55 protein-coding genes and 3 pseudogenes (1 of these 58 only partly in view) are annotated in these 57063 nt (G+C 61.0%); 27 read left to right on the forward strand and 31 right to left on the reverse strand.

The features are described from left to right. Nucleotides 1-109: 109 nt before the first annotated feature. Both V5B39_RS04960 and V5B39_RS04965 read right to left on the reverse strand, forming a co-directional pair. Nucleotides 110-475 (reverse strand): hypothetical protein, encoded by a 366-nt coding sequence (locus V5B39_RS04960; RefSeq protein ID WP_332341818.1) that lies wholly within the window; start codon nucleotides 473-475, stop codon nucleotides 110-112. Between the two features lie 150 nt (nucleotides 476-625). Beyond that, complete coding sequence (locus tag V5B39_RS04965; RefSeq protein WP_332341819.1) at nucleotides 626-1006, reverse strand: hypothetical protein; 381 nt, start codon at nucleotides 1004-1006, stop codon at nucleotides 626-628. A 573-nt stretch (nucleotides 1007-1579) separates the two neighbouring features. Here V5B39_RS04965 and V5B39_RS04970 point away from each other — a divergent pair. Next, nucleotides 1580-2570, forward strand: a pseudogene (locus tag V5B39_RS04970) (IS110 family transposase). A gap of 16 nt (nucleotides 2571-2586) precedes the next feature. Here the strand turns inward: V5B39_RS04970 and parE are convergent. Then, on the reverse strand, nucleotides 2587-4536 hold the full coding sequence (gene parE, locus V5B39_RS04975; RefSeq protein ID WP_332341821.1) for a DNA topoisomerase IV subunit B: 1950 nt from the start codon (nucleotides 4534-4536) through the stop codon (nucleotides 2587-2589). A gap of 140 nt (nucleotides 4537-4676) precedes the next feature. Here parE and V5B39_RS04980 point away from each other — a divergent pair, with 140 nt between their 5' ends. Beyond that, complete coding sequence (locus V5B39_RS04980) at nucleotides 4677-5054, forward strand: hypothetical protein (RefSeq protein WP_332341822.1); 378 nt, start codon at nucleotides 4677-4679, stop codon at nucleotides 5052-5054. Nucleotides 5055-5103: 49 nt separating this feature from the next. Next, the gene (locus tag V5B39_RS04985) at nucleotides 5104-6342 is read left to right on the forward strand and encodes a NupC/NupG family nucleoside CNT transporter (protein WP_434735653.1); all 1239 of its coding nucleotides are present in this window, start codon (nucleotides 5104-5106) and stop codon (nucleotides 6340-6342) included. Between the two features lie 63 nt (nucleotides 6343-6405). On the opposite strand, the gene V5B39_RS04990 is transcribed toward V5B39_RS04985, so the two are convergent. The 3 genes from V5B39_RS04990 to epmB form a co-directional block, all read right to left on the reverse strand. Beyond that, nucleotides 6406-7398 (reverse strand): Rpn family recombination-promoting nuclease/putative transposase, encoded by a 993-nt coding sequence (locus tag V5B39_RS04990; RefSeq protein ID WP_332341824.1) that lies wholly within the window; start codon nucleotides 7396-7398, stop codon nucleotides 6406-6408. A gap of 238 nt (nucleotides 7399-7636) precedes the next feature. After that, nucleotides 7637-8482: a DNA ligase gene (locus V5B39_RS04995; protein WP_332341825.1), complete on the reverse strand. Its 846-nt coding sequence runs from the start codon at nucleotides 8480-8482 to the stop codon at nucleotides 7637-7639. Between the two features lie 44 nt (nucleotides 8483-8526). After that, on the reverse strand, nucleotides 8527-9600 hold the full coding sequence (epmB, locus tag V5B39_RS05000) for an EF-P beta-lysylation protein EpmB (RefSeq protein WP_332341826.1): 1074 nt from the start codon (nucleotides 9598-9600) through the stop codon (nucleotides 8527-8529). A gap of 341 nt (nucleotides 9601-9941) precedes the next feature. Between epmB and efp the strand changes: the two genes are divergently transcribed. The 4 genes from efp (at nucleotide 9942) to V5B39_RS05020 (ending at nucleotide 13170) form a co-directional block, all read left to right on the forward strand. Next, nucleotides 9942-10511, forward strand: coding sequence for an elongation factor P (efp, locus tag V5B39_RS05005; RefSeq protein WP_332341827.1), 570 nt, complete (start codon nucleotides 9942-9944; stop codon nucleotides 10509-10511). Nucleotides 10512-10552: 41 nt separating this feature from the next. After that, nucleotides 10553-11503 carry an EF-P lysine aminoacylase EpmA gene (gene epmA / locus V5B39_RS05010; RefSeq protein ID WP_332341828.1) on the forward strand — a complete coding sequence of 317 codons (951 nt, stop codon included), beginning with the start codon at nucleotides 10553-10555 and terminating at the stop codon, nucleotides 11501-11503. Nucleotides 11504-11677: 174 nt separating this feature from the next. Continuing rightward, nucleotides 11678-11971: an antibiotic biosynthesis monooxygenase gene (locus V5B39_RS05015; RefSeq protein ID WP_332341829.1), complete on the forward strand. Its 294-nt coding sequence runs from the start codon at nucleotides 11678-11680 to the stop codon at nucleotides 11969-11971. Then, nucleotides 11968-13170 (forward strand): iron-containing alcohol dehydrogenase, encoded by a 1203-nt coding sequence (locus V5B39_RS05020; RefSeq protein ID WP_332341830.1) that lies wholly within the window; start codon nucleotides 11968-11970, stop codon nucleotides 13168-13170. Before V5B39_RS05015 ends, V5B39_RS05020 begins: the two co-directional genes overlap by 4 nt. A 43-nt stretch (nucleotides 13171-13213) precedes the next feature. Here the strand turns inward: V5B39_RS05020 and V5B39_RS05025 are convergent, their stop codons facing one another. Beyond that, nucleotides 13214-13792: a peroxidase-related enzyme gene (locus tag V5B39_RS05025; RefSeq protein WP_332341831.1), complete on the reverse strand. Its 579-nt coding sequence runs from the start codon at nucleotides 13790-13792 to the stop codon at nucleotides 13214-13216. A gap of 104 nt (nucleotides 13793-13896) precedes the next feature. Between V5B39_RS05025 and V5B39_RS05030 the strand changes: the two genes are divergently transcribed. After that, nucleotides 13897-14775, forward strand: a complete 879-nt coding sequence (locus V5B39_RS05030) for a dienelactone hydrolase family protein (protein ID WP_332341832.1) — start codon at nucleotides 13897-13899, stop codon at nucleotides 14773-14775. Between the two features lie 183 nt (nucleotides 14776-14958). Here the strand turns inward: V5B39_RS05030 and V5B39_RS05035 are convergent, their stop codons facing one another. From V5B39_RS05035 to rpsB, 17 genes are all read right to left on the reverse strand, one after another. Continuing rightward, the gene (locus tag V5B39_RS05035; RefSeq protein ID WP_332341833.1) at nucleotides 14959-16107 is read right to left on the reverse strand and encodes an iron-containing alcohol dehydrogenase; all 1149 of its coding nucleotides are present in this window, start codon (nucleotides 16105-16107) and stop codon (nucleotides 14959-14961) included. Nucleotides 16108-16220: 113 nt separating this feature from the next. Further along, nucleotides 16221-17042, reverse strand: coding sequence for a TrmH family RNA methyltransferase (locus V5B39_RS05040; protein ID WP_332341834.1), 822 nt, complete (start codon nucleotides 17040-17042; stop codon nucleotides 16221-16223). Further along, nucleotides 17039-17632: a ribonuclease HII gene (rnhB, locus tag V5B39_RS05045; protein ID WP_332341835.1), complete on the reverse strand. Its 594-nt coding sequence runs from the start codon at nucleotides 17630-17632 to the stop codon at nucleotides 17039-17041. The genes V5B39_RS05040 and rnhB overlap by 4 nt, the downstream gene beginning before the upstream one ends. Then, nucleotides 17616-18797, reverse strand: coding sequence for a lipid-A-disaccharide synthase (gene lpxB / locus V5B39_RS05050; protein ID WP_332341836.1), 1182 nt, complete (start codon nucleotides 18795-18797; stop codon nucleotides 17616-17618). Before lpxB ends, rnhB begins: the two co-directional genes overlap by 17 nt. Next, on the reverse strand, nucleotides 18794-19564 hold the full coding sequence (gene lpxA / locus V5B39_RS05055; RefSeq protein WP_332341837.1) for an acyl-ACP--UDP-N-acetylglucosamine O-acyltransferase: 771 nt from the start codon (nucleotides 19562-19564) through the stop codon (nucleotides 18794-18796). The genes lpxB and lpxA overlap by 4 nt, the downstream gene beginning before the upstream one ends. 8 nt (nucleotides 19565-19572) lie before the next feature. Beyond that, nucleotides 19573-20022 carry a 3-hydroxyacyl-ACP dehydratase FabZ gene (gene fabZ / locus V5B39_RS05060; RefSeq protein WP_332341909.1) on the reverse strand — a complete coding sequence of 150 codons (450 nt, stop codon included), beginning with the start codon at nucleotides 20020-20022 and terminating at the stop codon, nucleotides 19573-19575. A gap of 5 nt (nucleotides 20023-20027) precedes the next feature. Next, nucleotides 20028-21059, reverse strand: a complete 1032-nt coding sequence (gene lpxD / locus V5B39_RS05065) for a UDP-3-O-(3-hydroxymyristoyl)glucosamine N-acyltransferase (RefSeq protein WP_332341838.1) — start codon at nucleotides 21057-21059, stop codon at nucleotides 20028-20030. 33 nt (nucleotides 21060-21092) lie between these two features. Further along, a complete protein-coding gene (locus V5B39_RS05070) occupies nucleotides 21093-21611 on the reverse strand; it encodes an OmpH family outer membrane protein (RefSeq protein ID WP_273703747.1) in 519 nt (172 codons plus the stop codon). A 15-nt stretch (nucleotides 21612-21626) separates the two neighbouring features. Then, entirely contained in the window at nucleotides 21627-23909 is a 2283-nt protein-coding gene (bamA, locus tag V5B39_RS05075; protein WP_332341839.1) for an outer membrane protein assembly factor BamA, read from the reverse strand. Nucleotides 23910-23913: 4 nt separating this feature from the next. Beyond that, the gene (gene rseP / locus V5B39_RS05080) at nucleotides 23914-25284 is read right to left on the reverse strand and encodes an RIP metalloprotease RseP (RefSeq protein ID WP_332341840.1); all 1371 of its coding nucleotides are present in this window, start codon (nucleotides 25282-25284) and stop codon (nucleotides 23914-23916) included. Then, nucleotides 25281-26483 (reverse strand): 1-deoxy-D-xylulose-5-phosphate reductoisomerase, encoded by a 1203-nt coding sequence (ispC, locus tag V5B39_RS05085; protein ID WP_332341841.1) that lies wholly within the window; start codon nucleotides 26481-26483, stop codon nucleotides 25281-25283. Before ispC ends, rseP begins: the two co-directional genes overlap by 4 nt. Beyond that, nucleotides 26483-27319, reverse strand: coding sequence for a phosphatidate cytidylyltransferase (locus tag V5B39_RS05090; RefSeq protein ID WP_332341842.1), 837 nt, complete (start codon nucleotides 27317-27319; stop codon nucleotides 26483-26485). The genes ispC and V5B39_RS05090 overlap by 1 nt, the downstream gene beginning before the upstream one ends. After that, entirely contained in the window at nucleotides 27312-28100 is a 789-nt protein-coding gene (uppS, locus tag V5B39_RS05095) for a polyprenyl diphosphate synthase (protein ID WP_332341843.1), read from the reverse strand. The genes V5B39_RS05090 and uppS overlap by 8 nt, the downstream gene beginning before the upstream one ends. Before the next feature lie 22 nt (nucleotides 28101-28122). Beyond that, complete coding sequence (gene frr, locus V5B39_RS05100) at nucleotides 28123-28683, reverse strand: ribosome recycling factor (RefSeq protein WP_332341844.1); 561 nt, start codon at nucleotides 28681-28683, stop codon at nucleotides 28123-28125. Between the two features lie 11 nt (nucleotides 28684-28694). Then, nucleotides 28695-29417, reverse strand: coding sequence for a UMP kinase (pyrH, locus tag V5B39_RS05105; protein ID WP_332341845.1), 723 nt, complete (start codon nucleotides 29415-29417; stop codon nucleotides 28695-28697). A 52-nt stretch (nucleotides 29418-29469) separates the two neighbouring features. Beyond that, entirely contained in the window at nucleotides 29470-30366 is an 897-nt protein-coding gene (gene tsf, locus V5B39_RS05110; RefSeq protein WP_332341846.1) for a translation elongation factor Ts, read from the reverse strand. Nucleotides 30367-30494: 128 nt separating this feature from the next. Next, entirely contained in the window at nucleotides 30495-31238 is a 744-nt protein-coding gene (gene rpsB / locus V5B39_RS05115; RefSeq protein WP_332341847.1) for a 30S ribosomal protein S2, read from the reverse strand. 361 nt (nucleotides 31239-31599) lie between these two features. Between rpsB and map the strand changes: the two genes are divergently transcribed. From map to V5B39_RS05145, 6 genes are all read left to right on the forward strand, one after another. Next, nucleotides 31600-32400: a type I methionyl aminopeptidase gene (gene map / locus V5B39_RS05120; RefSeq protein WP_332341848.1), complete on the forward strand. Its 801-nt coding sequence runs from the start codon at nucleotides 31600-31602 to the stop codon at nucleotides 32398-32400. Nucleotides 32401-32405: 5 nt separating this feature from the next. After that, nucleotides 32406-34988 carry a [protein-PII] uridylyltransferase gene (locus V5B39_RS05125; RefSeq protein WP_332341849.1) on the forward strand — a complete coding sequence of 861 codons (2583 nt, stop codon included), beginning with the start codon at nucleotides 32406-32408 and terminating at the stop codon, nucleotides 34986-34988. Nucleotides 34989-35350: 362 nt separating this feature from the next. After that, nucleotides 35351-35716, forward strand: a complete 366-nt coding sequence (locus tag V5B39_RS05130) for a hypothetical protein (protein ID WP_332341850.1) — start codon at nucleotides 35351-35353, stop codon at nucleotides 35714-35716. A gap of 44 nt (nucleotides 35717-35760) precedes the next feature. Beyond that, complete coding sequence (locus tag V5B39_RS05135; RefSeq protein ID WP_332341851.1) at nucleotides 35761-36012, forward strand: HPr-rel-A system PqqD family peptide chaperone; 252 nt, start codon at nucleotides 35761-35763, stop codon at nucleotides 36010-36012. Then, nucleotides 36009-36956, forward strand: a complete 948-nt coding sequence (locus V5B39_RS05140; RefSeq protein ID WP_332341852.1) for an HprK-related kinase A — start codon at nucleotides 36009-36011, stop codon at nucleotides 36954-36956. The genes V5B39_RS05135 and V5B39_RS05140 overlap by 4 nt, the downstream gene beginning before the upstream one ends. Then, nucleotides 36953-38062, forward strand: coding sequence for a nucleotidyltransferase domain-containing protein (locus V5B39_RS05145; protein ID WP_332341853.1), 1110 nt, complete (start codon nucleotides 36953-36955; stop codon nucleotides 38060-38062). Before V5B39_RS05140 ends, V5B39_RS05145 begins: the two co-directional genes overlap by 4 nt. Before the next feature lie 14 nt (nucleotides 38063-38076). On the opposite strand, the gene rimO is transcribed toward V5B39_RS05145, so the two are convergent. After that, nucleotides 38077-39402 carry a 30S ribosomal protein S12 methylthiotransferase RimO gene (rimO, locus tag V5B39_RS05150; RefSeq protein WP_332341854.1) on the reverse strand — a complete coding sequence of 442 codons (1326 nt, stop codon included), beginning with the start codon at nucleotides 39400-39402 and terminating at the stop codon, nucleotides 38077-38079. A gap of 290 nt (nucleotides 39403-39692) precedes the next feature. Continuing rightward, nucleotides 39693-40870 (reverse strand): IS3 family transposase gene (locus V5B39_RS05155; RefSeq protein ID WP_332341855.1). Its coding sequence is split into 2 segments (ribosomal slippage): nucleotides 39693-40609 and nucleotides 40609-40870, totalling 1179 coding nucleotides; the frame shifts between segments, so codons are not numbered across the junction. 65 nt (nucleotides 40871-40935) lie between these two features. Here V5B39_RS05155 and V5B39_RS05160 point away from each other — a divergent pair. The 3 genes and pseudogenes from V5B39_RS05160 to V5B39_RS05170 form a co-directional block, all read left to right on the forward strand. Further along, nucleotides 40936-41336: pseudogene (locus V5B39_RS05160) on the forward strand (IS3 family transposase); the annotation flags it as partial. 275 nt (nucleotides 41337-41611) lie between these two features. Further along, a pseudogene (locus V5B39_RS05165) lies at nucleotides 41612-42643 on the forward strand (IS110 family transposase). 462 nt (nucleotides 42644-43105) lie between these two features. Continuing rightward, a complete protein-coding gene (locus tag V5B39_RS05170) occupies nucleotides 43106-43513 on the forward strand; it encodes a hypothetical protein (RefSeq protein ID WP_332341856.1) in 408 nt (135 codons plus the stop codon). Nucleotides 43514-43645: 132 nt separating this feature from the next. Here V5B39_RS05170 and V5B39_RS05175 read toward each other — a convergent pair whose 3' ends face one another. After that, entirely contained in the window at nucleotides 43646-44512 is an 867-nt protein-coding gene (locus V5B39_RS05175; RefSeq protein WP_332341857.1) for a YicC/YloC family endoribonuclease, read from the reverse strand. Between the two features lie 103 nt (nucleotides 44513-44615). Between V5B39_RS05175 and V5B39_RS05180 the strand changes: the two genes are divergently transcribed. From V5B39_RS05180 to hemW, 5 genes are read left to right on the forward strand one after another with little or no spacing between them, the layout of a single operon-like run. Beyond that, the gene (locus V5B39_RS05180; protein WP_332341910.1) at nucleotides 44616-45569 is read left to right on the forward strand and encodes a serine/threonine protein kinase; all 954 of its coding nucleotides are present in this window, start codon (nucleotides 44616-44618) and stop codon (nucleotides 45567-45569) included. A 6-nt stretch (nucleotides 45570-45575) separates the two neighbouring features. Then, a complete protein-coding gene (locus tag V5B39_RS05185; protein ID WP_332341858.1) occupies nucleotides 45576-46505 on the forward strand; it encodes a PP2C family protein-serine/threonine phosphatase in 930 nt (309 codons plus the stop codon). A gap of 12 nt (nucleotides 46506-46517) precedes the next feature. Beyond that, nucleotides 46518-47234 carry a ribonuclease PH gene (gene rph, locus V5B39_RS05190; RefSeq protein ID WP_332341859.1) on the forward strand — a complete coding sequence of 239 codons (717 nt, stop codon included), beginning with the start codon at nucleotides 46518-46520 and terminating at the stop codon, nucleotides 47232-47234. After that, entirely contained in the window at nucleotides 47231-47836 is a 606-nt protein-coding gene (rdgB, locus tag V5B39_RS05195) for an RdgB/HAM1 family non-canonical purine NTP pyrophosphatase (RefSeq protein WP_332341860.1), read from the forward strand. Before rph ends, rdgB begins: the two co-directional genes overlap by 4 nt. Beyond that, a complete protein-coding gene (hemW, locus tag V5B39_RS05200) occupies nucleotides 47836-49089 on the forward strand; it encodes a radical SAM family heme chaperone HemW (protein WP_332341861.1) in 1254 nt (417 codons plus the stop codon). The genes rdgB and hemW overlap by 1 nt, the downstream gene beginning before the upstream one ends. On the opposite strand, the gene V5B39_RS05205 is transcribed toward hemW, so the two are convergent. Next, the gene (locus tag V5B39_RS05205) at nucleotides 49049-50035 is read right to left on the reverse strand and encodes an ankyrin repeat domain-containing protein (protein WP_332341862.1); all 987 of its coding nucleotides are present in this window, start codon (nucleotides 50033-50035) and stop codon (nucleotides 49049-49051) included. The genes hemW and V5B39_RS05205 overlap by 41 nt on opposite strands. An 88-nt stretch (nucleotides 50036-50123) precedes the next feature. Between V5B39_RS05205 and V5B39_RS05210 the strand changes: the two genes are divergently transcribed. Beyond that, on the forward strand, nucleotides 50124-50651 hold the full coding sequence (locus V5B39_RS05210; RefSeq protein WP_332341863.1) for a TonB family protein: 528 nt from the start codon (nucleotides 50124-50126) through the stop codon (nucleotides 50649-50651). Here V5B39_RS05210 and trmB read toward each other — a convergent pair. From trmB to thiS, 3 genes are all read right to left on the reverse strand, one after another. Then, nucleotides 50610-51377 carry a tRNA (guanosine(46)-N7)-methyltransferase TrmB gene (gene trmB / locus V5B39_RS05215; RefSeq protein ID WP_332341864.1) on the reverse strand — a complete coding sequence of 256 codons (768 nt, stop codon included), beginning with the start codon at nucleotides 51375-51377 and terminating at the stop codon, nucleotides 50610-50612. The two genes, V5B39_RS05210 and trmB, sit on opposite strands and share 42 nt — an antisense overlap. Nucleotides 51378-51442: 65 nt before the next feature. Further along, on the reverse strand, nucleotides 51443-52237 hold the full coding sequence (locus tag V5B39_RS05220) for a thiazole synthase (protein WP_332341865.1): 795 nt from the start codon (nucleotides 52235-52237) through the stop codon (nucleotides 51443-51445). Between the two features lie 32 nt (nucleotides 52238-52269). After that, a complete protein-coding gene (thiS, locus tag V5B39_RS05225; RefSeq protein ID WP_332341866.1) occupies nucleotides 52270-52470 on the reverse strand; it encodes a sulfur carrier protein ThiS in 201 nt (66 codons plus the stop codon). 334 nt (nucleotides 52471-52804) lie between these two features. On the opposite strand from thiS, the gene V5B39_RS05230 reads away from it, so the two are divergent. From V5B39_RS05230 to V5B39_RS05245, 4 genes are all read left to right on the forward strand, one after another. Then, on the forward strand, nucleotides 52805-53896 hold the full coding sequence (locus V5B39_RS05230) for an FUSC family protein (protein WP_332341867.1): 1092 nt from the start codon (nucleotides 52805-52807) through the stop codon (nucleotides 53894-53896). Between the two features lie 187 nt (nucleotides 53897-54083). Beyond that, entirely contained in the window at nucleotides 54084-55028 is a 945-nt protein-coding gene (locus tag V5B39_RS05235; protein ID WP_332341868.1) for a hypothetical protein, read from the forward strand. A gap of 253 nt (nucleotides 55029-55281) precedes the next feature. Then, entirely contained in the window at nucleotides 55282-56595 is a 1314-nt protein-coding gene (locus tag V5B39_RS05240; RefSeq protein ID WP_332341869.1) for a hypothetical protein, read from the forward strand. Between the two features lie 252 nt (nucleotides 56596-56847). Then, nucleotides 56848-57063: the 5' portion of a hypothetical protein gene (locus tag V5B39_RS05245; RefSeq protein ID WP_332341870.1), read on the forward strand. It continues 162 nt past the right edge of the window; 216 of the gene's 378 nt are visible here — the first part of the coding sequence; it begins with the start codon at nucleotides 56848-56850; the stop codon falls past the right edge of the window.

Here is a 57063-nt window from a genome sequence, read left to right on the forward strand (position 1 = left end):
TCAATACTTCAATTTCCACATACACCTCCTTCGTGATCATCGGCGCCCAAAAAAATCGCCGATCTTCTCAGTTCGGTGTATCAACTTTCAATCGTTGCGCTGTATCAATTTACTTCCGTTGCTGACACCAATACAGCACGGGCAACAGGGTGCCCGTCAGCCACTGCTGGGTGGCTGGGTCCACTGACCATCCCAGCAGGATTTTCTCTACCCAAAGCCACCAGAAACTGAGGTGGCTGGATAAGGCATCGATCTGGGCGCGAAACTTCCGCAGGGCAGAACGGGGGTCCAAGATGCCCTGTTGCGCCGCAATGCGCTCCAACGCCTCGGCCCGTTTTTCCAGTCCCGCCCTCACGGAGTCCGCCGTCCGACACGTATGGTCTTCCAATGAAAAGGGGGGCACTTCTTCGGAAATACCCAGCAGGTTGGTCTGGTAGTCTTTCTGCGCCACCTCTATTTTGGCTTGTGTTTCCATGGCCTGGGCTCGTCGTGTCTCCAACCCCGCCTTGTCCTCGGCGCTTGCCTCAGGGGGCAATGATTCCAAAGCCTTTTTGGCGGCCTCACCGTGCTGGTTCGCCTTGGTTTTGCGCCGACCCAAAGCCGGAAACAACCACCGGCTGATGCCCTATTGTTCATGGAACGTATCCGCGCCCGAAGCACACCCAAAGCCTACGACCGCCAGTTTGATCAACGCCTTGGCACGATCACGGATCGCATGGCCCACCGGAATACCCCGCGCTTCTAACCGGGGAGCCGCTTGAGCAAACCAGGTATCAAAGCTGCGGTTGTTCTGTGGGGTCTCCAGCAGCAAATAGCCGGAGGACAAATCCATCAAGATCAGGATCAGCATCTCCCCAAAGAAAGTTTCATCCGCCGCCAATATGGCTTTTTGTGTCGGCGAAGGGGCAGAGGTTTCGCAGCTCTGCTGGAAGGCTGGCAGCCACTCTTCCCTCTGACGGAGTTGTGTCCGCAAAGCTCCGGGAGAGACGCCCACGTGAGTGTCCATGCGAATCAGCCTGAAAAAATCCGATAGGGCATCCGCCCCCACAGGGTGTCGCAACCCAAACGAGTACCGCACGGCAAATACCAGTAATCTCTGCCAGGCAGCCCCAGCTTCGGTTTCCCACAACCCTGATTCAGCGGGCCGGTTCCTGCAAACCCGTGCCTTCAGGTGTCGGTGAACGCTGCTTTTCGTGTGGCCAACTACCTTACCCAATGCGCGCAGGCTTGGTTTACCCTTGGCAGCAATCCCAGCAAAAATCGCGCGGCTGGCCGCCCGTATGGCTTGAGTGGGGGCGTTTTTTTGTCATCCTCGGAAGGATACAGGGATACAGCAACCCGTTTCTACCGCCCCCTTCATCTGAATACGCCAACATCACTGTCCCGGCTTAAGTGGGTAGCCCAAGGTCGATGATACGTTGCGGGGCTTGTGGGCAGCCACCGCCTGCCCACAGGATGGCGCGTAGCGCAAAGGTGGGAACCGCGTAGCCGGCTGTCCACAAATCCACAGTGTCCGTTGTTTCGGGCGAGGCGGCGCAGCCTGTTTCCCCTCGGGGCCACGGAGCCCGTGTCTGAGCAGATGGCGCGCCGCCGTGACCGTTCCTTGGGAGCCCGAACCGTTGTTGGACCCAAGATCGCATGTACCTTCGACGCTGCCATTGGCGTCGAAGGTAGGATCGAAACCTTCGCCAACGAGGATGGCGGCCAGGATGCGCTGCTGGCCAGGCTGGCAGGGAAAGCCGTCGATCTGATCGTCATGAAGGCCACCGGTGGCCTGGAGCGGAACCCGGCCTGTGCCCTGCAAGCGCCCGGTTTCGCCGTGGCGGTCGTCAATCCCCGCCAGGCGCGGGATTTCGCCAAGGCCATGGTATCTCGCCAAGACCGACCGCATCGACGCCAAGGCTTTGGCCGAACTCGCCCAGGTCTTGTCCAGGCATCCGGAACGGGAGCGTTTCATCCGTGCCTTGCCGACGCCAGAACAGCCGCTCTTGCAGGTCCTGGTGGCCCGCCGCCGGCAACTCGTCGCCATGCGCGTGGCCGAGCAGCAGTGCCTGTCGTTCAGTCATGCCGCCGCCAGGAAGAGCATCGAGGTCATGATCCAGGCGATTTGCGCCCAGCTCGACGAGGCCGAGGCCGAGGCCGAGGCCGATCTTGCCAGGCCTATTGAGCCCCCCCACGCCGACCTCGCCAAACAGTTGGCCAGCGTGCGTGGCATCGGCCCAGCTACCACCGCCAGCCGGATCTCGAACGTGCCGGCACTGGGGCGGCTGTCGCGCCGGGGAATCTCCGCCTTGATCGGCGTGGCGCCGTTCAACCGCGATTCCGGCCAGATGCGCGGCCAGCACGCCATTTTCGGTGGGCGCGGACAGGTCCGTCGCGGACTCTACATGGCGGCGCTAGTGGCCATCCGCTTCAACACCGCCATCAAGCCGTTCCACGAGCGCTTCGTCGCTGCGGGAAAACCCAAAAAGGTCGCCATCGTCGCTTGCATGCGCAAGCTCCTCACCATCCTCAACGCCATGGTCAGAACTGGAAAATCCTGGGACGATTCTTCTCTTTATATCGCTTGACTCGAAAGACCGTTGCTCAGACCTCTGCGCCGATCAGGGCGCCGTTTTCTTCCATCCATGCGCGCCGGCCGGCCGACTCGCCCTTGGCCATCAGCAGGTTCATCACCGGCCTGGCAGCCTCGGCACCGGGCATGCGAATGCGCATCAGGCGGCGCGTGTCGGGCGACATCGTCGTCTCCCAAAGCTGCTCGGGGTTCATTTCGCCGAGTCCCTTGAAACGCGAGATCGCCAGAGCCTCCGGCTTGATGCCCTCAAGTCGCAGGCGGTCGATCACCGCTTCGCGCTCGTCGTTGTCGAGCGCATAGATCTTGCGCGGCGGGCGCGTCTTGCCCTGGCCGGGAACATCGAGGCGATACAGCGGCGGTTGTGCAAAGTAGAGATGACCGTTCGCGATCAGCTTCGGAAAATGGCGATAGAAGAGCGTGCACAGGAGAACCCGGATGTGCGAGCCGTCGACATCGGCGTCGGTCATGATCACCACCTTGCCGTAGCGCAGGTTGAGCAGCACCGAATCGGGCGCATTCGCCGGGTGCGGATCGATGCCGAGCGCCACCGCAATATCGTGCACTTCACGGTTGGCAAACAGGCTGCCGGCTTCGACCTCCCAGGTATTGAGCACCTTGCCACGCAGCGGCAGGATCGCCTGCAGTTCCTTGTCGCGCCCCGATTTCGCCGAACCCCCGGCAGAGTCGCCCTCGACCAGAAAAATCTCGTTGCGGCGGGTATCCTCGCTCTGACAATCCGAGAGCTTGCCAGGCAGGATCGCAACCCCGGTCTGCTTGCGCTTCTCGACTTTCTGGCTCGCCCGCGTGCGCGCCTGCGCCGCCCGGATGGCGAGTTCGGTGATTTTCTTCGCGGCTTCCGGATGCTCGTTGAGCCACAGCTCGAAGGTGTCGCGAACCATGCGTACGACGAGTGCAACCGCATCGCGCGAGTTCAGGCGTTCCTTGGTCTGCCCCTGGAACGAGGGATCGAGCAGGCGTACCGCGAGAACGAAGCTGGCACGCGAGAAGACGTCTTCGGCGGCGAGCTTGACACCCTTGGGCAGCAGCGCGTGGTGCTCGGCAAAGCTTCGGATGGCGTCGAGGGTGGCCTGCCGCAGGCCGGCCTCATGCGTGCCGCCGGCCGTTGTCGGAATCAGGTTGACATAGGATTCGCGCGCCAGACCGCCTTCGGCCGTCCAGCAGATCGCCCAGGCAGCCCCCGAGCCGGCCGGGAAGTTCTCGTCACCCCTGGTCGCGTACTTCTCGCTGCTGAACACCGGCGCCACCACTTCCCCGTCGATCTGCTCGCTCAGATACTGCAGCATGCCCTGGGCAAAGCACCACTCGGTCGTCCCGCCGTCCTCGACGCTCAGCGCAACCTGCAGGCCAGGCAGGAGCAGCGCCTTGCTGCGCAGCAGGCGTTCGAGCTGCGCCAGCGGGATCATCGGCGAGTCGAAGAAGGTCGGGTCCGGCCAGGCGCGCACGCGCGTGCCACTGGCCTTTTTCGGTGCATCACCGACCCGGCGCAGCGGCTCGACGACCTCGCCACTGGCAAAAGCCATCTGATGGCGCGCGCCGTCGCGGACCACTTCGACTTCAAGCCGCGTCGACAGGGCATTGGTCACCGAGACACCAACGCCGTGCAGACCGCCCGAGAAGCGGTACGCCGAAGCCTGATCATCCTTGTTGAACTTGCCACCGGCGTGCAGGCGGGTAAACACCACTTCAACCGTCGGCACCTTTTCGAGCGGATGCATTTCCACCGGGATGCCCCGCCCATCGTCCTGAACCGTGACCGAATGATCGCGGTGCAGGATCACCGTGATGCGCTTGCAATAGCCGCCCAATGCCTCGTCGGCGGCGTTGTCGATCGCTTCCTGGAGGATGTGCAGGGGGCAATCGGTCCGCGTATACATGCCGGGGCGATGGCGCACCGGTTCCAGTCCCTTGAGGACAGCGATCGATTCTGCGGTATAACTCATTGCGCTGACTTCTCCGGCAGGTCACCTTGACCAAATACAAAAACGCCAGAGCAAGTCTGGCGGATCAATGCAGCAAAGTGCGGAGTGTACTACCGAAGTGATCGAGGGTGGACAACCGGCAAGTGCTACACTGGCGACCCATGCGTACCCTGTTCGCTGCCTGCTGCGCCTCGCTGGCGCTCGATGCTGCCGCTGCCGGCGTGGTGCTGCGTGGCGAGCTGCTGATCGGGTCGCCGTTCGGATGGACGGTGCCGCCGCCGTCGATCGTTTACGATTCGTACGGTCGCTGTCTTTCTTCCGCGGGCTGCCCCAACTACGAACAGCTACGACGCTTCCTGGATCGCTACGAGCGCAACTACGGCCAACGCTTTGCGCCGAATCCGCCGGCCTTGCCCGTGCCGGCGCAGCCGCGCGACGTACCGCCCACCCCGGAAGCCCACATCCAGCCGCGCTACCGGGGGGCAAGCCAGATCCGGCCGGAATTCGAACAGGCCGGGAAGCCGGTCTCCCACCCGTGATCCGCCTGGCCGCCGGTTCGAGGTCGGGGAGGTCGGGGCATTGAACCCGCTGTTGCAGGCAGTCGTCGGCTATCTCCTGCTGCTCGGTCTGGCCTGGACTCTCTCCTCCCGGCGCAGCGCCATCCCGTGGCGGACGGTCATCGGCGGCATCGGCCTGCAGTTGGCGCTGGCGCTGCTGATCTTTCGTCTGCCCGGCGTGCGCGAGATCTTCGCGGCCGGCAACGACGCCTTGCTGGCCATTGCTGCGGCGACCCGCACAGGGACCCAGTTGGTGTTCGGTTTCCTGGGCGGGGCGTCGCTGCCCTATGCGGAAACCACTCCCGGAGCCAGCTTTGTTCTGGCCTTTCAGGCCTTGCCGGTGGTGCTGGTGATGAGTGCGCTGTCGGCACTGCTCTATCACTGGCGGGTGCTGCCGCTACTGGTGCAGGGCTTCTCGCGGGTACTCGAAAAAACCCTCCGAGTCGGCGGGGCAATCGGCCTGTCTACTGCCGCCAATGTCTTCGTCGGCATGATCGAAGCGCCGCTGTTGGTCCGCCCCTACCTGGCCAGCGTCAGTCGTGGCGAGATGTTCATCATTCTCACCGGCGGCATGGCGGGGGTCGCAGGGACGGTCATGGCCCTGTACGCCAGCATTCTCGGTCCGGTTGTCCCGGATGCGCTGGGCCATATCCTGGCCGCCTCGTTCATCAGCGCTCCCGCGGCCATCGTTTTTGCGGTGATCATGGAGCCGCCCGAGGGGCTACCCACCGGCCGGCATCTCGACCTGCCGCAGACCGACACCAGCAGCATGGAAGCGGTAACCCGCGGGACCGGTGAGGGTGTGAGCCTGTTGATCAACATCGTCGCGATGCTGATCGTGCTGGTGGCCCTGGTAAGCCTGGCCAATCAGGCGCTTGGCCTGTTGCCGAACGTCGATGGCAGCCCGCTTTCGCTGCAGCGTCTCCTCGGTTGGCTGATGGCCCCGGTGGCCTGGATGGCCGGCATCCCCTGGAGCGAATGCGCCGTTGCCGGCTCGCTGCTGGGAACCAAGACGGTGCTCAACGAACTGCTGGCCTACATCGACCTGGCCCAGCTTTCGCCGGACACGCTCGCGCCCCGCAGCAAGGTGATCATGACCTACGCGCTGTGTGGTTTCGCCAATCTCGGCAGTCTCGGCATTCTCCTCGGCGGCATGTGCGCGATCGCCCCGCAACGTCGCGCCGAACTCGTACAGCTCGGCCCGCTGACGCTGGTCTCGGGGACCCTGGCGACCCTCTCCTGCGGCAGCATGGTGGCGATGCTGCTGTAACGAGATGGGGGCCACCTCGTACTGCACGATCCAGTTTGGTCGTACTTGGGGGCGTCGGCAGGCTCAGTGCTGCGTCGGGCCGAACAGGTCTTCCAGGCTGCGGGCAGTCAGCACACAACCCAGCCAGACTTCGATCTGGGCTGCTGTGGCGCAGGCAATCTCCCTGCTCACCTCAGCCGGAATCCCCCCGAAACGCTGGGTGAGCATCATCATCAAGGCACGAGCTTCACCCTGCTGCATCCCCTGCTGCATCCCCTGCTGCATCCCCTGCTGCATCCCTTCTTGTTTGCCCTCCGCCCGAAAGCCGGCAGCCCATTCTTCCATCCGTTCAGCCAACATGACGTTCAGCTCCTGTAAATCATCGACCTGAGGCAGCACAATACGATATTCGGCCTGGTGCATCAACGTGGCCCGTATCCACAGGGCAAACATGCGCCGCAGGTCCGGCCGGTCGGCCAGCCAGTCGTTCAACAGGCCCAACAAGGTGCCGATGCTTTCCGGAGTCGTCGGGTGTTCGATCCGGAAGACCGCAGCCACCAGGTTCCTGGCCGAGGCCAGTTCGCGGTCGCTGTAGGCGTTCTCGTCGATCAGGAGGTACTTGAGCCGGGGTTTATGTTGCTCGACCAGGCCCGGCACCGGCGGGATCAGTTCGAAGATATCGGTCGGGGAAGTCCAGCGCTGACGGCCGTTATAGAGCACGATCGGGAGAATCGGCGGCAATCGACCGTCGGCCAGCACCTCCCCTCGCTGGATCAGGTCCTGGTAGAGCAGCCCCTGATAGACCATCATGCGCAGCGCCATGTATCGGTCGACCCGGCTCTGGAATTCCATCAGGAGATAGAGATAGACCCAGTCGCCCCCGACCCTGACCCGCCAGACCATATCGTCCGCGCGGTGGCGGAAGTCTTCGGTGACGTAGCTGCCCGGCACCTTTTCCAGGGTGGTGTAGTCAAGGCTGTGCAGCCAGTCATCCTCGACGAACCCGATGAGCAGGTCGCGCACCATCTCCGGGTGGGAAAACAGGAGTTTATAACCGGTGTCGTGATCGTTGGCCATCGGGCCATTCTACCTGCGAATGACCAAGAACTCCGTCACACAGTTGACGGCTCATCGAGAACAAATCCCCGTGGGGTTTGAGGAAACACTGCTGGCCTGGTTGACACTGATTTTCCAGGCCACGTCGGATCTCAGGCCCCCGGCGACCCTCTCCTGCGGCAGCATGGTGGCGATGTTGATTTGCCTTCACGCCTTGCTGCAGGTCTTGCGCACGCGGTCACACTTTTGCACGAGCAGCCTATAGATCGCGCGGACGATGGTAACTGGCGAATCTGGGCAGCCCGCGGCCAGTCAGTTCGCGATAGCGGAAGGTAATCAAGGTGCCTACCGGTGGCGGCTGGCGACGGTCTGCGTCGCTGAAACCCGTACCGAGCATGAACTCGATCCCGTCAGCAGTCCGTACACGCAGGGCGCCCAGCATCCCGGCATACTTGCCGCGGCCGGGCTGATGGCCGATCACCGTCGCCTCGGCATCGTGCCACGCTTTCAGCTTGAGCAGGACATCGCTGCGCCCGGTGACGTACGCGGCATCCGCACGGTGCAGCATCAGTCCCTCGCCACCGGCCCGGACAATCTGTTCGAGCTTCTTGTCAAGCGCCTCGCGAGAGCCGAACTCCCATTGTTCCACTGCCTGCAGCCAGGGCAGCGCCAGTTTGGCAGTCAGCTCGCGCAGGGCCAGCACCCGTTGGCGAAAAGTGCCGGGCGACTGCGGCAATTCGAAAACCAGATAACGCACCTGCTGCCACTGCGAGTCATCCGGCGTTTGCCGACGGACGATGCCAGAGAGCCGCTCGAACTCGCCGCGACCCATCCACAACTCGCCGTCGAGCGGCTGCGCCGGGAATCGAGCGACAAACCAGGACGGAACCTGGATCGTCTGACCCTTGCGCGTGCGGAGCGTCTGCCCATCCCAGAAAGCGCGCACACCGTCGAGCTTCTCGCTGACCAGGTAGAGCGCGACATCGGCCTGACCTTGCTCGGTTTCAGCCAGCAACAACGGCAGACTCTCTGCTGCCGGTAAAGGCAGTGCGGTGCCAAACAGCGCAGCCCACACCAATGACTGAACGATCGGATGAGCACGCATGGCTTGATCCTCCTGAAGAAACGTCCCGACGAAACATCGCGGCCTCAAGGCGCGACCGCACCCAGCGGAATCTTCGACGCCGCGTGCGCGACCTCGCGCACGAAGCGTGGCACCAGATAGCCCGGCAAACGCGCGCGTAAGGCTTCGTGCAGGCCACGCACGCTTTGCTCGGCGACTTCGAAGTGCGCGGCGCCTTGCACGTGATCGAGCAGATGCAGGTAATACGGCAGCACGCCGATGGCGAACAGGCGCTCCGACAGATCTGCAAGCACCTCCACATCGTCATTGATTCCCGCCAGCAGCACGGTCTGGTTGAGCAGCGCAATCCCGGCATGGCGCAAGGGTTTGAGTGCGGCGGCCACCGAATCATCAAGTTCCTGCGCATGATTGACATGCAGCACCAGGCTCACCTGAAGACGGGTATCGGTCAACAGGCTGAGCAGCGCGGGGGTGATGCGCTGTGGGATCACCACCGGCAGGCGGCTGTGAATGCGCAGACGGCGGACCTGCGGGATCGCCTCGATCTGGCCGAACATCCACTGCAAATGGCGATCCGCCACCGCCAGCGGATCGCCACCCGACAGGATCACTTCGCTGATCGACTGATCGCGGCGGATGTAGTCGAAGGCCTGCGACCAGTCCGCGCGCGACGCCTGTCTTGCCGCGTAGGGGAAGTGGCGGCGGAAACAATAGCGGCAATGGATGCCGCAATGGCCGGTCACGATCAACAGCACGCGTCCGTGGAACTTGTGAATCAGCCCCGGCACCTTGTTGGCTTCGGCCTCTGCCAGTGGGTCGCAGCCAAAGCCGGGTTGCGGCGTGCTTTCGGCGATCAGCGGTAGCACCTGCCTGAGCAGTGGATCGTCAGGCGTCGCCGGCTGCATGCGTGCGACGAAAGCGCGCGGCACCCGCAGGGAGAAGGACTGACGACGGTCGATGGCCAGCGCCTGTGGCGAAAGGTCGAGCAGCTTCAACAACTCGTCGCCATCGCGGATGACCGTCTGCAGCGCCCGTTGCCAGGACTCGGTCTGCTCATCGGGTGTGAATGAAAGTGTCGGGAGGTCCCGACAGGCTCCCCTCCCCCCTCGCGAGGGAGGGGTCGGGGGAGAGGGGACCATGCCCTCGCAGAAGCCAACAGGGCCGACTGACGGCTCTGGCGATAGATTTCGCAAGGATTCGACGGATTCGTGTGCAACCATGGCCCCCTCTCCCCAACCCCTTCCACGACCCGCGCTGCATCGCGGGCCGGCTGCGGCGGCGCGGAGCAGTGCTCCGCGGAACCCCGCCTTCGTTCCCGCAAGGGGGAAGGCGATCACCGATGTCAACACCTCTCCATCGAACCAAGGACTTCGACCAACACTTTCATTCGCACCCCTGCGCATCCTCGCCCTGCCATTTTTCAGGGCTTCGCGCTATCATGGCGCCCTTCATTTTTATCGACGATCTCACGAGGGATGCAATGGCGAGCTATTCTACCAACGAATTCAAATCGGGTTTGAAGGTCATGCTGGACGGTGACCCCTGCATGATCCTCGAAAACGAATTCGTCAAACCCGGCAAGGGTCAGGCCTTCAACCGCGTCAAACTGCGCAACCTGAAAACCAACCGCGTTTCGGAAAAGACTTTCAAGTCCGGCGATTCCCTGGAAAGCGCCGACGTCTTTGACTGTGAAATGCAATATCTCTACAACGACGGCGATTTTCATCATTTCATGGAACCGGAAAACTTCGAGCAGCATCAGGCCAGCAACAGCACCGTCGGTGACGCTGCCCTCTGGCTCAAGGAACAGGACCTGTGCACCGTGACGCTGTACAACGGCACCCCGCTGGCCGTGACCCCGCTCAACTTCGTCGAACTGGAAGTCGTCGAAACCGAGCCCGGCGTCCGTGGCGACACCGCCACCGGCGGCAACAAACCGGCGCGCCTGTCCACCGGCGCAACGGTCAAGGTGCCGCTGTTCGTCAACCAGGGCGAAATCATCCGATGCGATACGCGCTCGGGTGAATATGTGTCGCGCGTGAAAGGGTAAAGGCGTCATTCTGTCGCGAACGCCAACCCCCACGGACGCCGATGTCAACGGAGGACTGGCGACCCGGCGCACCCCTCGAAAACCTGCGCCGTCGCGCCCAGATTCTGGCGCGGATTCGTGCCTACTTTGCGGCAGCGCAGGTCCTCGAAGTGGAAACACCGCAACTCTGCCCAACCACCGTGACCGATCCGCACCTACACAGCATGCAGGTGCCTGGCCACGGTTATCTGCAGACCTCGCCCGAATACGCGATGAAGCGCCTGCTGGCCGCGGGCAGCGGTTCGATCTACCAGATCGCCCGCGTGTTCCGCGCCGATGAAATGGGGCGCCGGCACCACCCCGAGTTCACGATGCTCGAATGGTATCGCGTCGGTTTCACCCTGGATCAGCTCATCGACGATGTCGCTGCCCTAGCCTGCCTCGCGCTCGGTGAAACACGCTGCGTGCGCCACCGCTATCGCGACCTGTTCCGCACCCGGCTCGGCCTCGACCCACTGCGCTGCAGCATCGACGAACTGCGTGCCGCGGCAAGACGGTATATCGACCTGGCCTTCGACGAGGCCGACCGCGACACCTGGCTGGAATTGTTGATGGGCCAGGTCATCGAACCGACCCTCGGCATCGACACGCTGAGTTTTGTCGTTGACTATCCGCCCTCGCAGGCCGCCCTTGCCCGCCTGCACCTGGACGCCGAAGGCCAGGTCGTGGCATCGCGTTTCGAGCTGTATCACCGCGGCGTCGAACTGGCCAACGGCTATCACGAGCTGCTCGACGCCGACGAACAGCGCGCACGTTTTGCCGCCGACCTGCGCGAACGCGCGGCGCGGGGCCTGCCGGCCATCGCCATCGACGAGCCACTCCTGGCGGCGCTGAAATCCGGCCTTCCCGATTGCAGCGGCGTCGCGCTCGGACTCGACCGCCTGTTCATGCTCGCCGTCGGCAGCGATTCGCTGCGGGAGGTGATCGCCTTTTCGCCCCCTGAGAACAGATAACAAGGCTCAGGTCCGGATACTGCGCTGCCGTATGGCCAGCAGGGCAGCGCCGCTGCACAGACCAAGCGACGATACGGGCGCATCCCTTTGAATCACTGCCAGCCAGCCATCCCGCTGACGCACTCGACGCCCCAAGGTACAATATCTTGGTTCATATTCGGGAGGCTACCAAGCATGCAGGTCACACTCGTCCATGTGCGCGTCCGGCCGGAGTCGGTCGATGCCTTCATTGCTGCCACGCGCGCCAACCACGAAGCCTCGGTCGGCGAAGCGGGCAACCGGCGCTTCGATGTCCTGCAGGCGCCCGACGATCCGGCGCGCTTCATCCTCTACGAGGCCTATGCTTCGGCCGCCGACGCAGCCGCACACAAGGAGACGGCGCATTATCTCGCCTGGCGGACGGCGGTCGCCGAGATGATGGCCGAACCACGGCGGGGTGAGCCGATGAATGGGCTATTTCCCGCATGAGCGACGCGTTACCGGCTCTCCCGGTATTCCCCGGCTTCTCGATCGCCCGCCTGCCACGCATCGAATTCGGCAGCGGCGCCCTGGCCCGCTTGCCGGACATCGCCGCCGGCTACGGCCGCAATCTTCTGCTCGTCACCGGCCTGCGCTTCCTGGCCGAATCCGGGGCGGGCAACAGGCTGTTCGCGCAACTTGCGCAACGCGGACTGTCGTGGGAACAGGTACGGGTATCGGGTGAGCCATCGCCGGAATGGATCGATGCGACCGTCGCCGCCTGGCGGGGAAGACCCTTCGACTGCGTTGTCGGTATCGGCGGCGGCAGCGCGCTCGATGCGGCGAAAGCGATCGCCGGACTGCTGCGGCCCGGCAACTCGGTGATGGAGCACCTCGAAGGAGTCGGCCCGGAACTGCCCTACCGGGGACCGGCGATTCCCTTGATTGCCGTTCCAACCACCGCCGGCACCGGCTCGGAAGCCACGAAAAATGCCGTGTTGAGCGTGCCCGGCCATTTCAAGAAGTCCTTCCGCGACGACCGGCTGGTCGCCGAATGGGCAATCGTCGATCCGGATCTACTGGCCACCTGCCCGCCGGAACTGATCGCTGCCGACGGCCTCGACGCCTTCACGCAGCTCCTCGAATCCTTTGTATCGACACGCGCCAACCCGCTGACCGATGCGCTGGCCCGTTCGGGGATCATGGCTGCGCACACGGCACTGCCGGCGCTGCATCGGCAGCAGTCGGCCACGGCGCGTGCGCAGATGGCCTATGCCTCGCTGCTCTCGGGCATCTGCCTGGCACAGACCGGGCTGGGTTCGGTACATGGCCTGGCCTCGCCGCTCGGTGCCTTCTTCCCGATTCCGCACGGCGTCGTCTGCGGCACGCTGGTGGCCAGCGCGACCGCCCGCAACATTGCCGCCCTGGAGGCCCGTGAACCGGACCACCCGGCGCTGCCGAAGTATGCCGAGGTCGGCCGTCGCTTCGCCAGGCAGAAGGGTCTCAACGGACCCGACGCACGCCGCTTTCTGGTCGACACGCTGCGCCGCTGGGAACTGGAACTGGCACTGCCCCGCCTGTCGGCTTACGGCATCGGCCAGGCCGATCTGCCACGCATCGTCGCCGCCAGCCGCGGCGCCAGCATGAAGACCAATCCGGTCGAGCTCAGCGACGCCGAGCTGACGGAGATTCTCGCCACGCGGCTCTGAGCAGGGCCAGGCGGGCGGCTCCGGGCCCAGGTGATCCAGGAGTTTAGGACTTCGGCAGACGGCCGAGCAGAAAAAATTCGTCGTTCGGCCGCATCGAGCTCAGATTCGCCAGCCGGTTCGACATCGCAAAAAATGCGGCGACGGCGCCGATGTCCCAGATGTCGTCATCCGAGAAACCGTGCTCGCGCAGCACGGCAAAATCGGCGTCAACGATCTCGGCCGAACGCAGCGCAGTCTTCATTGCAAAATCAAGCATCGCGCGCTGCCGCGCCGTCAGGTCGGACTTGCGGTAGTTGACTGCGACCTGGTCGGCAATCAGCGGGTTCCTGGCGCGCAGGCGCAGAATGGCACCGTGTGCGACGACGCAATACTGACACTGGTTGGCGCCGCTGGTGGCGACGACAATCATTTCGCGCTCGGCCTTGCTCAGACCGCTCGGCTTCTCCATCAGCGCATCGTGGTAGGCGAAGAAAGCACGGAACTCGTCGGGGCGGTGCGCCAGGGTGAGGAAGACGTTGGGGATGAAACCGGATTTTTCCTGCACTTCGAGGATGCGTTGACGCATGTCCTCCGGCAGTTGATCGAGTTCGGGAACGGGGAAACGGCTGATTGGCGGGTTCATGGCTCAGGAACAGGCTCCAGGTGAAGGGATCATCGGCTGCATGGCAGCGGGTCTCGGATCGTGGCATCATACACAAAATCCACATCGATCAGAGGAGACCCACCATGAATCACCGCAGCGATTTCGACAGCCTGGTTCCTGCCCTCCCCTGCAGCCGCCGGCAGTTCATGGTCAGCGCCCTGGGTGCCGGTTTTGCACTGGCCGTGCAGCCGGTCGTCGCACAGACGGTGATCACGACCGACAGCGTCGGCCTCAGCGTCGGCGAGATCAAGGTGGCGACCGGCGACGGCGAAATGCCGGCGTATCGCGCGCAGCCCGCGAGCGGCGGCAACTGGCCGATCCTCCTGGTGGTGCAGGAGATATTCGGCGTTCATGATCACATCAAGGACGTCTGCCGCCGTCTCGCCAAGCTCGGCTACCTTGCCATCGCCCCCGAACTCTACGCACGCCAGGGCGACCCGCGCCAGTACAGCAGCATCGAGGAGGTGCTCGGCAAGATCGTCGGAAAGGTTCCCGATGCACAGGTGATGGCCGACCTCGACGCCTGTGTGGCCTGGGCCGCGGCACATGGCGGCAATGCTGCCCGCCTCGGGATCACCGGTTTCTGCTGGGGCGGTCGCATCACCTGGCTGTACGCGGCGCACAATCCGCAGCTCAAGGCCGGCGTCGCCTGGTATGGCCGGATCGTCGGCGTGCCCAGCGAACTCAACCCGCGACACCCGATTGACATCGCCGGCAAGCTGTACGCGCCGGTGCTGGGACTCTATGGCGGACTCGACCAGGGGATCCCGCTCGACAGCGTCGAGAAGATGCGCAAGGCCCTCGCCGAATCGGTTAATCCGGCCAGCAAGGCCTCGATGATCCATGTCTATGACCAGGCGCCGCACGCTTTCCACGCCGATTACCGGCCGAGTTACCGCAAGACCGAGGCTGACGACGGCTGGCGTCGCCTGCAAGCCTGGTTCAGGCAGAACGGCGTTTGAACCACCCATCAAAGCCTGGCCATTCAAGGGTCACTTTGTGCATCGCGGGCCGGTGGCGGCGCGGAGCAGTGCTCCGCGAAACCCCGCCTTCGTTCCCGCGAGGGGAGAGAGACCTGTCGTTACCTCCCAACATTTTCATCCACATCCGGCGGACCGGGCCGCCGGGCACTTGTCACATACCATTCAGATAGCCAGTTGATAGACCTGCTGCGCGCGCGCGATGTCGAAATCGTGATGCTCACCCAGCGCGACCATGCCATGCCGCTTGAGTTGTGCCAACAGGGCCGGGATCGCCTCGGTACCGATGCCGTACGCCGAAAGGCGCGTGGCGACCTGCAAGGACTCGAAGAACTGCCGGGTGTTCGCGATTGCCTGATCGATGCGCCCATCCTCCGTGCCCGCATGCAATCCCCAGACGCGATCGGCGTACTGCAGCAGCTTCTCGCGCTTTGCCTGGCGACGGACCTGCAGCATTGCCGGCAGCACCACGGCCAGGGTCTGGGCGTGGTCCAGCCCGTGCAGTACCGTGATCTCGTGACCGAGCATGTGCGTCGCCCAATCCTGTGGCACCCCGGCACCGATCAGGCCGTTGATGGCCAACGTGGCTGTCCACATCAGGTTGGCGCGTACGGCGTAGTTCTCCGGTTCCTGCAATGCGCGCGGGCCTTCCTCGACGAGCGTCAGCAGCAGGCCCTCGGCGAAACGGTCCTGTACCTTGGCGTCCACCGGATAAGTGAGGTACTGCTCGATGATGTGCACGAAAGCGTCGATCACGCCGTTGGCGACCTGCCGCGGTGGCAGGGTGAAGGTCTTGCTCGGGTCGAGAACCGAGAAGCGCGGAAACAGCCGCTTGTGATGGAAGGCAAGCTTGCTGGTACCCCGGGTCACCACGGCGCCGTTATTCATTTCCGATCCGGTTGCCGAAAGCGTCAGGACGCTGCCGAAAGCAATCGCGCTGTTTACTGCAGCATGCCTGGCCAGGATCTCCCAGGGGTCGCTGTCAAACGGGACGGCGGCGGCGATGAACTTGGTACCATCGATGACCGAACCGCCGCCCACGGCGAGCAGAAAATCGACGCGCTCGCAACGCGCAAGTTCGACCGCTCGCATCAGTGTTTCATAGGTCGGGTTAGGCTCGATGCCTGCAAACTCGAAGACCGTAAAGTTCTTGAGCGCAGTCTTCACTTCATCAAGCGTGCCGGTTCTCACGACGCTGCCACCACCGTAGGTGATCAGGACGCGAGCGCCAATGGGAATCTCGTGCCGTATCTCGGCGATGCGACCGCGGCCGAAGAGGATGCGTGTCGGATTATGGAAAGTGAAATTCTGCATGGATCCGTCCTTGTATTTCACAAAGGCGCTTTACCCGTCAGCAGGGACGCGCAATTCACCAGGAAGGAGCGGGTCTTCTGGGCGTCCGGCGGCGCGAGGCGTGCGGGGGCTGGTCATCGGTGGGGATTGGCGGAACGCCCCGCCGGGGGGGCTGCGGCCATCCGACAGCGCAGCGTTTCGAACAGGCAGATGGCGGCGGCGGCGGCAACGTTCAATGACTCGGTGGCGCCGGGCATCGGAATATGCAATTGCCGGTCAGTCGCAGCCAGCACGGCAGGTCTGACACCGAGACCCTCGCTGCCAAAGACCCAGGCCAGCGATCCTGGCAGACTGGCCGAATACAGACTGACCGACGCAGCGAGCGTGGTGGCAACGGATTGCCCGCGATAGGCAGCAAGAAACTCGGGAAGGTCGCTGTCTTCGTGAATATCGAGCTGAAAATGTGCGCCCATCGCGGCTCGCAGCGTCTTTGGCGACCAGGCCTGTGCGCAATCGATCGACAGCAGGACCTGGCGAAACCCCGCGGCAGCGGCACTGCGCAGGATTGAACCGACATTGCCGGGATCCTGAACGCCATCGAGCAATACCGTATCGGCCGCGTAGTCGAGCTTGCGCGCCGCCACAGGCAGCGGAACGACGGCCATGATGCCGCTCGGGGTGTCGACTGTCGAGAGTTCGCCGAACAGCGCGTCGGAAAGCAGGGTTACCGTCCGTGCAGATCGGCCTCGTTCCAGGTATCTGGCAATCTCCGGCCGACCGGTGCCGCTATCGCTGACCAGGATTTCTTCCGGGATGCCACAGTGACAGTCGTAGGTTTCGATCAGATGCATGCCGTCAAGCAGCACGCGACCACTCTTGCGTCGCCCACGGCCACTCTCGCAGAGTTTCCTGAGCGACTGGTAATGCGGATTGCTCCGTGCGACGATGCGTCTCACGATGACCCGAGGCGCGCCACCGGCCCGAAGCTGCGGCGATGCTCGGGGCTCGCGCCGTGTTCGCGCAGCGCCGCGAGATGCAAGGCGGTGGGATAACCCATGTGCCGATCAAAGCCGTACTGTGGATACACCGCGTGCAACTCGCGCATGCCGGCGTCACGTACGGTCTTGGCCAGGATCGACGCCGCGGCGATGGCCGCGATCTTGCCGTCGCCACCGACGATGGCCTCAACGGGGTACGGCAACTGCGGGCAACGATTACCGTCGACCATCACCCGAACCGGCGCGAGCGGGTACCGTGCGGTGAGCCCGGTGACGGCACGTTGCATGGCCAGCAGACTAGCCTGCAGGATGTTGATGCGGTCGATTTCCTCGACGTTCGCGGCAGCGACTGCCCAGGCCAGCGCTTTGGCGCGAATCGCTTCGGCCAGCGTCGCGCGCTGCCGGACGGAAAGCTTTTTCGAGTCATCGAGGCCGGCGATCGGCTGTGCCGGGTCGAGGATCACTGCGGCGGCCAGCACCGGCCCGGCGAGCGGACCACGGCCGGACTCGTCAACTCCGCAGACCAGGCCTTCAACTTGCAGCAGCATGCTTGCCCAATAATGGCGGCAGGCAGCCGATCACCGCCAGCGCGGCCTTTTCGGCAGCATTCTGGCGCAGTTGCAGATGTAGCGCTCGAAACTGCGCCTTGAGTCCATCGCACACCGTCTTGTCGGCGTAGAGGTTGAGCAGCGCCTGTGCGAGATTGTCGGGAGTCGCATCATCCTGGATGAACTCGGGAACGATGAAGCGACCGGCCAGCACATTCGGCAAGCCACAATAGGGCAGATAACCACCAATGCGCTGCATCAGCCACCAGGACAGCGGCGCCATCTTGTAGGCGATGACCATCGGTCGCTTGAGCAGTGCTGCCTCGAGGGTGGCGGTGCCGCTCGCGACCAGAACGACGTCGGCGGCCATCATCGCCTGATGCGCATGTCCGAACAGCAGGCGAATCGGTCGTTCCTGAGCCTGGCAGCGATGTAGCGCGGCCTCGAAAAGAAGGCGTGTCTCGCGAGTCGCGAGCGGCACGAGAAACAGCGCATCCGGGATCTCGACGTGAATTCGGAGTGCGGTTTCGATGAAGGTATCAGCCATGTACTGCAACTCGGACTGCCGGCTGCCTGGCAGGAGCGCAAAAATAGCGGCCAGCAAGGGCAGACCCAGCAGCGCGCGCGCACTATCGCGCTCATCTTCGACCGGCAGCATGTCGGCCAGTGGATGGCCAACGTAGCTGACCGGAATCCCTTGCTTCTGGTAGATCGCCGGCTCGAAGGGGAACAGTGCCAGCACCCGTGCGACCGCCGCGCCGATCTTGCGGATGCGTCCGCCGCGCCAGGCCCAGATCGAAGGACTGACGTAGTGGATGGTCGCAATGCCGCGCTGTTTGAGGGCCTTTTCCAGTCCCAGGTTGAAATCCGGTGCATCAACGCCGATGAACACATCGGGTGGATCAGCCAGCAGGCGACGTTTGAGGTCCGCGCGAATACCGGCAATTTCACGATAGTGCCTGAGCACCTCGACGTAGCCGCGCACCGACAGTTTCTCGAGCGGATGCCAGGCGTCGAAACCCAGCCCGAGCATTTTCGGGCCTCCGACGCCATAGAACACGGCGTTCGGCAGCCGGGCCTGCAGGGCCTGGATGAGCTGGCTGGCGAGCAGATCGCCCGAGGCTTCTCCAGCCACCATGGCAATCCGCAGCATACCTGCGGTCATCTGATGATGCCGCGCTTCGATACCGCGAGGAAGTCGATCAGCGGCTGGATTTCGGGATGGGCGATGGCCTCTTCGATGAGTTTGGCGCGTGCTTCTTCGAGCATCAGTCCGGACTTGTAGAGCGTGCGGTAGGCACGTTTCAGGGCCAGCATCGCCTCTGGCGAAAAACCCCGACGCTTCAAGCCCTCGGCATTGATGCCGTAAGGGCTGGCGGTGTTGCCGGCAGCCATCACGAAGGGTGGGATGTCCTGTACGGCCACCGTCCCGGCAGCGGTCATGGCATGCGCACCGATGCGGCAGAACTGGTGAACACCGGAAAAACCGCCGAGAATCACCCAGTCGGCAATGTGCACATGACCGGCCAACTGCGCATTGTTGGCAAATACGGTACGGTTGCCGACCTGGCAATCATGCGCGATGTGCACATAGGCCATGATCCAGTTATCGTCGCCCATGCGGGTGACACCCGCATCCAGGGCGGTGCCCAGATTGAAGGTGCAGAACTCGCGAATCGTGTTGCGGTCTCCGATCTCCAGACGCGTCGGCTCACCAGCATGCTTCTTGTCCTGAGGCGGTCCGCCCAGCGAGGAAAATTGAGAGATGTGGTTGTCACAGCCGATGCGCGTCCGACCCGAAATGACTACATGCGGGCCGATCACGGTATTGTCACCAATTTCGACATGCTTGCCGATGATCGAAAAGGCACCGACCGAAACATTGGCACCGAGTTGCGCTCCAGACTCGATGATGGCACTGGGATGGATCATGGCCGTGCTCATCCCCTGGTCTTGACCAGGTTGCTTTTGGCGCACATCAACTCGGCGTCTGCGACGACCTCGCCGTCCACACGTGCCTCTGCCCTGAACTTCCAGATGTTGCGAAACTGACGCTGGATATCCACATGCAGATGTAACTGGTCGCCGGCTGCCACGGTCTTCTTGAAGCGCGCCTTGTCGATGCCGACGAAGTAGAACAGCGAGGTCATGTCGGGCTTTTCGCCGAGCGTCTTGAACGACAGGATACCGGCCGCCTGCGCCAGCGCTTCCATGATCAGAACACCGGGCATCACGGGATAATGCGGGAAGTGACCCGTAAAAAACGGTTCGTTGATGCTCACGTTCTTGTAGGCGTGGATGGATTTTCCGGGCTCACACGCAAGCACCCGGTCGACCAGCAGGAACGGGTAGCGATGTGGCAATTGCCCGATGATCTCGTGTATGTCCATTGCATTCAAGACGTTTTCCCCATCAATTCGAGTGTCTTCTCGAGTTCGGCAACGCGCTCGGCAAGTTTCGCCAGACGCTTGATCTGTGCCGCGTTGTGTAACCACTCGTGGTGCGCTGCGAGTGGAAAGATACCGGTATAAGCGCCGGGTCGGCCGAGGCTCTTGGCAACCAGGGTACCGGCCGAAACATGCACATCGTCGGCAATTTCCAGGTGGCCACTGATCATGGCTGCGCCCCCGACGGTACATCGACGACCGATCCTGGCGCTGCCGGCAATGCCGACACAGCCGGCCATCGCGGTATGGTCGCCAATGCTGACGTTGTGCGCGACCTGAATCTGGTTGTCGAGCTTGACGCCGTTGCCGATCACGGTATCGTCGAGGGCACCGCGATCGATCGAGGTATTGGCGCCGATCTCGACATCGTCCCCGATCACGACGCGGCCGATTTGCGGAATTTTGACCCAGTGCTGGCCATCCTTGGCAAAACCGAAGCCATCGGCACCGATGACCGCGCCGGCGTGAATGACGGCGCGTCGGCCGATCACGCAGTGCTCATACACGACCACATTCGCGTACAGGACCGAATCGTCGCCAATAGCGACCCCGTCACCCAGCACACATCCCGGATATAACGTCACGTTTTCGCCGATGCGAACGCCGTTACCGATCACCGCGTTGGCCCCGACGCTGACCGACGCCGGCAGGGGCGAATTGACCACTGCGCCGGGATGCACGCCGGGCCGGCCTGGCACCGCCGGATTGAGCAGCGCCACGACCCGCGCGTAGTAGGCATAGGGGTTCTGATGAACGATCCGGGGCAGCGTCGTGTCGTCGGCAAACTGCGGCGGGACGATCACTGCCATGGCCTTCGTCCTGTGCAGTTGCTCGCGGTATTTCGCGCTGGCGATAAACGCGATTTCACCTGCTCCGGCCGAAAGCAGCGAACCCACCTGCGAAACGACCAACGATCCGTCACCTTGCAACACCCCTCCCAGACGAGCGACGATTTCGTCTAGGCGCAGACCTCCTGACACAGGCACTCCATCGAACTGAGCAATTGGCGCCGCTTACTTCGCCGGCTGGGGATCGGACAAGGCCTTGATGACTTTATCGGTGATGTCGAGCTTCGGACTCACCCAGACCACGTCCTGCACGATCAAATCGTACTTCTCGTTATCGGCAAGCTGCTTGATCGCCTTGTTGGCCTTTTCAATGATCGCCGCATTCTCTTCATTCTGGCGCAGGTTCAGATCCTCGCGGAATTCGCGCTGCTTGCGCTGAAATTCTCTCGACAGTTCGCCGAGATCCTTTTCCTTGCTGCGGCGATCCGATTCCGACATCGTCAACCCGCCTTTTTCGAGCACTTCCTGCAAGCCCTGAACCTGTTTGGCCAAGCGCTGCAAATCCTGGTCACGCTTGGAGAATTCCTGCTCGATCTTCTTGGCCGCCTTGACGGCTGCGGGTGCATCCCGGAAAAGACGCTGGGTATTGACGTAACCAATCTTCAACTGGTCTACCGCCGACGCGTAAGTCACCGGCAGCGAGGCCATCAACGCAACCAGCAGCCTGGCAATCGTCTTCTTCAAGCTAATTCTCCTAGATTAAAAGGTTGTCCCCATCTGGAACTGGAACTTCTGTAGTTTAGCAGTACTGACTTCGTTGATCGGCTGACCATAGCTGAATTTCAAGGGTCCCAGCGGCGAGATCCAGGCCGCAGTCAGTCCGGCCGACATCGCCAGGCCTTCCTTCGAAAAGGAATAGTGATTGGTAAACACATTCCCTGCGTCAAAGAATGGACCGAAGCGAACCGACTTGTCGAAACCTGGCAGCGGCATCAACAACTCGACATTGAACACCGCCTTGCTGGTCCCGCCAAGATAGGTATCAGGGTAAAGCGGATCCACCGGACCGAGGCTGGCGGTTTGATAGCCGCGCACCGACCCGATACCGCCAGCGTAGAAATTCTTGTAGAACGGCAAGCTCTGTCCGCTCAGACCGTTCGCGTATCCAACCTCACCCATCAGCGCCAGAACCCAGTCCTTGGTCAGGGAAAAGTAGCGTTCGTTCTTGTAGGTCAATCGATAGAACGACAGGTCCACACCTGGGATGGCGACCTCGACAGCGGCACGCTGGGTACCGCCAGAGGTCGGATAAATCGAGCTGTTTCGGGTATCGCTGGTCCATGACACGGTCGCCGGCACCGTGATATTCGAGTCACCATGTTCGGCCCGGAACTTGATGTACTGAGGCGGCGTGGCTGCCGTGACGGGAGTGATGTCGATCGTCGTCTGATCGATCGCCAATCCGAAGCTGAGCGTTTCCTTCTCACCGATTGGGTAGCCGAAGCGGATGCCGCCACCAATGGATTCGGACTGGAAGGCATAGCCCAGCGAGGTCGGGTTAACCCGACGGTCGTAAAGGTCGAAGCCCTGGCTGATGCCATCAACCGTGAAATAGGGATTGGTGTAGTTGATCGCCAGGGTGCGGTTGAGTTTGCCGGTGTTCACCTGCAGCGACAGGAACTTGCCGCTGCCGAAGATGTTGGACTGCGAGATCGATCCGGAGAGGATGACCTTTTCTGCACTCGAATAGCCGGCACCGATCGAGATGTTGCCCGTCGATTTTTCGGTCACATTGACATTCACATCAACCAGGTCAATGGTTCCGGGCACCGGTGGGGTTTCCACATTGACCTCGCCAAAATAACCAGTTCGGTCGATTCGCTCGCGTGACGCGGCCACCCGCTCAGCGTCGTACCAGCCCCCTTCCATCTGACGCATTTCCTGACGAATGACTTCGTCACGCGTTTTGGTGTTGCCCGTGACATTGATCCTGCGCACATAAGTCCGCTTTCCCGGGTCGACGAAGATCGTAAACGCGACCTGATGCTTCTCCTTGTCGAGCTCCGGTGCCGCATTGATATTGGCAAACGCGTAACCTTGGGCGCCCAATTTGTCGGCAATGGCTTTGGTACTCTCGTTCACTTTCTCGCGGGAGAAGACGTCCCCCGGCTTGATCTTGACCGCCTTCTTGAACTCTTCGTCGGAGAGCGTCAGATCGCCCGCCAGCTTGACCGATGAAACAAAGTAGCGATCACCCTCGTTGATGCTGATCGTGATATAGATTTCCTTTTTGTCTGGAGTGATCGAGACCTGCGTCGACTCGATACTGAACTCCAGGTAGCCGCGATCAAGGTAATACGAGCGCAAGGTTTCAAGATCGGCCGACAGCTTCTGCTTTGAATACTGGTCACTCTTGGTGTACCAACTGATCCAGGTGGGCGTCTTCTGCTGCAGGACGGAAAGCAGTTCTTTTTCCCGGAAGGCCTGCGCACCGACGATGTTGATTTGTTTGATCCTGGCAGTCTCGCCTTCATCGACATTGAAATTGATCGCCACGCGGTTGCGATCCAGCGGTGTAATCGTGGTGGTGATCGTCGCTGCGTAGCGGCCGCGTGACAGGTACTGGCGTTTCAATTCCTGTTCGGCCTTTTCGAGCGTAGCGCGGTCGAAGGTCCGCGACACCGCGACACCCACTTCCTTCAGGCCCTTGATCAACTGATCCTTCTCGAACTCCTTCAAACCGACAAAATCGATCTGTGCGATGGCCGGGCGCTCCTCAAGCACGACGATCAGTACCGGACCATCCATCTCAATCCGGACGTCCTTGAAGAATCCCGTGGCAAACAAGGTCTTGATCGCCTGCGCGGCCTTTTCGTCGGTCATCGTGTCGCCGACCTTGACTGGCAGGTAGCTAAAAACCGTACCGGCTTCCACCCTTTGAATGCCTTCGAGGCGGATATCCTGGACCGTGAACGGTTCCACTGCCGCTGCGCCAGAGACAACAAAGGTAGCCAACAGACCTGCGCGCAGGTTTTTCTTCATAAGCTCAGCCGGAGAACAGTAATCGATTGATGTCGTTGTAGAAGGCAAACGCCATCAGCATGAGCAGGAAGGTCAGACCGATTTGCTGACCAATTTCCATGGTTCGTTCGGAAACGGGCCCACGCTTGATGATTTCGACGAGATAATACAGCAAATGCCCGCCATCCAGAATCGGGATCGGCAGCAGATTGAGAACGCCGAGGCTGATGCTGACCAGGGCAAGGAATTTGAGGTAGTAGTCGACTCCCAGTCTCGCCGACTGGCCGGCGTAGTCGGCAATACTTACCGGCCCGCTGATATTTCGCCACGACACCTCTCCGGTCACCATTTTGCCGATCATCAGCAGGGTAAACACCGATTTGTCCCAGGTCTCGCCAACCGCTTTGCGAAACGCCGACCAGGGTCCGTAACTGACCGTGATCATCAAGGCCGCACGTGCCTGGCCATGGTCGCTGACCGCCGCACCAATGCGGCCGATGGTGCTTCCCCGCTCATCCACGGCAACCGGCGTCACCGACATCTCGATGTGCGCGCCATCCCGCAGCACTTCCACCCGCAGCGTTTTTGCCGGCGACTGGCGGACCACGCGCACGACCTCCGCCCAACTGTCGATGACCTGCTTGTCAATGCTCAGGATTTCGTCTCCCGAACGCAGTCCGGCAGCTTCTGCAGCACTGTTCACGTTGATCTTGCCGAGTACCGGCGGCAAGCGCGGGCGGTAAAGACCGAAGCCCAGTTGGTCAAGGGCGTCTCCCTCCCAGCCCGAGCGGCGCACTGACGAGACATCCAGGCGGCGGATGGCGATTTCGTTGGCGGCGTTGATCACCTCGAGGTCGACCTGATCCTGCTCGGCAGCCCTTTGCAGCAGGAGCCACCGCATTTCCTGCCAGGTCTGCACTTTTTCGCCGCCCACCTGCAGAACCTGTTCACCGTCTTGCAGGCCCGCCGCGGCAGCAGGACTGGCGATTGCCGGGCGGCCGAGAATCGGCTTGAATTCTTCCGTTCCGTGCCAGAAAAGTCCCCAGTAGATCAGAACGGCCAGCACAAAGTTGGCCGCGGGTCCCGCAGCGACGATCACCATCCGCCAGCGCACTGGCTGCCGATTGAAGCTACGGTGCAGTTCTTCGGCAGCCACCTCGCCTTCGCGCTCGTCCAGCATTTTGACATAGCCGCCGAGCGGGAAGGCGGCAATCGCCCACTCGGTTCTGTCCCGACCCCAGCGCCGCGACCAGAGTGGCCGGCCAAAACCGACTGAAAAGCGCAGGACCTTGACCCCGGCCCAGCGTGCGGCAAGATAGTGCCCGAACTCGTGGACAATGACCAGGATTCCCAGCACCAGCGCAAAAGCAGCCAGATAGTAGAAAAAACCACTCATCCGGAACTCCTCGCGATCCATTGCTCAGCGGCTGCACGCGCTACCCGATCAGCCGTCAGCACCTCCGCCAGCGAGCCCGGTGCCACGCCTGCCGGCAACTGGTCCATGACCGTTTCGATCACGCGGGCAATTGCCGTAAAAGCGATTTTCCGTTCAAGAAAGGCCTGTACTGCCACTTCGTTGGCGGCATTCAGCGTCGTCGACGCGCTTCCTCCTTCGCTGAGCGCACGATAAGCCAGGGCCAGACACGGGAAGCGCGCCAGATCGGGTCTCTCGAAATGCAGAGAAGCGACCTGGGAGAGGTTCAGCGGCTCGACGCCGGCAGCGATGCGCTGCGGATAGGCCAGGGCATGTGCAATCGGTGTGCGCATGTCCGGGTTTCCGAGTTCGGCGATTACCGAGCCGTCGACGTATTGAACCAGCGAATGAATCACACTCTGTGGATGGATGACCACCTGAATCCGTTCAGCAGGGACGTTGAACAACCAGTGGGCTTCGATGACTTCCAGACCCTTGTTCATCATCGTCGCGCAATCGACCGAGATCTTTCGTCCCATGACCCAGTTCGGATGCGCGCAGGCCTCGTCAGGACTGACGGCATCGAGGTCGGCAGTCGCCATGCCAAGAAACGGCCCCCCCGATGCGGTGAGGAACAGCCCCAGCACACCACTGGCAACCAGATCACCGGCATAGTTGGCCGGCAGGGACTGGAAGATGGCGTTGTGTTCGCTGTCAATCGGCAACAGGGTTGCACCGTTTTCCCGCACCGCCCGCATGAATACCGAGCCGGCCATGACCAGGGCCTCCTTGTTGGCCAGGAGGATTTTCTTGCCGGCGACAGCGGCCGCCAGGGTGGGCGGCAAGCCCGCTGCGCCAACGATGGCGGCCATCACCGTATCGACTTCGGGAAGTTGCACCATCCGTATCAGCGCCTCGGGTCCATGCGCGACCCTGGTCGGACAGCCTGCAGCCGCCAGCCGCACACCGAGGTCGGCCGCCAGGGCTGGATCGCCAAGAACGGCATGGCAAGGCTGAAACTCGAGGCACTGTTCGAAGAGGCGGTCCGCCTGGCGGTGTGCGCAAAGCGCGACGACACGATAGCGTTGCCGGTGGCGGCGCAGGACATCAAGCGTACTGACCCCGATCGACCCCGTCGATCCGAGAATCGTAAGCTGCTGCACAGACGTCCCGGAAGCCATCAAAGCCGCGTCACCAACCAGACCAGGGCGACTAGCGGCAGAGTCGAAGTCAGACTGTCAATGCGGTCGAGTATCCCTCCGTGACCGGGCAGGATCCCGCTGCTATCCTTGAGCCCCGCCTGGCGCTTGAGCAGTGACTCGAACAGGTCTCCCAGAATGCTGATGGCCGTCAACAGCACCAGAACCAGCAACAACAGCGGCAGGTTCCCTGCCAGAATGACTGGCATCCTCGATGACAGCAGCAGGCCGTAAACAAGCACTGCAACCGCGCCGCCAATCGCACCTTCCCAGCTCTTGCCAGGACTGATGTTCGGGGCCAGTTTGTGTTTGCCCAGGCTTCGCCCAGTAAAATAAGCGCCGATGTCGGCCAGCCAGACAACGGCCATGATCGCCAGCAGGGCCAGCGGCCCCGCTTGTCGCAATTGTATCAGCGCCAGCCATACCGGCAGGAGCAGCACCATGCCAGTCGCCAGAGCGAGAACAGGGTTGGCAAGAGGCCAGCGCCGTTGCAGCCAGATCGGCACCAGCAATAGCCAGAAAACCGCCGCCGGCAAATAGAAGTAAGCCCCGAGCCGCCAGGCGGCAGCATCGAAGCCGGCACCCAGACCGACCGCCGCCGGTTCGAGAACGGCCACAATTGCACACAGGACAGCCAGCAGGCCTCCCAACGAAACCCGCCCCGCTGCACCGAGGCGCATCAGCGCCCCCCACTCCCAAGCGGCGATGCCGGCTATCGCGGTGACAAAGAACAGCCAGCCCAGCGGCGGCAGGTAAAAAAGCGCACCAAAGAAGGCGGCAAACAGGACCATCGCGGTGATCACCCGCGTCCTAAGCATCGATACGCGAGCCGGTCGGTGATGCTGCAGAAACGCCGCTCAACTGTTCGCTGGTGCGCCCGAAGCGACGTTCGCGCTGCTGATAGGAAACCAGGGCCGCGTCAAAGGCAGTCGAGTCGAACTCGGGCCAGAGCACCTCGGTAAAGTACAACTCGGAATACGCGAGCTGCCAGAGCAGGAAGTTGCTGATCCGCTGCTCTCCACCGGTACGAATGAACAGATCCGGTTCCGGCGCATAGCTCATCGCCAGATGCGGTGTCAGGTCGGCTTCCTGCCATTCGCTGCCTTTCCCCGGATCGCTGCTCAGCATGCGGTTGATCGCCTGCAGGATGTCCCAGCGTCCGCCATAATTCGCGGCGATCGTCAGGGTCAGGCGGCTGTTGCCTGCGGTACGGTTCTCCGAGGCCTTGATCAGTGCCTGCAGGTCAGGATCAAAACGTTCGAGGTCGCCGATCACCCGCAGGCGAACGCCATTACGATCGAGCTTCTTGACTTCTTCCCTGAGAGCGCGGACGAAGAGCTGCATCAGCAGGGAAACTTCCTCTGGCGGTCGACGCCAGTTCTCCGAACTGAAAGCAAACAGCGTCAGATATTCGATGCCGCGCTCAAGACAGGCCCTGACTATGGTACGCACCGTTTCCACACCGCGATGATGGCCGGCGACACGCGGCAACAGGCGTTTCTTGGCCCAACGGCCATTGCCATCCATGATGATCGCGACGTGACGAGGGACCGACAAGGTCGTCGGAACGTCTCGGGTCGAACTGGCAAAACGCGCCATTCTGGTCACTCGTCGGCAGTTGCTAGATGGCCATCAAATCGGTTTCCTTGTGGCTGAGTTGCTTGTCGATTTCCGCCACATAGCGATCCGTGAGCTTCTGGATTTCATCCTGGGCACGATGCTCCTCATCCTCCGAGCATTCCTTGTTCTTGAGCATTTCCTTGAGCGTCGCAATGGCATCACGTCGCAGATTACGCACCGCAACCTTGGCACCTTCACCCTCGCCCTTCACCACCTTGATCAGATCACGGCGCCTCTCCTCGGTCAAGGCCGGCATCGGCACGCGGATCAATTCTCCCTGAGCAGCGGGATTAAGACCCAGGTCACTGTCACGAATGGCTTTCTCGACCTTGGCCGCCATCCCTTTTTCCCAGGCCTGGACACCAAGCGTACGGGCGTCGAGCACGGTCACGTTGGCGACCGTGTTGATGGGTACCTGCGACCCGTAGTACTCGACCTGCACATGATCGAGCAGGCCGATGTGGGCACGCCCCGTCCGCACTTTTGCCAGATCGGTCCTGAGTGTCTCAAGCGATCTCTGCATCTTGTGTTCAGCGGTTTTCTTCACTTCAGCTATGGACATTTCAATCTCCCTCAGCAATAGACCAGGGTACCCTCTTTCTCGCCCATCGCCACCCGCTTCAGTGCACCCTGCTTGAATATCGAGAAGACGTTGATCGGCAGCTTCTGATCGCGGCACAGCGCAAACGCGGTGGCATCCATGACCGCAAGATTTTGCGCGATCGCGTCATCGAAGCTGATCCGATCATAACGGGTCGCCTGCGGATCCTTGTTGGGATCCGCAGAGTAGATGCCGTCGACCTTGGTGGCTTTGAGCACGATTTCGGCACCGATCTCTGCACCGCGCAAGGCCGCGGCCGTGTCCGTGGTAAAGAAAGGATTGCCGGTCCCCCCGGAAAAGATCACCGTCCGACCCTGCTCCAGGTAACGAATCGCCTTGGCACGAATGTACGGCTCCACCACCTGTTCAATGTTCAGCGCCGACTGTACCCGCGAAACCATGCCGGCAGCCCGCATGGCATCGTGCAACGCGAGACCGTTCATGACCGTCGCCAGCATGCCCATGTAGTCCGCCTGGGCACGGTCCATCCCCCGGGCAGCAGGCGCCACCCCGCGAAAAATGTTGCCACCGCCAATCACCACGCCGACCTGCACACCCAGGTCGACAACCCCCTTGATCTCCGCGACGATTGCCGAGATCGTCTGCCGGTTGATACCGTAAGCATCGCCACCCATCAATGCCTCGCCCGAGAGCTTGAGCAGGATACGTTTGTAGTTTGGCGAGGTTTCGGACATCGGCGTCTGGCTCCTGCAGGTCTGATCGATTGAGGGTTGTGCTTTTGTGTACTTACTTCTGCGCGGCAGCGGCGGCCTGTGCGGCCACCTCGGCAGCAAAGTCGTTGGTCCGCTTGACAAGGCCCTCACCCACCACGAACAAGGTGAATCCGGCAACCGAAGCGCCCTTGGCCTTGAGCAACTGGGCGATGGTTTGCTTGCCATCTTCGGCCTTGACAAACACCTGGCCAAGCAGCGTCACTTCATTCAGGAACTTCTGGATCGAGCCTTCGGCGATCTTCTCGATCAACGCCTCCGGCTTGCCGGCTTCGCGGGCTTTCTCGATGGCAATCCGCCGTTCGCTCTCGATCAGATCAAGGGCAACACCCGATGAGTCCAGTGCTTTCGGTTTGGTCGCGGCAATGTGCATGGCCAGATCCTTGCCTAGCTGGTCGTCACCGCCAAGATAGTCGACGAGGACACCGATCTTGGCACCGCCATGGACATAGGCAGCGAGCCTGCCCTGCGCCGTGATGCGCACGAAACGGCGGATCGACATGTTCTCACCGATCTTGCCAACCAGCGCGGTACGAGTCGATTCGACGCTGCCCTCGCCCATCGGCAACGCGGACAAGGCCGTCACGTCCATCGGGTCATGCTCGGTGACCAGTGCCGCGCAATCTCTGGCCAATTTCAGAAATTCGTCATTCTTGCCGACAAAGTCGGTTTCGCAGTTGATTTCGATCATTGCCCCCAGCTTGTCGTCGCTCGATCTGTGGATCGCCACGACACCCTCGGCGGTAATCCGACTGGCCGCCTTGCTAGCCTTGGAACCAAGCTTGACGCGCAGAATCTCTTCGGCCTTGGCGAGGTCACCGGCAGCCTCCGTCAGTGCCCGCTTGCACTCCATCATCGGCGCGTCGGTTCTTTCGCGCAGCTCTTTCACCATACTTGCGGTAATTTCCGCCATTTCAATCTCCACTTGCTGGCACGGCCAGAATCGTTGGCCGTGGCTCACTCGATACGTTCAGGAAAAACAAACCGGCCGCTGGCAGGTCCAGCCGGGCGGCCAGCGCTGTACAGCCGACGATCAGTCGCTCAGTCGTCGTCTTCCTCTTCGATAAACTCGTCACCCGAGACCACGTCGAGGATTTCCTCGACGAACTGGCTGCGTCCCTCGAGAACGGCATCAGCAACGCCACGAGCATAGAGACGGATGGCGCGCGAGGAATCGTCGTTACCCGGAATGACGTAATCAATGCCCTCGGGTGAATGATTGGTATCGACCACCGCCACAATCGGAATACCCAGCTTGTTCGCTTCCGTGATGGCAATCTTGTGGTAACCCACGTCAATCACAAACAGGGCATCGGGCAGCGATCCCATGTCCTTGATGCCGCCGATCGACTTGTGCATCTTGTCGAGTTCGCGCGTGAGCATCAGTGCCTCTTTCTTGCCGAGCCGATCAAGGGAGCCATCTTCACACATGGCTTCCATTTCCTTGAGGCGCTTGAGCGATTGCTTGATGGTCTTGAAGTTGGTCAGCATGCCACCCAGCCAACGCTGATCGACAAACGGGGAGGCGCAGCGCGACGCTTCCTCGGCCATGATTTCGCGCGCCTGGCGCTTGGTTCCGACAAACAGGATGGTGCCCTTGTTGGCCGACAGCCGGCGAACAAAAGTCATTGCTTCGTTATACTTGGCCAGCGTCTTTTCGAGGTTGACGATGTGAATCTTGCTGCGAGCGCCAAAGATATAGGGCGCCATCTTGGGATTCCAGAATCGCGTCTGATGGCCGAAATGAACACCCGCCTCAAGCATCTGTCGCATTGTTGTAGTCATACGTTCCTACTTTCAATATCAGGGTTGGACCACCATCCGCCCACCTACAGCCCGCCATTCCGGCAGGCACCCTTGAACAGGCGAATGTGCGTAGTTGGACGTACCTCGTCAGTACGCCTGACGCATCACGAAGGTGCGTCTTGCTGTTTTGCTGACGGGATCAGCAAAATCTGGCGATGGTATCATCAAGCGTCGTTGAATTTCAATTCCGGACACATGAATTTCAGGCACGATGGGCACCATTCTGCAAGCACAATCCCCTGGACAGGTGATGGTGGTGGATGATCTCTCCGTCAAATTGCCTAAGCCTCCCGCTTACTTTATCCTTCGCTCCTCTTCAACCTGGCACTGGCCCCAACGCATGAGCATTACTTACAAGACCCCTCAGGAAATCGACAAAATGCGCGTCGCTGGTCGCCTTACCGCCGAGGTGCTCGACTACATCACGCCCTATGTGAAACCGGGAGTCACCACCGGTGAACTCGATCAACTTTGCCACGATTACATCGTGCAGGTTCAAGGCTGCATTCCGGCGCCGCTCAACTATGCTCCACCCGGCTACAAGCCTTATCCGAAGTCGATTTGCACTTCGATCAACCACCAGGTCTGTCACGGCGTTCCCGGTGACCGGCAACTAAAGAACGGCGACATCGTCAACCTCGACGTGACCGTGATCAGCAACGGCTACCATGGCGACAGCAGCCGCATGTTTCAGGTCGGTGAGACCTCTGTGCAGGCACGGCGGCTATGCGAGATCACTTACGATTGCCTCTGGCTCGGCATTGTGCAGGTTCGGGCCGGCGCACACCTCGGCGACATCGGTCACGCGATTCAGCAGCATGCCGAGAAATCCGGCTATTCGGTGGTCCGTGAGTTCTGCGGCCATGGCATCGGTGCCAGGTTTCACGAAGAACCCCAGGTTCTTCATTATGGGCGGCCACATACCGGTATCGAGCTCAAAGCCGGTATGGTGTTTACCATCGAACCGATGATCAATGCCGGCAAGGCGGCGATTCGAACCATGGCCGATGGCTGGACGATCGTTACCAAGGATCATAGCTTGTCCGCACAATGGGAACATACCATCCTGGTGACCGACACAGGCTACGAAGTCCTCACCGTGTCGAAGGGGACCGCTGTACGGCCAGACTGGATCAGATAGTTGCCATGAACGGTGAAACCTTCGATCGTTCGGCGATCGTCGCCGGTTGCCGGTCGCGCCTGCATTCTGGCCAGACGACGATCTGTGAGCGTTATCTCAGCGAAGGTGATGCGGCACGCCTGTTGCGCGAGCGTTGCCAACTGGCAGACGAAATCCTCTGCGACCTGTGGCGAACACTGGCATTGCCGGTTTCACTGGCTTTGGTGGCGGTCGGTGGTTACGGACGCGGCGAACTCTATCCTGCCTCCGACGTTGACATCCTGTTGCTGTTGCCACAAGCGCCTGACGAAGTATTGACCGCTCAACTCGAGCGTGCAGTGGCGCTCTTCTACGACATCGGTCTGGATATCGCTCCTAGCGTGCGCACCGTTGAAGAGTGTTCGTACACCGCCGCCGCCGACCTGACGATTCAGACTGCATTGCTCGAAGCACGCCTGCTGGCCGGGAATGGCGAACTGTTCCAGGATGCCTGTCAAAAACTCAAGGAACAGATTGACCCTCAGATCTTCTTCGAAGCCAAGCGGATGGAACAGGAACAGCGTTACCGCCGCTACCAGGATTCACCCTACAGCCTGGAGCCCAACTGCAAGGAAGCTCCGGGTGGGCTGCGCGATCTGCAAACCATCCTGTGGATCGCCCGTGCGTCCGGCTACGGTGACTCCTGGGAAGATCTCGCGCAGCACGGCTTCATCACCCAGGAAGAACAACTTCAACTGCAGCGCTGTGTCGGTTTTCTGCAGCGTCTGCGTACGCACCTGCACCTGCACGTCGGCCGGCGCGAAGACCGTCTGCTGTTTGACTACCAGACGGCACTCGCCGAACGGATGGGTTTCGCGCCCACCGATACCCGCAGGGCCAGTGAACGGCTGATGCAGGGTTACTACCGAACAGCCAAGGAAGTCACGCAGATCAACACGATCCTGCTGCTGAACATCGGCGCTGCCATATCGCCACCACCGGAGCAGTGGCCACTGCCAATCAATGATCGCTTCCAAAACCGGCACGATCTGCTGGATGTGGTCAACGAAGACGTCTTCAACAGGCGCCCAGGGGCGATGCTCGAAGCTTTCCTGTTGATGCAGAAGCACTCCGGGCTACAGGGAATGACGGCGCGCACCTTGCGCGCCTTGTGGCATGCACGGACCCGGATTGACGCCGATTTCCGCCGTGACCCCGAGAATCGCGCCTGTTTTCTGGAAATTCTCAAACAGCCACGCGGCGTCCTGCACGAGCTGCGACGGATGAACCAGTTCGGGATTCTGGGCCGCTATCTGCCTAACTTCGGCAAGATCGTCGGTCAGATGCAACACGACCTGTTCCATGTCTACACCGTCGATCAGCACACCCTGCAGGTCCTGCGCAACCTGCGTCGCTTTCTGGCCGACGAATTCGCGCATGAGTATCCGCTGTGCAGCGAGTTGATCAGTGATTTCCCCCGTTGCTGGGTACTCTACATAGCAGCGCTGTTCCACGACATCGGCAAGGGACGCGGCGGCGACCACTCGCAACTCGGCGCCGTGGATGCCGCCGAGTTCTGCGCCGCGCACGGCATCGCTGCCGAAGACAGCCAACTGATCGTCTGGCTGGTTCGCTGGCATCTGCTGATGTCCAGTGTCGCCCAGAAACAGGACATCGCCGATCCCGACATCCTCGGTGCCTTTGCCACGACGGTCAAGGACGAGCGCCACCTGGTCGCACTCTACCTGTTCACGGTCGCCGACATTCGTGGCACCAGCCCAAAAGTCTGGAATACCTGGAAAGGGCAGCTCCTTGAACAGCTTTTCCGGAGTACCTGCCGCACCCTGCTTGCCGGCGGCCAGATACCGGTCAGGCAAGGTCTGATCGAGGAACGCCAGCAGGAGGCCTTGCGTCTGCTGCGCTACTTCGCACTTCCCGACGCGGTGCACCAACGCCTGTGGAAACAGCTCGACACGGTGTATTTCCTGCGCCATTCCGCAGAAGAAATCGCCTGGCACACGCGCGCCCTGCACTATCGGACCCGCGTCGAGCAGCCGGTGGTCAAGGCACGCGTGAACCCGCAGGGCGAAGGACTCGAGGTGTTGATCTATACCAAGGACCAGCGCGATCTGTTCGCGCGCCTGGTCGGCTTTTTCAGCCGTGCCGGCTACACCATCGTTGACGCCAAGATCCACACCACCCGTCACGGCTATGCACTGGACAGCTTCATGCTGCTCGATCTCGGCGACCGGGGCAGTGACCGTGCAATGATCAGCTACATCGAGCACGAGCTGACAGCGCGGCTGAACCGCCAGAGTCCGCCCGAGGCTCCCGGCAGCGGACGCCTTTCACGGCAGGTCAGGCACTTCCCGATTCAGCCACTGGTCACCATCGAGCCGGACGAAAAAGGCTCGCACTATGTCCTGTCGGTCAGTGCCGCCGACCGCCCCGGCCTGCTGTACACGATCGCCATGACATTGGCGGCGCATGGTGCTAATCTACATACGGCAAAGATTTCGACACTTGGCGAGCGTGTCGAGGATACTTTCCTGATCAGCGGCAGAGGCCTCGGTGAGGCTGCCGACCGTATCAGGCTGGAAACGGAATTGCTGGAGCGTCTGAAACTCTGATCGAGTCGCCATCGGTGCAAGGCGACGACCAGGACCGAAGAACCCGGCAGCACCGGCCAAACAGGAACAGCAGCAGATCCTGCAAGCTGTCGGTTTTTTTTACACTGGACTCTTGATGAAGCTTGAGAGAACCCGGAAATAAAATACAGACCCATAATTTAAAAGATTTTTTTATTAAAATCTGGATCTTGGCATATAACTTGCTTTTGTCTCTGGAAAGGCGTGTTCGGCGACGAACGTTCAGTGGCGCGACGGCATTTATTCTGCTTCTATGGCACGTAACGTGATGCAGTCCGCAAACGTTACGCGCAACGAAAGCTAGAGTATGTTGCTCAGGCAGAAATCGATCTCAAGGAAAACACATGTCAACGACTCCATCAGAACGAACCCAGCAGCGCCGCCGTCTGCTGAAGGCGGCCGCATCGGCGCCGGCCATCCTGACGCTGAATGCCGGCGCTGCGCCTGTACTCAATGCTTTCAGCAGTACCCATTGCATTGCCAATAGCCAGGCTCTGCCCAGCCCGATCATCGAAACCCCCGGTCCGGACACCTGGGTACGCACAAAGGTGACGACTGTAGTTGGAGATCCTCCACAGGAGGTGGTAACGTACCAGCTGGCTAACGGGGGTCACGGGCCTGTTTATGGCGGAACGTGCTGGAATTCGTTCTATCAAATTACGCCGGGCACATCAGGGTCGGCGGATGGCGACAATGTTCTGATTCCCTGAGATCCATGTCATAGCCTGTCCTGAACAAGGCTGGAGCAGCCTGATTGACCGATATTGCGTACCGCAGACTGGGAGACGGTGGCGTCGTCTTTGATTCGAAAAGTTGGCAGACCCATATTCTGACCCCTGCGGCAGCGATCATTTTCGAAGCCCTCGCTGAAATCAACGAGGGCGAGCCGGTACCGCAGGCTCAAGCCCTCGATTTTCTGCGCGATGAGCTGGATGTGGATATCGACACACCCGAAATGAAAGAAGTGTTGCGTTCTCTTGAGGAGATGGGCATCCTTGGCGGATGATTGCCGCCAACCCGAGAATTCGAGACCTGCCACCAGGCCTGCTGGCACAGCGTTTTTCAGAGGCATCGGTGACGCTCGATTATGGCGCTGCGTTGGTCCGTGTCCGAACCCTCCTCAAGCCCTTCGTGCGAGATTTTCAGCGAGTCTACGGGGCGTTCTTCCTGGCTGAAGAAGCCAGTTTTGCGGATTTTCACACCGAAGTGTGTTCCGGAAAGGGTTTGCGGGCAATCTTTGGGCCACAATCCCGCTTCCTGATCGACGGTATTCAGCCCTTTGATCCCTTTCCCAGGGAGCAGGCGCTTCCCCACTTCGAATGGGGCGTCAACTGGTGTTTCGGAAAGCGCTTCAACCAGCATGTCCTGTTACACTCCGGTGTCCTGGCTCTTGGTGATCGGGGCGTGATCATGGCTGCACCGCCTGGCTCCGGCAAGAGTACGCTGACGGCGGCGATGATGCTGCGTGGGTTTCGCTTGCTGTCCGACGAGTTTGGCGTACTCTGTCCACATACCGGTCAGTTGTGGCCAATGCTCAAACCGGTGGCGCTCAAAAATCGCTCGATCGACGTCATCCGTGCCTACACTGACCAAGCGATCCTTGGCCCCGTCTACGGAGGAACCCGCAAGGGAGACGTGGTCCACCTGGCTCCCGATGAGGCCAGCGTCGATGCCAGGAAACTTCCTGCCCGCCCGCACTTGGTACTCTTTCCCCGTTTCCGGGAAGGCGCCGCACTGACGACCCGTCGACTGCCCAGCGAGGAAGCTTTTGCCCGTCTGGCTTTCAACAGCTTCAACTACGGTCTGCTCGGGCAGATCTCGTTCAATGCCGTGGCCGATGTCATCGACGCGTGTTCGGCCTTCGAACTCGAATACAGTCGGCTGGATGAGGCGATCGAATACCTGCGTGCAATGCTTTCGGAATCGACCGTGGCAGCGGCAGCGGCATGAGCAGCCTGGGAGGAGTCGATCCCTGCATGCATGGCCTGCTGGCCTTGCTGATCGACCCTCAGCAGGTGCGCAGTGTCTGTCTCGCCGATTGGGACAAGATCATTCGTCTCGCTCGGCAGTCCAGGCTGCTGGGGGTGCTCTCGTACCGGATTCAGTCGCATCCTGAACTATTGCCGCAGGTGCCGGGGTGCGTGCTGGGTCATCTGCGCTCGGCGGCAGCCTATTCGGCACATCGCACCCAGGTGCTGCGCGTCGAGCTGGCGGCTCTGGCCAAGGCGCTGCCGGCCGAGGTTCCGGTAGTCGTTCTCAAAGGCGCGGCCTACATCTTGCAGGACCTTGAAAGCGCGCGCGGCCGCCTGCCGGGTGATGTCGACCTGATGGTGGCCTACGACGATCTCAAGCGAGCCGAGGCTGCGCTGCTCGGTGCCGGCTGGGCAGCAGAAGAAATCAATGCCTACGACCAGCGCTACTACCGCGAATGGAGCCACGAACTGCCCCCGATGCGCCGTCCTGGAAGTTCGGTGGAACTCGACCTGCACCACACGATCACGCCGGTGACAGCCCGTCTCAAGCCGGACACGGCACTGCTTTTCACCGACTTACAGGTGGTCGAGGGAAAACGATTCCTGGTCCTGCATCCGCAGGATCAGATCCTGCACGCGGCAGTCCATCTTTTCCAGGACTCCGAACTGTTTGCCAATCTGCGCGATCTGGTCGATATCGACAGCCTGATCCGCACCCACCTGCACTCGGAAAGCGACTGGCAGGCGCTTGCCGTGCGCGCTGCCCACCACCATCTTGAGCGACCTTTATGGTATGCCCTGCGCTACTGTCGAGCATGGCTTGCCACCACAGTGCCTGACGCTCTGCCGCTGGCCGCTCCACCAGCAATGGCCATCCGGTGGATGGACTGGGTGTTTCCCCGTTGCACACTGCCGAGAATTCCGGATCGACCGCCACCCTTCTCACGGCGGCTTGCTGCGCAACTTGGCTTGCTCCGCCACCAGTGGCTGCGCCTGCCGCCTGCCCTGTTGCTCCGCCACCTGGCCCACAAAGGCGTGCAGTCTCTGCGACCACGTCCTGCGGTACAGCACAAGGCCGAATAGGCTAGACCGGCTGCTCAGGCAGGCCCGGCAGCGAGTTCGGCATAAAGATCGTGCTCGTCGGCATCGACCACCCGCACCCGCAGAAAATCACCCGGTTCGGCGTCGAAATGATCATTGACGAACACCAGGCCATCGATTTCCGGCGCATCGGCGGTCGAACGGGCGATCGTTCCCTCCTCGTCCACCTCATCGACCAGGACGTCAATTTCACGCCCGATCTTCGCCGCCAGCAACTCTGCAGAAATATCTTCCTGCAACTCCATCAGACGACGCCGGCGTTCCTCGCGAAGCTCCTCTGGCAGCGCGCCCGGCAAGGCATTGGCTGCCGCGCCGGCAACCGGCGAATAGGCGAAACAGCCGACGCGATCGAGCCGCGCTGCCGAGATGAAGGCCAGCAATTCCTCGAATTCGGCTTCACTCTCCCCCGGAAAGCCAGTGATGAAGGTGCTGCGCACTGTGATTTCGGGGCAGACGGCCCGCCACGCCTGGATTCGTTCGAGATTGTTCTCGGCACTCGCTGGACGCTTCATGGCCTTCAGAATGCGCGGGCTGGCGTGCTGGAAAGGCACATCGAGATACGGCAGCAGCTTGCCCGCGGCCATCAGCGGCAGCAGCGCGTCGACGCTCGGATACGGATAGACGTAGTGCAGGCGCACCCAGATGCCCAGATCTGCCAGGGCTTCGCAGAGTTCCTGCAGCCGGGTCCGCAGCGGACGACCACCGACAAAGCCGGTTCGGTACTTCACATCGACACCGTAGGCGCTGGTATCCTGCGAGATGATGAGCAGTTCGCGCACGCCGGCGTCAGCCAGCGTTCTGGCCTCCTGCAGCACCTCACCAATGGGTCTGCTGACCAGGGGGCCGCGCATCGAGGGAATGATGCAGAAAGTGCAACTGTGATTACAGCCCTCGGAAATCTTCAGGTAGGCAAAATGCGGGGGGGTCAGCTTGATGCCCTGTGGCGGGACCAGACTGGTGAACGGGTCGTGTGGTTGCGGCAAGTGGGTGTGCACCTGCTGCAGCACCTCATCGGATGTGTGCGGACCAGTCACCGCCAGCACCTTCGGGTGCGCCTGGCGGATCATTTCTTCTCTGCTCCCCAGGCAGCCGGTGACGATCACCTTGCCGTTCGCGGTCAACGCCTCGCCGATCGCATCGAGCGACTCCTCGACCGCGGCATCGATGAAACCGCAGGTATTGACGATGACCAGATCGGCGCCTTCATAGGAAGGCGAAATCAGATAACCCTCTGCGCGCAACCGGGTGAGAATCTGTTCCGAGTCGACGAGCGCCTTCGGGCACCCGAGGGAGACCACACCTATACTTTTCGGTTTGGACATGAAGCGCTGCCCGAATGAGAAGGTTGCGAGTATACAGCCAACCCCGTTTTCATGATGAAAGACAGCCGCCAGCGGGTGTGATTCAAAGTGATGCGTCGTTGAGATGACCCCTTTATGCGGCTTTTTTTCGACACCTCGCCAATAGGCATCCCATTCCCGGTTGGCTCGGTTAAGTCGTAGGGCCAACATGGTCTCGATATGATTGGGGGACCACCAAGCACCGGGAAGCTTGATCCGTTCCTGGATCACGTTGAGGTTCCCTCGGTTTTTCGTCTGCCAAAGGGTAGGTTTCATGCGACCAGTTTTCCTTCCTGTTGCCCGCTGAGCCAAGCCGCCAGGAACTGCGTTGGCGACTTGTAGCCGAGGGTCGAATGCTGCCGTTTTCTGTTGTAAAAGACCTCGATGTATTCAAAGGCCGCAGCTTTGATCCCGGCGTGTGTGGCGTAGCGAACGCCATGGACCCGCTCGTTTTTGAAGCGGTTGAACCCGCTCTCCGTCGGTGCGTTATCCCAGCGGTTCCCTTTTCGGCTCATCGAGCAAATCATGCCGTATTCCTTGAGCTTGTCCTGAAACGCGTGACTGGCGTACTGGCTTCCCCGGTCGGAGTGGTGCAGCAGCCCCGGCGCTGGTTTCTTGCGGAACCAGGCCAGGGTCAGCGCATCGGTCACGATGTCCGCGGTCATGCGGGGCTTGAGCGACCAGCCGACGACTTCGCGGTTGAACAGGTCGAGCACGATGGCCAGGTAGAGCCAGCCTTCATCTGTCCACCGATACGTGATGTCCGACGTCCAGACCTGATTCGGCGCCGCCGGTGTGAAGTTTCTGGAGAGAAGGTTCTCCGCTACTGGCAGACCATGCCTGGAGTCCGTCGTGACCTGGTAGCGCCGCTTGTGGCGGGCGCGGATGCTGTTGTCGCGCATCAGTCGTTCGACCCGTTCCTTACTGGCCGAGAAGCCTCGGGTGCGCAGTTCGCGCGTCATGCGCGGACTGCCGTAGGCTCCTTTGAGTTCGGCATGAATCGAGCGGATCAGCGCCAGCATCTGGCTATCGGTCAGTCGCTGACGATCCGACCTGCCGCCACGCTTCCAGGCACGATAGCCGCTGATGCTGACATCGAGCACGTCACACCTTTCGGTCAGTGCAAACGCATTTCCCTGCTCGGCAATCCAGGCGTCCTTCACAGCACATCCCTGGCGAAGGACGCCGTCGCTTTTTTGAGGATTTCGTTCTCCCGCTTGAGACGGCCATTTTCGGCTCGCAGCCTGGAGAGCTCCCTCTCTTCGGGTGTGACCACTCTGCTCCCCGCTCCATTGAGCTGGCCTTCTGCTGACGCTGTTATCCCGTGACGCAAGGTCTGGTCGCCCAGCCCAAGTTCCTTGACCACGGCACGGATGCTCTGACCATCCTTGACCCGTTTGACCGCCAGTTCCTTGAATTCGGTCGTATAGGCTTGCTTCGGTATCTTCATGTCTTGCCTTCCAAAAGTGACTCAATTTTAGGTCACCCTGGGCAGACGAAATTTCGGGGGAAGCTCAGCCGCGCATGACGGCGGACATCGCCACGGATGCGCTGACCCTGGCCTGGTTCAGGAAGCGACCGGCACCGGGGCTGCTGCATCATTCCGACCGGGGCTGCCAGTATGCCAGCCACGCCTTCCAGGACAAGCTCCAGGAATACGGCATGACCTGCTCGATGAGCCGGAAGGGCAACTGCTGGGACAACGCCCCGACGGAAAGCGGGTTCAACCGCTTCAAGAACGAGCGGGTGCAGGGTGTTCAGTACGCCACCCAGCCGACATGAAGGCCGCCAGTTTCGAGTACATCGAGGGGTTCTACAACCGGAAGCGGCAGCATTCGACCCTCGGTTACCTGTCGCCGATCCAGTTCCTCGAACACTGGGTCAGACACCAGCATCAGGAAAAACTGCTCGCATGAAACCCACTCTTTGGAAGACGAAAAACCGAGGGAACCTCAGAACTTTGAACCAGCGCATGGCCAAGTTGCGCCCACAGTAGGGAAAAACGAGGGGAAAGCCGTCGAAAAGGCCGGAAAGTCGGCAAAATCCGGCCTTTTCATTCCGCATTGTGAAATTTGGCAGTTTTCCAAACCTCAAGTCCGACTAATGGGATGGTCGCCCCTTCCCGAAACGGCATCTGCGTGCCAAAGTGGAGAGGCGATACTTCCACCACCAAACAGGAGAGGCGACCGAGATGAAGATTACGACAGTTGGTATTGATCTGGCAAAGAACGTGTTCCAGGTACATGGCGTGGATGAACGAGGAAAGGCCGTGCTCAAGAAGCCGCTGAAGCGCGAGCAGGTGGCGCCATTCTTCGCCAACCTGCCGCCCTGCCTGATCGGCATGGAAGCCTGCGGCAGCGCGCATCATTGGGCGAGGAAGCTGGAAGCGTTCGGGCATACGGTAAAGCGGATGGCCCCGCAGTTCGTGAAACCTTACGTCAAGACGAACAAGAACGACGCCGCAGATGCCGAAGCGATCTGCGAAGCGGTGGGCCGGCCCAATATGCGCTTCGTTCCCATCAAGAACGGCGAGCAACAGGCGGTCTTGGCGATGCATCGTGCCCGCCAGGGTTTCGTCAAGGCACGCACGGCGCAGGCCAATCAGATCCGGGGGCTATTAGCCGAATACGGGATCATCATCCCGCAGGGAATTAGCCATATCGCCAAGCGCCTGCCGGATATCCTGGAGGACGGGGAGAACGGACTGCCGGGCGCCTTCCGCCAATTGCTGCATCGACTCGGGGACCACCTGAAGGAACTCGACCGCCAAGTGGGCGAACTGGAGGTGCAGATCTAAGTCTGGCACCGGGAAAACGCGGCGAGCAAGAAGCTCGCACAGATTCCCGGTATCGGTCCGATCACGGCAAGCGCGCTGGTGGCCTCGATCGGGGATGCGAAGAGTTTCGAGAATGGACGGCAGCTGGCGGCCTGGCTGGGATTGGTCCCCAAGCAGCACTCCAGTGGCGGCAAGCAGTGGCTGCTGGGCATCAGCAAGCACGGCGATACCTATTTGCGCACGCTGCTGATCCACGGCGCTCGGGCGGTGATCCGGGCAGCCGAGCGCAAAGCGGGGTATGCGCAAAGCTGGCTGGCGCAGCTGATCGGCCGGCGCAACAAAAACGTCGCAGCCGTGGCCTTGGCGAACAAGAACGCCCGCATCGTCTGGGCGCTACTGGCCCACGAGCGGGACTATCAGCCCGGCTATGAACCGTCGGCGGCATGAACACGGGTTGCCCACAGGCGCTCGCTCGCCAGCGTAGGGGGCGCGCTCGCGAGCGCCTATGGACAACCCTGCGATATTGCAGCACCACCGCTTTTTGTCGTTGTAGAGGAGTAACCCCACCGATTGCTCAGGCGATCATGACGTGATGGCAAGACAGGTAAGACCGTGGTCGATTCAACCTGATAGCAGCCTCGCGCTTCAAGCGCGTCCGACTGATGAGGCATCGATCAGCGAATTCCATCAGGGACAGAGGCATCGCCTCGATCAAAGTCCGAATGTATGGCTGCAATCTTTACCCTTCGAACCGTCACCACTTGAATGCCTGGCAAACCCAGGGGCGACCATGTAAGGCTGCTAGGGCAAATTTGGAATGGCTGATTCGTACCCAGGTACCTTCGACTGTGGTTAAAATGCGGCATCCTGTATTCCGTATTCCCATATATTCTTCCCCCAGAAAACGCCGTGTCCGACCCAGCACCCTGCCCACTGCGTAGCCTCCTGATCACCGGCTCGCTGCTGCTCGCTCTGAGTGGCTGCGATGCCGTCCAGCAGAAGCTCGGCCTCGAAGCACCGGCAGCCAAGCTGGCCCGTGACGAGGCCGAAGGAAAAGCGGTCGGCGGTGCCTGCCGGCAATCGGGACGTGCCATCGAGGATTGTTATTCGATCTATTCCTGGTTGCCAAAAGCCGCGGTCTATGAAGGCTGGCGTGACATGGATATCTACATGCGCGAGAACAAGCTGGAAACGGTCGAGCCTCAACTGCCGCCGCCACAGCCCCCCGGCACCAAAAAGAAGAAGCCGACGGCGCCGGTCGCCGCGGAGACGGCAGCAGAAACCAAGGGCGATCAGAAGGCAGACTCATCGCATTAACCTCCAGACCCCCTTGCGCAAGAACATGGCGGACTCGCGCCCCCTATCCCTCGTGGCTTTTCATTGTAGTCATTCCCGCGAAAGCGGGAATCCATTATGGCTTCTTGGAGCGGTAATGCACCCCAAGAAACACTACTCCAGATTCTGGATCTGCTCCCGCATCTGTTCGATCAGCAGCTTGAACTCGATCGCAGTCTGCGAAACTTCCGTAATGAGCGATTTGGAACCGAGCGTATTGGCCTCGCGATTGAGTTCCTGCATCAGGAAATCGAGTCGTTTGCCGCTCGTACCGCCGGTCTTGAGTACCCGCTCGACTTCATCGAGATGGGTCGACAAGCGCGCCAGTTCCTCGGCAACGTCGATGCGCGCAGCAAAAACCGCAACTTCCTGACGGATTCGTTCATCGTCGACCCATTGCACGGCGTCCAGCAAGCGCTGCCTGAGCTTCTCGTTGAATGATGCCTGTGCCACCGGAATGCGTGGCCCGACTTCGTGCACCAGGGCACGCATGCGGCCAACCTTTTCAAGAATCACCACCGCGAGTTTTTCTCCCTCGCGTGCCCGACTCGCTGTGAAATCATCGAGGGCCTCGCCGGCCAACGTCAGACAGGCCGGGAGCGCGGTCTCGACATCGACACTTTCATCACCAAAAATCGCCGGCCAGTTGAGGATGTCGCTCACGCTCAGCGGAGCGGCCAAGGGCAGGATGCTGCGAATCTGGGTGTCGAACGACCTGAGGCGTTCAAGCAGATCGGCATTCAGGCAAAGCGGTTGCGCATTCCTTCTTTCCGGAACAAAGCTGACCCGGCATTCGAGTTTTCCGCGGTGGATGCGCGCACCGATCAGTTCTTTCAACGCCGGTTCGACGATGCGCAATTCGTCACAAACCCGAAATTGGCAATCCAGGTAGCGTGAATTGACACTTTTCAATTCGATGTGCAATTCCCCGCCGCGGACGGTGCGCGTTCTGGCAGCATAGCCGGTCATGCTATAAATCATTGAAATCCTGACACCTAAAAGATTTTGAATGAGCAACCGGCTTTACAGTTCACCGCAAAAAACCGGACAATGGGAAACCATGTGAATGATAGCCCTGACACGGATGGTGCAACAAGCGAACCAACCCCTTCCCGCCGGTTTCCAGCTCGATGAATATTCCATCGAGCATCAGCTGTCGATGGGAGGCTTTTCGATCGTCTACGTGGCTACCGACGCACAGGGAAAGCGCGTCGCCATCAAGGAGTACCTGCCCAATACGCTGGCCTTGCGCAGTGAGGGGCAGACCGCTCCGGTCATCAGTGAAGATCATCTGCCGGCTTTTCGCTACGGCATGAAATGCTTTTTCGAGGAAGGTCGGACACTGGCCGCGCTTTCCCACCCTAACGTCATTCGCGTGCTGAATTTTTTTCGTGCCAACGATACGGTCTACATGGTGATGGAGTACGAAAGCGGCCATACCCTGCAGGAGCTGATCCAGAAGAACCGCGCCGGAGTCACCGAGAACTTCATTCGCAATGTGTTCACCAAGATGCTCAACGGCCTGCGCGAGGTACATGCACACCGGCTGCTGCATCTCGACCTCAAACCGTCGAACATCTATATGCGCAACAGCCACATCCCGGTGCTGATCGACTTCGGCGCGGCCCGCCAGACGCTGGCTTCTGACACGCCAATGCTCAAGCCGATGTATACCCCCGGCTTTGCCTCTCCCGAACACTACTGCCAGCGAGACCTGCTCGGCCCGTGGAGCGACATTTACAGTGTTGGCGCCTCGATGTATGCCTGCATCTCCGGCAATACACCGCAACCGGCCAACGAGCGCCTTGAAAAGGATCGGATGATACCCGCCATGGTCCGCTGGGAAGGACAATACTCGGATCAATTGCTCGAAACCATCGACTGGTGTCTGTGCCTGAACCATCGCTACCGGCCGCAAAGCGTCTTTGCGCTGCAGAAAGCGCTCACCGAGCCGGTCATCACTTCCACTGCACCTCCAAGCCCGCAGCAGAAGGACTCCTGGCTGTTGCAGGTAGTCGGCAAATTCAAGAAAACCTAGGGGATTATGAAATTCAGCATCTACCAGGAAAGCCGTACCGGCATGCGCGCCAATAACGAAGACCGGCTGGCTTACTGCTACTCACGGGAAGCCTTGCTGATGGTCGTCGCCGATGGCATGGGTGGTCACTATTATGGTGAAGTCGCAGCCCAGATCGCGGTGCAGACGCTGACCGAGGCATTCACGCACGAATTCAAGCCACGCATGCGTGACCCCTTCCTGTTTCTGCAGAATGGGATGATCAACGCCCACCGGGCCATTGTCGACTATACCGAAAGGCATCATCTGGTTGACTCGCCGCGTACTACCTGCGTCGCCTGTATCGTGCAGAACAACATCGCATACTGGGTGCACTCGGGCGATTCACGGCTATATCTGCTGCGTAACGGCAAGGTGTTGGCGCAGACCAGGGATCACTCGCGTGTTCGACAATTATTCGATCAGGGGGTGATCAGCGAAGAACAAATGGCCGTTCACCCCGACCGCCACAAAATCTACGGCTGTCTGGGTGGCCAGCAAAAGCCGGAAATCGAGTATTCCCGCAAGACCACCCTGGAAGCGGGAGATGTCCTGGCGCTGTGCACGGATGGCGTATGGGGTGTGCTCCCCGCCGGCACCCTGGCACTTTCCCTGAAGACCGCCGATCTGGCGTATGCCGTGCCGCTGCTGCTGAACGACGCGCAAGTCCGCGGCGGTTCGCACGCCGACAACCTGTCGATGATCGCCGTGCGCTGGGGAGACAGTTACAGCGATCAGAGCAGCGGCGGGAGCGGTACGAGTGGCCTGATCTCCACCAAGACCATGCCGAAAGACTCGATCACCAAGATCATCGACGAATTCGGACGCCGCCAGACCAGCAAGACCGACCTCTCCGAGGAGGAGATTGAACTCGCCATCGAAGAGATCCGCTCGACCATCCAGAAGTACACCAAATAAGGAGGGACCCGCATGCGCCTCGGCAAACGCCTGGCCTCACAGTTGCGCCAGGTACGGATCATGCGCCGCTTTACTCGCCACGCCGAAGGCTCGGTACTGATCGAAATCGGCGATACCCGCGTCCTGTGCACGGCCAGCGTCGAAGAGTCGGTACCGCCCTTTCTGCGCGGTCGCGGCCAGGGCTGGGTCACCGCCGAATACGGCATGCTGCCGCGGTCGACGCACACACGCACGGGACGTGAGGCGGCGAAGGGCAAGCAAAGCGGTCGCACCCAGGAAATCCAGCGCCTGATCGGTCGCGCGCTGCGTGCGGTGACCGATTTGAAAAGGCTCGGCGAACGCCAGATCACGCTCGACTGCGACGTCCTGCAGGCCGACGGCGGCACGCGTTGCGCTGCGATCACCGGCGCCTGGCTGGCGCTCAACGACGCCTGTGAGCACTTGCTGAGCCAGGGCAAGATCAGCGAAAACCCGCTGCGTGATCAGGTCGCCGCGATTTCAGTCGGGATCTACCAGGGCACAGCCATTCTCGACCTCGACTACGCCGAGGACGCCCACTGCGACACCGACATGAACGTGGTGATGACCGGCCGGCAAGGCATCGTCGAGGTACAGGGGACCGCCGAAGGCGACCCCTTCACGCGCGTACAGATGAACGAGTTGCTGGACCTCGCTGCGGCCGGCATCGGTGAGCTGCTGGTGCAGCAGAAAGCGGCCCTACTCTCATGAAACTTGTCCTGGCTTCAAACAATACTAAGAAACTCAAGGAACTCGACGCGATTCTCGCACCGCTGGACTGGCAACTCATTCCCCAGGGCGAGTTGGGCGTTCCTGAGGCCGAAGAACCGCATGGCACCTTCGTCGAGAATGCCCTGGCCAAGGCGCGCCACGCGTCACGCCTGACTGGCCTGCCGGCGCTGGCCGACGACTCGGGCCTCTGTGTCGACGCTTTTGGCGGCGCTCCAGGGGTGCAGTCCGCCCGCTACGCCGGCGAACCCAGGTCGGATTCCCGCAACAATCAGAAACTGCTCTCCGAACTCGGCAACCACACTCAGCGCACGGCTCACTTCGTTTCGTTGATCGTTTTTGTTCGTCACGCCGGCGATCCGCAACCGATCATTGCCGAAGGAGAATGGCACGGCGAAATTCTCCCGGCAGCACGCGGTGACGATGGCTTTGGCTACGATCCGCTGTTCTATATCCGCGAACTCGACCGGACCGCAGCGGAACTCGACGCCGCCGAAAAGAACCGCCGTTCGCACCGGGGCCAGGCGCTCGCCCGCCTCGTCGAACGCCTGCAAGCGCGCGCGCAACTTTCACCTCCACGCTGATGCCCGGCAGCCGAAGCCGCAGGGTCATTCCTTTGCTGCCGCAGGCGTGCCTGGCGGCAGCAAAGGACCCCACACCGCGATTTCGCAGCCCGCCGCCGCTCTCGCTTTACGTCCACATCCCGTGGTGCGTGCAGAAGTGCCCCTACTGCGATTTCAACTCGCATTCGCTGCAGGTGGCCAGCAGCACCGCGGCGCCGATGGCGATCCCCGAAAGTGACTACCTGGCGGCCCTGATCGCCGACCTTGAGTCGGCGCTGCCGCTGGTCTGGGGACGCCGTATCGACAGTCTCTTTTTGGGTGGCGGGACGCCCAGCCTGCTCTCGGGCGCGGGGCTCGATCAACTCCTGGCCGCACTGCGTAGCCGCCTGCCCTTCCTGCCGGGTGCCGAGATCACGCTCGAAGCCAATCCGGGCACCGTTGAAGCGGCCCGCTTTGCAGCCTTTCGCGACGCCGGGATCAACCGCCTGTCGCTCGGCATTCAGAGCTTCAACCCACAGCATCTCAAGGCGCTCGGTCGCATCCACGACGATCACCAGGCGCGACGCGCGATCACGATCGCCGCCAGCCATTTCGACAATTTCAATCTCGACCTGATGTACGGTCTGCCCGGGCAGACGCTGAACGAGGCGCTGGCCGACCTCGACGCGGCGCTGGCGTTCTCACCACCGCACCTGTCCTGCTATCAACTGACCATCGAAGCGAATACCGCTTTCGCCGCCAGGCCACCGGCACTGCCCGCAGACGACCTGTGTGCCGACATGCAGGACGCCATCGAGGCCAGGCTGGCAGCAGCCGGCTACCTGCATTACGAAACCTCGGCCTTCGCAAGACCTGGCCGACAGTGCCAGCACAACCTCAACTACTGGCATTTTGGCGACTATCTGGGAATTGGTGCCGGCGCGCATGGCAAGCTGACGCTGCACGATCGCGTGCTGCGCCAGATGCGCTGGAAAGGACCGGCGCAGTATCTGGCCCAGGTGGCCGCCGGGATGCCGGTGCAGGAAGAGTTTGCCGTTGCTGCCGCGGATTTGCCGTTCGAGTTCATGCTTAACGCGCTGCGCCTGGTACAGGGCTTCGACGCACAGCTCTTCGAGTCACGGACTGCGCTGTCGCTGTTCAGCATCGAGGGCAAGCTGCGACAGGCCGAACAGGAAGGACTGATCGAACGCCGACAGCAGCGCATCGCCCCGAGCGAGCACGGCCGACGCTTTCTCAATCGCCTACTGGTGAATTTCCTGGCCGACGCGGGGTGACGACCAACTGCGCGCGTTCGGCACCAGGCTGCGCGCGGCGAGCAGTGATCACCATCGAGCGCGGCACATAGGGGCGTGGCATCGGCCGCTGTGCCAGCGGGACCGAACTGACCCGCAACTCATTGACCGCGGCGCGCAGTTTCTTGTGCAGCTCCTCGCTCGGCCGTCCCTCGGCTTCCGCAAGACGAATCTCCTTGAGAATCGCGTCGATTGTCGGCGTGACCGCAGCCGAGCGTGTCGCTTCGCCAAAGCTCTCCTTCGGCGCCTTGACGGCAATCGCGAAATCCTCTGGCGACGAAATCATTTTCGCCAGCCGCAGGTGATCGTAGCGCATGGCCATGGTCAGAGCAGAATCACCCCAGTCGCTCTGGAGTTTCGGATTGGCGCCCGCCTCGAGCAAACCGCGCGCCAGATTCTCGTGGCCTTCACGAGCCGCCATCATCAAGGGCGTAGCCCCGTTCGGGGCACGCGCATTGACATTGGCACCACGCGCCAGCAGATCGTTGACCACCTTTTCATGGCCATTGAAGACTGCGTAGTGCAGAGCTCCCCACTGGTTACCGATACGTTCGAGCGGCGCACCGCGATCAAGCAACCATTTGACGGCCTCCTGATGCCCACCCCAGGCCGCCAGTTGCAGCGCTTGTTCGCCATGACGATTGGTCTGCCGCAGATCGGCACCGCGTTCGACGAACAGTGCCATCATGTCGATCTGGCCATACCAGGCCGCGACCATCAGACCCGTCCCGATGTGCGCTGCCTGGTACTCCGGATTCAGTCCCTCGTCGAGCCAGCGCTTGACGGTGCGCAGATCGCCCCGTTCGACGGCATATTCAAAGGTGATGGGATCGGGTAGCGATGCCCAGGCTGACGCCGGCGCAGTCAGGGCCAGCAGGCAGCACAGGAGCAAGGTCCGGTGGCTGAATGGCTTGATCAAAAGCTTCACACGCGTTCTCCATTCCGATTCGACAGATACCTTTGCAAAACCCTGCGCCCGTGCCTGCCGCACGGTTTTGCTTCACAATGTCAGATCCATGATGCTGCCTTGCCTGCCCTTTGCCATCGCTCTCTCGCTCGCCCTGCACGCCGGGGTGCTGTTTTGGGATGCCCGCAAACTCAGCCTGCCACCGGCTCCGCCGCCGATCGAGGCATCCCTGCAGCCACCGGCGCCTTCCCCTGTGCGCAACAACGAGCCGCTGCTGAAAAATACGCTCATCAATGACCCGGCCCTGGTCAAGGCGGTACCCCCTGCCTCACCGGCTGCTCGTGCGCTGCCGCCAACTGTCAGAGCGGTGGCGAGGCACCAGATCGAGGCCGCACAGCGCAAATTGTCGCAGCACCTCTACTACCCGCCCGCAGCCGTCGCCCGCGGCCTCGAAGGCGAAGTGCGCCTGCTGCTGACGATTACCGACGACGGCAGCATCAGCGACGTCGTCATCGCCGCCAGCAGTGGCCATGCCCTCCTCGACCAGGCGGCGGTGAAAGCGGCTTACGCGATGGGGCGTATTGGCTGGGCGAATTCACGCGAATTCATTCTGCCGGTCATCTTCCGCCTGGAGTGAATCCAGCCGACGGCGAAATACCAGGTCCCAGACGCCGTGCCCAAGCCGCCGGCCGCGCTGCTCGAACCTGGTCTGCGGGCGATGTTCCGGGCGCGGCGCATAACCGGATGCCGTATTCTCGAGCAGCGTTTCGGCCGAGAGCACGGCCAACATTTGCTGCGCATAATCTTCCCAATCGGTCGCGCAATGAAGATAGCCGCCCGGCTGCAGGCGGCTGGCGAGCAGCGCTACAAACGGCGCTTGCAGCAGCCGCCGCTTGTGGTGGCGTACCTTCGGCCAGGGATCGGGAAAAAAGATGTGCGCCCCGGCGAGCGACCCCGGCACCAGCATGTCACGCAGCACGTCGACGGCATCGTGCTGAATGATGCGCTGATTGTGCAGGGATTTCTCGGCGACCAGTTTGCACAGACTGCCGACACCCGGCGTGTGGACTTCGATGCCGAGATAGTCGTTTTCAGGATGCAGGGCAGCAATCGCGGCCGAAGTCTCGCCCATGCCGAAACCGATTTCAAGAATCCGAGGGGCCACGCGGCCAAACAGCGCATCGAGATCGAGGCGTGCCGCCGCGTAAGGAACGCCGACCTTCGCCATCATCTCTTGATGATAGCGCTGCTGGGCATTCGACATCCGCCCCTGACGGCGGACGAAGCTGCGAATATGCCCGGCCCGCACCACCGTATTGGCGTCAGTACCTGCGCCCGCATCTGGGTCCCTCTCTGCGCTCATGCCCGCGCCCAAATCAACGCCGGCTTCCAGACCCGCCTGCACGCAGTCCTGCACCGCCATCATGCCTAGGACCCGATCAGGCCGCTGGTCGGTGACGAAGGGTCTGCCGAATAGTACTTGCGCGGCATCCGCCCGGCGAGAAAGGCCTCGCGTCCGGCCTCGACGGCTTTTTTCATGGCGCTGGCCATCAGCAGCGAATCGCGGGCGTGCGCGATGGCGGTATTCATCAGTACCCCGTCGCAACCGAGTTCCATTGCAATCGCGGCATCCGAAGCGGTGCCGACGCCAGCATCGACGAGCACCGGCACCCTGGCGTTGTCGATGATCAGACGCAAGTTCCAGGGATTGACGATCCCCATCCCCGAGCCGATCAACGAAGCCAGCGGCATCACCGCCACGCAGCCGATCTCTTCGAGCATTCTCGCCTGGATCGGATCGTCGGCGCAGTAGACCATCACCTCGAAGCCCTCCTTGACCAGCGTCTCGGCGGCCTTGAGCGTTTCCGGCATGTTTGGAAACAGACTGGTCGGATCGCCGAGCACTTCCAGCTTGCACAATGCATGTCCTTCGAGCAGCTCGCGCGCCAGCCGCAGCGTGCGCACTGCGTCCGCTGCGGTGTAGCAGCCGGCGGTATTCGGCAGAATCGTGAATTGCGAAGGTGGCAGCACGTCGAGCAGGTTTGGCTCGCCGTCATTCTGGCCAATGTTGGTACGGCGAATCGCGACAGTCACAATCTCGGCCCCGGAGGCGTCGATGGCGGCACGAGTTTCCGCGAAGTCCTTGTACTTGCCGGTACCGACGAGCAGGCGCGAGCGGTAGATCCTGCCGGCGACCGTCAGGCTGTGTGGGGAAGATGGCATGTGTCTTTCGCTTGAGAGCAAGTCAATGAGTCTCAACCGCCACCGACGGCAACGACGATCTCGATCCGGTCACCATCGGCCAGCATCGTTTCGCCATGCCGGCCGCGCGCAACGATTTCACCGTTGCGTTCGACGGCGATGCGTTTGCCGGCGTGGTTCAAGGTCAGCACGAGTTCGGCCACCGTCAGCGGCGAAGAAAATTGGCGGCTTTCGCCGTTGATCAGGATTTCCATAGGGCGGAAATTCTAGCACGCAGAGGCCAGAAGAATTCCGGCGGATGTGCGACTGGGCGAACCAACCACCCCCGCGCAAGGCACACGGGGCACAACGGTGCACGGTCCATCCCCATGCTACACTCTCGCGCCATGATACCAAGGAGTGCGCCGAGCGCGTTTCAGGAAGGCTCTACTGCAATGGACATGTTTCGCGGAAACTTGCCGTGCGATATCGCGATGCCAAGTCACACTGGCGGACGCCACTGGGGTGCCAAGCTGTCCGGCAGAGGTACCGATCACCCGTCGAGACGGTTGCAGTGCCTGTGGATGAACCCCTGAAAACCATCTTTGCATGACCAATTTACCCGTTCCCGAATACATCACCTCGGTTACCGAGGTGACCTGGGGCATCGTACTGGTCGCCGCGACCATGGTCGTGCATGGGTTTGGCATGATCCTGACGATCGATACAAGCCGTACCCTAGAGCACAGGGCGAATGGCTCGCATTCCTTCCTTTGGGGACTCGGCAACATCATTCTTGCAAGCTGGCTGATCATGCTGGTGCATCTGCTCGAAATTGCCGTTTGGGCAGCTTTCTTCGTCGTCACAGGGTCCATTCCCAAGTTTGGCACGTCGTTCTATTTCGCGCTCCTGGAATACACGACCCTGGGCAGCAGTATCAATTTGTCTGACGAATGGAATTTGCTTGAAGGCATGATCGCGATTGCCGGCTTGATGACTTTTGCCTGGTCTACCGGCGTCCTGTTCACCATCGTGCAGGGTTTTCAGAATCGCCAACTTGAACTCATCGAGGCGCGCCGCGAGAGGCGACAGGCAATTCTGGCGTCGTCTGCAGAAAGGCGATCAGGAGAAACGGGCTGGCAGAATACGTCCGGCTTTGATCGGCTGCCGAGCGCCATACAGCGACTGCGGCAAGCCGATCTGGTCGGCGTGCGTTTCGCCGCGCATATCTTTATCGCGAGTGGCACGCTTTGGTTATTGCTGCAGATGGGTATCGGGACCAATCCGATCTGGGCAATCAGCGCGATGATCGCCGTGAGCGATCCGAACATGCACGAGGCGATGACCACTTTCCGTGGACGGATTTTCAACACCTTGCTTGGCTGTACCGTCGGTCTGCTGTTCCTGGTCGTCGGCAGTACGAGCCAGTGGAAGCTGCCGCTGGCCATGGCGGTGACCGTCCTGCTTTCGACCTACGTCGTTCGCGTACCGGCGATGTGGCGTCAGGCACCGATCACTGCCGCGCTGGTGATCGCCTCGGGGCTGATGCATCATTCCAAGGAAGTCGGCATCGAAGACGGCCTGATGCGCGTGATCGAGGTCCTTCTCGGTTGCATGGTCGGCCTGTTTTTCACTTGGCTGATGTCGAGAATCTGGCCAGTGCGCGTTGCCGGCAAGGCAAGCAGTGCGTCAGGACCATAATTGCTTCACCAAGTGACCGGTGATCGGGGTTTAATGTCAAAGTCGCGTCAGCGGCGCAAGAATCTCCCCTCTCCACTCGCGGGAGAGGGGTTGGGGAGAGGGAAATGGTCATGACCTGCATGATCGGGGGCACCTGGAAAAGTCATGACCGTTAGTCACGTTTTTTATCATAAAGGGACCAAGCGAAATGGCGCACCACGAAAACGGCACGCTGCCGAAAACTGACGAAGGCATGGGTCACGAGCGGTTTCTCCAGCTCAAACAGGGCAAGTACTCGGACGGACATCCGCTCGACGAGGTGCAGTATCTCGAGTGCAAGCTGATCCTGAAACCCGATCGTTTCATCGCTGCAAAAGTATTCTTCGAGTACGGAGAACTCGCTCGTCAGACAGCGAAAGAGTTCGGGATTGATTTCTCAAGCAAGGGGATAACCCTCAAGCCACAGGTGCGGGAGGTCGAGTTTTTTGACACCGCCGACTTCCGCCTTTACAACAATGCGTTCATCCTGCGACAGCGCGTCACCTACGAAGACGGTTTTCCCGCAGGAGATCCGGAGATCGTCTTCAAATTCCGTCATCCGGAAATGCAGAAGGCCGCAGACCTGGACGTGCGGCCGCAGATTGCCGGTCACTATCGGATCAAGTTCAAGGCAGAGGCGCTCCCGTTGAAAGATCAGGTCGGGTCGTATCGCTTGCTCTTCTCACACAACGCGCAATTTCCCTTGAGCCAGGAACCCGAAGGCGCACACGCTTTCCTGAGTGGTCTGGTGCGGATGTTCCCGGCGTTGGACTCCCTGAAGCTCGCAGGCGACGACCAGTTGGCATTGGTCAACGGCGCGATCGTCGAAGAGATCCTGCAGGACCTTGGAACTTTCGATTTTGGTCACGGGGTGACCGCCGACGTCAATATTGCGATCTGGCGCGAACGCGGTACGCACAAGCCGCTCTGCGGTGAGTTCGCATTCCAGGCCAAATTCACGCGCCGGGACGAACTGCACGAGAAAGCCATGCAACGCTGCCGTCAGTTTTTCATTGCACTGCAAACGACCGGTCGCGACTGGCTGTCCCTGGGAACAACCAAGACCGGTCTGGTCTACCGGATGAACGGCAATCCGCCACAGGCGCACGAGTGACGGAGCCCATCCAGGCAGGAGAGGGTCATCTGGTGGTGGCCCTGACGGATGACTCCGTATCCGTCATCGCCGGTAGCCTGCCGCAAGCCGAAACGGTTCCTTGACCGCACACATACGAGGCCCCCATGATTGATGACCCCGCACAAGTCACTCCCTTGAGACGGTTTCCGCCAGCGGGTGGGGGTTGATTTTCTGCCGAAGCCGCGCACAACTGCACGCGAAGCGCCTCCTGACCATAAGAAGGAGTCATCAAATGGCGAACTTGAACTTCTCAACGACCAACTGGGCCGCGTGGTTTGCGACCCCCAACCAACTTGCGCAGCAGCTCTCGCAGTCAATGACGCAGGCAATCGTCCTCCTGGACGATTCGGAAATCAATTCCGAGAGACTGACCCCAACCACCTATGCGGCGCAGTTCGACAATCAGGGAACGCTCGACATCAGTGGCCACGGGTTCGATACCGACATCTGGGTCATCGACGAGGTCAGATACTCGGACCCCTCCGGTAACACCTTCACTTTTACCGGCAACCTGCGCCTCGAGAACGACGAGGAAAGCCTCTCGGGAACCCTCTCAAACCTGAGCTTCAGGTTCTTTGGCCTCGAAATGTCAGCCGTGGGAAGCCTCGGCTTCAATGCCAGCGGCAATGGTTTCGGCAGCTACAACAGCATCATGTACAGGCAATCCGGCTGGACATTCGAGTCGGCTGGCAATGTGAACTATCAGGGACTCCAGGCAAGCGGAACACTCGACTATCTGACCGTCACCTCCCCGCAGGGGGATCGGTTTTCGGTGAGCAACTCGGCCAAACTCACTGCTCCGATCCTCAACAGCATCCAGAGCACGGGCAGTGGCATGGGATTCTTTCTCTCGGAGAGCTTCCTCGACGACAACGACACCATCACCGCGAGTGAGCGCAACGACCAGTTCAGCGGATATGCTGGCAACGATATCTTGCTTGGTGGCTCTGGTCATGACACCCTCGTCGGCGGTTCCGGCAACGATACGCTCGATGGTGGCAGCGGCATCGACAGCGCGATGTTCAGCGGCAAGTTCGCCCAGTATGGCTGGAGCACAAGTGGTGACGCCCTCCGGGTACAGGCGAATGCCGGTAGCGACGGCGTAGACACCCTCAGCGGAATCGAGCGGCTCGGCTTTGCTGACCAAAGTCTCGCGCTCGATGTGGCCAACGGCAACGCCGGCACCACCGCCAGAATCCTGGGCGTGGTCTTCGGACCCTCATTTGTCACCAACAAGGCCTACGCAGGCATTGCGCTCTCCTTGCTCGACGGCGGCATGAGTTACGACGATCTGATCGCCCTGGCGCTGCGGGTCAAACTCGGCGAACATTATTCCAACGCGGCAGAAGTGGAAGTTCTTTATCAGAACCTCTTCGGCCATGCACCGACCACCGCCGAAGTGACTTTCTGGTCCGCTGCCATTGATGCCGGCCAATTCTCCCAGGTTTCCCTTGCCAAGGCTGCCGCCAATCTCGACATCAATGCGGTCAACATCGACCTCGTTGGCCTGATGCACACCGGGCTGGGCTACCTGCCATTCACCTGAAAATCACTTGCGAGGCGCGTATTCACGACGATCTGCCCGGCTTTTGCCCTGTCATGAGATCCGGCAACCGCTGATTCCTCGGTGGCCCGATCAGGCTTGGCGCCACCCAGGCTTCTTCAGTACGTGCTCGTAGTCGCACTTCAAACCATCGTGATCCACTTGAAGGTACACCCGCAAGGGGCAAGCATGCCTTTCTTCGACGCTGTAGGGGCTGAAGGTCCGACAGCGAGCGTACAGCAGGAGTCAGAACAGATGAAAGAAACCGTGATCGGTGTCGTCGGGCTGCTCATTTTTGCCGCCCTTGCCGTCACCGTCCACCAGAACCAACGGCGCTTCCACAAGCCCTTGTTGACCACCCACTACCAGGCGGTGATGCTGACTGACGGCACGCTGCTGCACGGACGACTCGACCATCTGGGCACCGATTTCCCTGTTCTGCGCGAAGCGATGACGGTGCGCGCAATCGTT

The sequence above is a fragment of the Accumulibacter sp. genome (assembly GCF_036625275.1).
GTDB lineage: Bacteria > Pseudomonadota > Gammaproteobacteria > Burkholderiales > Rhodocyclaceae > Accumulibacter.

Coding starts and splice junctions, on each gene's coding strand:
- V5B39_RS05030 (WP_332341832.1), top strand. CDS start 13,897: ATGAATCACCGCAGCGATTTCGACAGCCTGGTTCCTGCCCTCCCCTGC.
- V5B39_RS05145 (WP_332341853.1), top strand. CDS start 36,953: ATGAGCAGCCTGGGAGGAGTCGATCCCTGCATGCATGGCCTGCTGGCC.
- V5B39_RS04960 (WP_332341818.1), bottom strand. CDS start 475: ATGGAAACACAAGCCAAAATAGAGGTGGCGCAGAAAGACTACCAGACC.
- tsf (WP_332341846.1), bottom strand. CDS start 30,366: ATGGCGGAAATTACCGCAAGTATGGTGAAAGAGCTGCGCGAAAGAACC.
- V5B39_RS05015 (WP_332341829.1), top strand. CDS start 11,678: ATGCAGGTCACACTCGTCCATGTGCGCGTCCGGCCGGAGTCGGTCGAT.
- rseP (WP_332341840.1), bottom strand. CDS start 25,284: ATGAGTGGTTTTTTCTACTATCTGGCTGCTTTTGCGCTGGTGCTGGGA.
- bamA (WP_332341839.1), bottom strand. CDS start 23,909: ATGAAGAAAAACCTGCGCGCAGGTCTGTTGGCTACCTTTGTTGTCTCT.
- rph (WP_332341859.1), top strand. CDS start 46,518: ATGCGCCTCGGCAAACGCCTGGCCTCACAGTTGCGCCAGGTACGGATC.
- pyrH (WP_332341845.1), bottom strand. CDS start 29,417: ATGTCCGAAACCTCGCCAAACTACAAACGTATCCTGCTCAAGCTCTCG.
- rnhB (WP_332341835.1), bottom strand. CDS start 17,632: ATGCTGCTGCAAGTTGAAGGCCTGGTCTGCGGAGTTGACGAGTCCGGC.
- V5B39_RS05230 (WP_332341867.1), top strand. CDS start 52,805: ATGACCAATTTACCCGTTCCCGAATACATCACCTCGGTTACCGAGGTG.
- thiS (WP_332341866.1), bottom strand. CDS start 52,470: ATGGAAATCCTGATCAACGGCGAAAGCCGCCAATTTTCTTCGCCGCTG.
- V5B39_RS04990 (WP_332341824.1), bottom strand. CDS start 7,398: ATGGCCAACGATCACGACACCGGTTATAAACTCCTGTTTTCCCACCCG.
- V5B39_RS05025 (WP_332341831.1), bottom strand. CDS start 13,792: ATGAACCCGCCAATCAGCCGTTTCCCCGTTCCCGAACTCGATCAACTG.
- V5B39_RS05140 (WP_332341852.1), top strand. CDS start 36,009: ATGATTGCCGCCAACCCGAGAATTCGAGACCTGCCACCAGGCCTGCTG.
- V5B39_RS05035 (WP_332341833.1), bottom strand. CDS start 16,107: ATGCAGAATTTCACTTTCCATAATCCGACACGCATCCTCTTCGGCCGC.
- fabZ (WP_332341909.1), bottom strand. CDS start 20,022: ATGGACATACACGAGATCATCGGGCAATTGCCACATCGCTACCCGTTC.
- rpsB (WP_332341847.1), bottom strand. CDS start 31,238: ATGACTACAACAATGCGACAGATGCTTGAGGCGGGTGTTCATTTCGGC.
- uppS (WP_332341843.1), bottom strand. CDS start 28,100: ATGGCGCGTTTTGCCAGTTCGACCCGAGACGTTCCGACGACCTTGTCG.
- V5B39_RS04980 (WP_332341822.1), top strand. CDS start 4,677: ATGCGTACCCTGTTCGCTGCCTGCTGCGCCTCGCTGGCGCTCGATGCT.
- ispC (WP_332341841.1), bottom strand. CDS start 26,483: ATGGCTTCCGGGACGTCTGTGCAGCAGCTTACGATTCTCGGATCGACG.
- frr (WP_332341844.1), bottom strand. CDS start 28,683: ATGTCCATAGCTGAAGTGAAGAAAACCGCTGAACACAAGATGCAGAGA.
- V5B39_RS04965 (WP_332341819.1), bottom strand. CDS start 1,006: ATGGACACTCACGTGGGCGTCTCTCCCGGAGCTTTGCGGACACAACTC.
- parE (WP_332341821.1), bottom strand. CDS start 4,536: ATGAGTTATACCGCAGAATCGATCGCTGTCCTCAAGGGACTGGAACCG.
- epmA (WP_332341828.1), top strand. CDS start 10,553: ATGTCAACGGAGGACTGGCGACCCGGCGCACCCCTCGAAAACCTGCGC.
- V5B39_RS05220 (WP_332341865.1), bottom strand. CDS start 52,237: ATGCCATCTTCCCCACACAGCCTGACGGTCGCCGGCAGGATCTACCGC.
- V5B39_RS05180 (WP_332341910.1), top strand. CDS start 44,616: ATGGTGCAACAAGCGAACCAACCCCTTCCCGCCGGTTTCCAGCTCGAT.
- rimO (WP_332341854.1), bottom strand. CDS start 39,402: ATGTCCAAACCGAAAAGTATAGGTGTGGTCTCCCTCGGGTGCCCGAAG.
- V5B39_RS05235 (WP_332341868.1), top strand. CDS start 54,084: ATGGCGCACCACGAAAACGGCACGCTGCCGAAAACTGACGAAGGCATG.
- V5B39_RS05020 (WP_332341830.1), top strand. CDS start 11,968: ATGAGCGACGCGTTACCGGCTCTCCCGGTATTCCCCGGCTTCTCGATC.
- rdgB (WP_332341860.1), top strand. CDS start 47,231: ATGAAACTTGTCCTGGCTTCAAACAATACTAAGAAACTCAAGGAACTC.
- lpxB (WP_332341836.1), bottom strand. CDS start 18,797: ATGACCGCAGGTATGCTGCGGATTGCCATGGTGGCTGGAGAAGCCTCG.
- V5B39_RS05175 (WP_332341857.1), bottom strand. CDS start 44,512: ATGATTTATAGCATGACCGGCTATGCTGCCAGAACGCGCACCGTCCGC.
- V5B39_RS05090 (WP_332341842.1), bottom strand. CDS start 27,319: ATGCTTAGGACGCGGGTGATCACCGCGATGGTCCTGTTTGCCGCCTTC.
- lpxA (WP_332341837.1), bottom strand. CDS start 19,564: ATGATCCATCCCAGTGCCATCATCGAGTCTGGAGCGCAACTCGGTGCC.
- V5B39_RS05240 (WP_332341869.1), top strand. CDS start 55,282: ATGGCGAACTTGAACTTCTCAACGACCAACTGGGCCGCGTGGTTTGCG.
- hemW (WP_332341861.1), top strand. CDS start 47,836: ATGCCCGGCAGCCGAAGCCGCAGGGTCATTCCTTTGCTGCCGCAGGCG.
- efp (WP_332341827.1), top strand. CDS start 9,942: ATGGCGAGCTATTCTACCAACGAATTCAAATCGGGTTTGAAGGTCATG.
- V5B39_RS05185 (WP_332341858.1), top strand. CDS start 45,576: ATGAAATTCAGCATCTACCAGGAAAGCCGTACCGGCATGCGCGCCAAT.
- map (WP_332341848.1), top strand. CDS start 31,600: ATGAGCATTACTTACAAGACCCCTCAGGAAATCGACAAAATGCGCGTC.
- trmB (WP_332341864.1), bottom strand. CDS start 51,377: ATGAGCGCAGAGAGGGACCCAGATGCGGGCGCAGGTACTGACGCCAAT.
- V5B39_RS05130 (WP_332341850.1), top strand. CDS start 35,351: ATGTCAACGACTCCATCAGAACGAACCCAGCAGCGCCGCCGTCTGCTG.
- V5B39_RS04995 (WP_332341825.1), bottom strand. CDS start 8,482: ATGCGTGCTCATCCGATCGTTCAGTCATTGGTGTGGGCTGCGCTGTTT.
- V5B39_RS05210 (WP_332341863.1), top strand. CDS start 50,124: ATGATGCTGCCTTGCCTGCCCTTTGCCATCGCTCTCTCGCTCGCCCTG.
- V5B39_RS05125 (WP_332341849.1), top strand. CDS start 32,406: ATGAACGGTGAAACCTTCGATCGTTCGGCGATCGTCGCCGGTTGCCGG.
- epmB (WP_332341826.1), bottom strand. CDS start 9,600: ATGGTCCCCTCTCCCCCGACCCCTCCCTCGCGAGGGGGGAGGGGAGCC.